53 protein-coding genes, 1 tRNA gene and 1 pseudogene are annotated in these 57,671 nt (G+C 45.2%); 12 read left to right on the top strand and 43 right to left on the bottom strand.

The features are described 5' to 3' along the window. Positions 1–49 precede the first annotated feature (49 nt). The gene (locus G3352_RS02220) at positions 50–982 is read left to right on the top strand and encodes an AraC family transcriptional regulator (RefSeq protein ID WP_163753457.1); all 933 of its coding nucleotides are present in this window, start codon (positions 50–52) and stop codon (positions 980–982) included. A 63-nt stretch (positions 983–1,045) separates the two neighbouring features. On the opposite strand, the gene G3352_RS02215 is transcribed toward G3352_RS02220, so the two are convergent. After that, positions 1,046–1,483, bottom strand: a complete 438-nt coding sequence (locus G3352_RS02215; RefSeq protein WP_163753455.1) for a MerR family transcriptional regulator — start codon at positions 1,481–1,483, stop codon at positions 1,046–1,048. A gap of 169 nt (positions 1,484–1,652) precedes the next feature. On the opposite strand from G3352_RS02215, the gene G3352_RS02210 reads away from it, so the two are divergent. The 3 genes from G3352_RS02210 (at position 1,653) to G3352_RS02200 (ending at position 5,033) form a co-directional block, all read left to right on the top strand. Then, entirely contained in the window at positions 1,653–2,537 is an 885-nt protein-coding gene (locus G3352_RS02210; RefSeq protein ID WP_163753452.1) for an SDR family NAD(P)-dependent oxidoreductase, read from the top strand. A gap of 119 nt (positions 2,538–2,656) precedes the next feature. After that, positions 2,657–3,817, top strand: coding sequence for an oxalate decarboxylase family bicupin (locus G3352_RS02205; RefSeq protein WP_163753451.1), 1,161 nt, complete (start codon positions 2,657–2,659; stop codon positions 3,815–3,817). 76 nt (positions 3,818–3,893) lie between these two features. Then, positions 3,894–5,033: a zinc-dependent alcohol dehydrogenase gene (locus tag G3352_RS02200; protein ID WP_163753449.1), complete on the top strand. Its 1,140-nt coding sequence runs from the start codon at positions 3,894–3,896 to the stop codon at positions 5,031–5,033. 129 nt (positions 5,034–5,162) lie between these two features. Here the strand turns inward: G3352_RS02200 and G3352_RS02195 are convergent, their stop codons facing one another. From G3352_RS02195 to G3352_RS02180, 4 genes are all read right to left on the bottom strand, one after another. Further along, positions 5,163–5,948 (bottom strand): class I SAM-dependent methyltransferase, encoded by a 786-nt coding sequence (locus G3352_RS02195; protein WP_163753447.1) that lies wholly within the window; start codon positions 5,946–5,948, stop codon positions 5,163–5,165. Between the two features lie 196 nt (positions 5,949–6,144). Beyond that, positions 6,145–8,139, bottom strand: coding sequence for a PTS fructose transporter subunit IIABC (locus G3352_RS02190; protein WP_163753445.1), 1,995 nt, complete (start codon positions 8,137–8,139; stop codon positions 6,145–6,147). 137 nt (positions 8,140–8,276) lie between these two features. Then, a complete protein-coding gene (pfkB, locus tag G3352_RS02185) occupies positions 8,277–9,188 on the bottom strand; it encodes a 1-phosphofructokinase (RefSeq protein ID WP_163753444.1) in 912 nt (303 codons plus the stop codon). A gap of 2 nt (positions 9,189–9,190) precedes the next feature. Beyond that, a complete protein-coding gene (locus G3352_RS02180; RefSeq protein ID WP_163753442.1) occupies positions 9,191–9,937 on the bottom strand; it encodes a DeoR/GlpR family DNA-binding transcription regulator in 747 nt (248 codons plus the stop codon). A 262-nt stretch (positions 9,938–10,199) separates the two neighbouring features. Between G3352_RS02180 and G3352_RS02175 the strand changes: the two genes are divergently transcribed. After that, on the top strand, positions 10,200–10,883 hold the full coding sequence (locus G3352_RS02175) for a G1 family glutamic endopeptidase (RefSeq protein WP_163753440.1): 684 nt from the start codon (positions 10,200–10,202) through the stop codon (positions 10,881–10,883). A 114-nt stretch (positions 10,884–10,997) separates the two neighbouring features. On the opposite strand, the gene G3352_RS02170 is transcribed toward G3352_RS02175, so the two are convergent. The 6 genes and pseudogenes from G3352_RS02170 to G3352_RS02145 form a co-directional block, all read right to left on the bottom strand. Then, positions 10,998–11,447, bottom strand: coding sequence for a hypothetical protein (locus tag G3352_RS02170; protein WP_163753438.1), 450 nt, complete (start codon positions 11,445–11,447; stop codon positions 10,998–11,000). A 167-nt stretch (positions 11,448–11,614) separates the two neighbouring features. Continuing rightward, positions 11,615–13,042: an FAD/NAD(P)-binding protein gene (locus G3352_RS02165; protein ID WP_163753437.1), complete on the bottom strand. Its 1,428-nt coding sequence runs from the start codon at positions 13,040–13,042 to the stop codon at positions 11,615–11,617. A gap of 412 nt (positions 13,043–13,454) precedes the next feature. Further along, positions 13,455–13,778: a hypothetical protein gene (locus tag G3352_RS02160; RefSeq protein WP_163753435.1), complete on the bottom strand. Its 324-nt coding sequence runs from the start codon at positions 13,776–13,778 to the stop codon at positions 13,455–13,457. 163 nt (positions 13,779–13,941) lie between these two features. Further along, positions 13,942–14,745: pseudogene (locus G3352_RS02155) on the bottom strand (hypothetical protein); the annotation flags it as partial. A 362-nt stretch (positions 14,746–15,107) separates the two neighbouring features. Continuing rightward, complete coding sequence (locus G3352_RS02150) at positions 15,108–16,061, bottom strand: NAD-dependent epimerase/dehydratase family protein (RefSeq protein ID WP_163753432.1); 954 nt, start codon at positions 16,059–16,061, stop codon at positions 15,108–15,110. Between the two features lie 116 nt (positions 16,062–16,177). Then, positions 16,178–16,699: a TetR/AcrR family transcriptional regulator gene (locus G3352_RS02145; RefSeq protein WP_163753431.1), complete on the bottom strand. Its 522-nt coding sequence runs from the start codon at positions 16,697–16,699 to the stop codon at positions 16,178–16,180. Between the two features lie 554 nt (positions 16,700–17,253). Here G3352_RS02145 and G3352_RS02140 point away from each other — a divergent pair. The 3 genes from G3352_RS02140 (at position 17,254) to G3352_RS02130 (ending at position 18,734) form a co-directional block, all read left to right on the top strand. After that, positions 17,254–17,673 carry a MarR family winged helix-turn-helix transcriptional regulator gene (locus G3352_RS02140; RefSeq protein ID WP_163753429.1) on the top strand — a complete coding sequence of 140 codons (420 nt, stop codon included), beginning with the start codon at positions 17,254–17,256 and terminating at the stop codon, positions 17,671–17,673. Positions 17,674–17,700: 27 nt separating this feature from the next. Beyond that, entirely contained in the window at positions 17,701–18,351 is a 651-nt protein-coding gene (locus G3352_RS02135; protein ID WP_163753427.1) for a nitroreductase family protein, read from the top strand. Between the two features lie 86 nt (positions 18,352–18,437). Next, positions 18,438–18,734 (top strand): putative quinol monooxygenase, encoded by a 297-nt coding sequence (locus G3352_RS02130; protein WP_163753425.1) that lies wholly within the window; start codon positions 18,438–18,440, stop codon positions 18,732–18,734. Between the two features lie 151 nt (positions 18,735–18,885). Here G3352_RS02130 and G3352_RS02125 read toward each other — a convergent pair whose 3' ends face one another. The 9 genes from G3352_RS02125 to nrdR all read right to left on the bottom strand — a co-directional run bounded on the left by G3352_RS02125 (position 18,886) and on the right by nrdR (position 30,008). Further along, complete coding sequence (locus G3352_RS02125) at positions 18,886–19,935, bottom strand: NAD(P)/FAD-dependent oxidoreductase (RefSeq protein WP_163753423.1); 1,050 nt, start codon at positions 19,933–19,935, stop codon at positions 18,886–18,888. Positions 19,936–20,175: 240 nt separating this feature from the next. Next, positions 20,176–20,991 (bottom strand): helix-turn-helix domain-containing protein, encoded by an 816-nt coding sequence (locus G3352_RS02120; RefSeq protein WP_163753421.1) that lies wholly within the window; start codon positions 20,989–20,991, stop codon positions 20,176–20,178. Between the two features lie 192 nt (positions 20,992–21,183). Next, entirely contained in the window at positions 21,184–22,191 is a 1,008-nt protein-coding gene (locus G3352_RS02115; protein WP_163753419.1) for a FecCD family ABC transporter permease, read from the bottom strand. After that, positions 22,188–23,195: a FecCD family ABC transporter permease gene (locus G3352_RS02110; protein WP_163753417.1), complete on the bottom strand. Its 1,008-nt coding sequence runs from the start codon at positions 23,193–23,195 to the stop codon at positions 22,188–22,190. Before G3352_RS02110 ends, G3352_RS02115 begins: the two co-directional genes overlap by 4 nt. Before the next feature lie 12 nt (positions 23,196–23,207). Continuing rightward, positions 23,208–24,182, bottom strand: a complete 975-nt coding sequence (locus G3352_RS02105) for an iron-hydroxamate ABC transporter substrate-binding protein (RefSeq protein ID WP_163753415.1) — start codon at positions 24,180–24,182, stop codon at positions 23,208–23,210. A 115-nt stretch (positions 24,183–24,297) separates the two neighbouring features. Further along, positions 24,298–25,947, bottom strand: coding sequence for a helix-turn-helix domain-containing protein (locus G3352_RS02100; protein ID WP_163753413.1), 1,650 nt, complete (start codon positions 25,945–25,947; stop codon positions 24,298–24,300). Positions 25,948–26,319: 372 nt separating this feature from the next. After that, complete coding sequence (locus tag G3352_RS02095) at positions 26,320–29,064, bottom strand: AAA domain-containing protein (protein WP_163753411.1); 2,745 nt, start codon at positions 29,062–29,064, stop codon at positions 26,320–26,322. Between the two features lie 217 nt (positions 29,065–29,281). After that, a tRNA-Ala gene (locus G3352_RS02090) sits at positions 29,282–29,354 on the bottom strand. A gap of 186 nt (positions 29,355–29,540) precedes the next feature. After that, complete coding sequence (gene nrdR / locus G3352_RS02085) at positions 29,541–30,008, bottom strand: transcriptional regulator NrdR (RefSeq protein WP_163753409.1); 468 nt, start codon at positions 30,006–30,008, stop codon at positions 29,541–29,543. Positions 30,009–30,123: 115 nt separating this feature from the next. On the opposite strand from nrdR, the gene G3352_RS02080 reads away from it, so the two are divergent. Continuing rightward, the gene (locus G3352_RS02080; RefSeq protein WP_053783555.1) at positions 30,124–30,345 is read left to right on the top strand and encodes an alpha/beta-type small acid-soluble spore protein; all 222 of its coding nucleotides are present in this window, start codon (positions 30,124–30,126) and stop codon (positions 30,343–30,345) included. A gap of 107 nt (positions 30,346–30,452) precedes the next feature. On the opposite strand, the gene G3352_RS02075 is transcribed toward G3352_RS02080, so the two are convergent. The 12 genes from G3352_RS02075 to G3352_RS02020 form a co-directional block, all read right to left on the bottom strand. Beyond that, positions 30,453–31,016 carry a lytic transglycosylase domain-containing protein gene (locus tag G3352_RS02075; RefSeq protein ID WP_063568107.1) on the bottom strand — a complete coding sequence of 188 codons (564 nt, stop codon included), beginning with the start codon at positions 31,014–31,016 and terminating at the stop codon, positions 30,453–30,455. Next, positions 31,013–31,609 carry a dephospho-CoA kinase gene (coaE, locus tag G3352_RS02070; protein ID WP_163753407.1) on the bottom strand — a complete coding sequence of 199 codons (597 nt, stop codon included), beginning with the start codon at positions 31,607–31,609 and terminating at the stop codon, positions 31,013–31,015. Before coaE ends, G3352_RS02075 begins: the two co-directional genes overlap by 4 nt. A 9-nt stretch (positions 31,610–31,618) precedes the next feature. Next, positions 31,619–32,395 (bottom strand): manganese efflux pump, encoded by a 777-nt coding sequence (locus G3352_RS02065; protein ID WP_310853578.1) that lies wholly within the window; start codon positions 32,393–32,395, stop codon positions 31,619–31,621. 154 nt (positions 32,396–32,549) lie between these two features. Continuing rightward, complete coding sequence (gene mutM / locus G3352_RS02060; RefSeq protein ID WP_163753403.1) at positions 32,550–33,380, bottom strand: DNA-formamidopyrimidine glycosylase; 831 nt, start codon at positions 33,378–33,380, stop codon at positions 32,550–32,552. A 116-nt stretch (positions 33,381–33,496) separates the two neighbouring features. Then, positions 33,497–36,151: a DNA polymerase I gene (gene polA, locus G3352_RS02055; protein WP_163753401.1), complete on the bottom strand. Its 2,655-nt coding sequence runs from the start codon at positions 36,149–36,151 to the stop codon at positions 33,497–33,499. 221 nt (positions 36,152–36,372) lie between these two features. Next, on the bottom strand, positions 36,373–37,032 hold the full coding sequence (gene phoU, locus G3352_RS02050) for a phosphate signaling complex protein PhoU (protein WP_076289778.1): 660 nt from the start codon (positions 37,030–37,032) through the stop codon (positions 36,373–36,375). A gap of 63 nt (positions 37,033–37,095) precedes the next feature. Beyond that, positions 37,096–37,851 (bottom strand): phosphate ABC transporter ATP-binding protein PstB, encoded by a 756-nt coding sequence (gene pstB / locus G3352_RS02045; RefSeq protein WP_063568101.1) that lies wholly within the window; start codon positions 37,849–37,851, stop codon positions 37,096–37,098. 218 nt (positions 37,852–38,069) lie between these two features. After that, a complete protein-coding gene (locus tag G3352_RS02040) occupies positions 38,070–39,263 on the bottom strand; it encodes a methyl-accepting chemotaxis protein (protein WP_163753399.1) in 1,194 nt (397 codons plus the stop codon). Positions 39,264–39,415: 152 nt separating this feature from the next. Continuing rightward, the gene (locus G3352_RS02035; protein ID WP_053783546.1) at positions 39,416–40,144 is read right to left on the bottom strand and encodes a response regulator transcription factor; all 729 of its coding nucleotides are present in this window, start codon (positions 40,142–40,144) and stop codon (positions 39,416–39,418) included. 115 nt (positions 40,145–40,259) lie between these two features. Further along, positions 40,260–42,089 (bottom strand): two-component system histidine kinase PnpS, encoded by a 1,830-nt coding sequence (gene pnpS / locus G3352_RS02030; RefSeq protein ID WP_163753397.1) that lies wholly within the window; start codon positions 42,087–42,089, stop codon positions 40,260–40,262. 30 nt (positions 42,090–42,119) lie between these two features. After that, on the bottom strand, positions 42,120–42,464 hold the full coding sequence (locus G3352_RS02025; RefSeq protein WP_163753395.1) for a cupin domain-containing protein: 345 nt from the start codon (positions 42,462–42,464) through the stop codon (positions 42,120–42,122). A gap of 275 nt (positions 42,465–42,739) precedes the next feature. Further along, positions 42,740–43,609, bottom strand: a complete 870-nt coding sequence (locus G3352_RS02020) for an SDR family oxidoreductase (protein ID WP_163753393.1) — start codon at positions 43,607–43,609, stop codon at positions 42,740–42,742. 436 nt (positions 43,610–44,045) lie between these two features. On the opposite strand from G3352_RS02020, the gene G3352_RS02015 reads away from it, so the two are divergent. Both G3352_RS02015 and G3352_RS02010 read left to right on the top strand, forming a co-directional pair. Next, positions 44,046–44,720 (top strand): histidine kinase N-terminal 7TM domain-containing protein, encoded by a 675-nt coding sequence (locus G3352_RS02015; protein ID WP_163753391.1) that lies wholly within the window; start codon positions 44,046–44,048, stop codon positions 44,718–44,720. 51 nt (positions 44,721–44,771) lie between these two features. Beyond that, entirely contained in the window at positions 44,772–45,605 is an 834-nt protein-coding gene (locus G3352_RS02010; protein ID WP_163753389.1) for a diguanylate cyclase, read from the top strand. 226 nt (positions 45,606–45,831) lie between these two features. Here the strand turns inward: G3352_RS02010 and G3352_RS02005 are convergent, their stop codons facing one another. From G3352_RS02005 to citZ, 4 genes are all read right to left on the bottom strand, one after another. Beyond that, a complete protein-coding gene (locus G3352_RS02005) occupies positions 45,832–46,257 on the bottom strand; it encodes a hypothetical protein (protein ID WP_099854726.1) in 426 nt (141 codons plus the stop codon). A gap of 138 nt (positions 46,258–46,395) precedes the next feature. After that, on the bottom strand, positions 46,396–47,337 hold the full coding sequence (gene mdh, locus G3352_RS01995; RefSeq protein WP_076289784.1) for a malate dehydrogenase: 942 nt from the start codon (positions 47,335–47,337) through the stop codon (positions 46,396–46,398). Between the two features lie 15 nt (positions 47,338–47,352). Then, entirely contained in the window at positions 47,353–48,645 is a 1,293-nt protein-coding gene (icd, locus tag G3352_RS01990) for an NADP-dependent isocitrate dehydrogenase (protein ID WP_062329572.1), read from the bottom strand. Between the two features lie 149 nt (positions 48,646–48,794). Next, positions 48,795–49,907, bottom strand: a complete 1,113-nt coding sequence (gene citZ, locus G3352_RS01985; RefSeq protein WP_163753386.1) for a citrate synthase — start codon at positions 49,905–49,907, stop codon at positions 48,795–48,797. Between the two features lie 478 nt (positions 49,908–50,385). On the opposite strand from citZ, the gene ytvI reads away from it, so the two are divergent. Beyond that, entirely contained in the window at positions 50,386–51,504 is a 1,119-nt protein-coding gene (ytvI, locus tag G3352_RS01980) for a sporulation integral membrane protein YtvI (RefSeq protein ID WP_163753384.1), read from the top strand. A gap of 111 nt (positions 51,505–51,615) precedes the next feature. On the opposite strand, the gene G3352_RS01975 is transcribed toward ytvI, so the two are convergent. From G3352_RS01975 to G3352_RS01945, 7 genes are all read right to left on the bottom strand, one after another. Beyond that, complete coding sequence (locus tag G3352_RS01975; RefSeq protein WP_163753382.1) at positions 51,616–52,017, bottom strand: FxsA family protein; 402 nt, start codon at positions 52,015–52,017, stop codon at positions 51,616–51,618. 6 nt (positions 52,018–52,023) lie between these two features. After that, entirely contained in the window at positions 52,024–52,530 is a 507-nt protein-coding gene (locus G3352_RS01970) for an acyl-CoA thioesterase (protein WP_163753380.1), read from the bottom strand. Between the two features lie 130 nt (positions 52,531–52,660). Then, positions 52,661–54,088, bottom strand: coding sequence for a pyruvate kinase (gene pyk / locus G3352_RS01965; RefSeq protein WP_063568089.1), 1,428 nt, complete (start codon positions 54,086–54,088; stop codon positions 52,661–52,663). Positions 54,089–54,193: 105 nt separating this feature from the next. Beyond that, positions 54,194–55,225, bottom strand: a complete 1,032-nt coding sequence (locus G3352_RS01960; protein ID WP_163753378.1) for an acetyl-CoA carboxylase carboxyltransferase subunit alpha — start codon at positions 55,223–55,225, stop codon at positions 54,194–54,196. Beyond that, positions 55,226–56,119, bottom strand: coding sequence for an acetyl-CoA carboxylase, carboxyltransferase subunit beta (gene accD, locus G3352_RS01955; RefSeq protein WP_163753552.1), 894 nt, complete (start codon positions 56,117–56,119; stop codon positions 55,226–55,228). It lies immediately after the preceding gene. 405 nt (positions 56,120–56,524) lie between these two features. Beyond that, positions 56,525–56,713, bottom strand: a complete 189-nt coding sequence (locus tag G3352_RS01950) for a hypothetical protein (protein WP_017689496.1) — start codon at positions 56,711–56,713, stop codon at positions 56,525–56,527. Between the two features lie 286 nt (positions 56,714–56,999). Further along, on the bottom strand, positions 57,000–57,491 hold the full coding sequence (locus G3352_RS01945; RefSeq protein ID WP_024629130.1) for a phosphatidylglycerophosphatase A family protein: 492 nt from the start codon (positions 57,489–57,491) through the stop codon (positions 57,000–57,002). Between the last annotated feature and the right edge of the window lie 180 nt (positions 57,492–57,671).

The following is a 57,671-nucleotide window of genomic DNA, read 5'->3' as shown; positions in this document are numbered from 1 at the left end:
ACATTCTAAAATAGTTAAACAAGTACGAGGAAAGGAGGGCCAGCAATCCATGCTTTCAAAAATGGAACAGGATACAGCTATTATTCAGCAGCAGCAGGAATTGGCTCGCTTAATCGGCCGTTTCACCCACGAAGACGGGGTTCATCTAACAGCAATTCCTTCGCTTGCTTTGATCCGTGCTTCCCAGGTTTCAGATCCTATTCATGCCGTGCACGAACCCGCCCTATGCATTGTGGCCCAAGGGTCCAAACTGGTTATTCTCGGACAGGAGAGCTACACCTATGACTCTTCACAGTATTTGGTTGCTTCCATAAACTTGCCTGTTTCAGGGCAAGTTGTACAGGCTACGACAGAACATCCCTATCTCTGCTTGCGGCTTGATTTTAATTCAGGGCAGATTTTTGATCTTATTCAGGATTCTCCCTCTACACAAACCAAACCCGACAAATCAACACGTCGTGGGTTGTTTGTAAGTTCAACCAAACCTCCGCTTCTGGAAGCCGTAATCCGATTGGTCAGATTGCTGGATACACCTGAAGACATTCCTGCACTTGCACCGCTTATGACTCGTGAGATTCTATATCGCCTGATTCAGGATGAACACGGACACTCCATCAGGCAGTTTGCGATTCAGAACAGTCATGCACAGCACATCGCTCAAGTCATTGAAGTGATCCAATCAGAATATGCCCATCCACTCCGAATCGAGCAATTGGCTTCCATGATTAACATGAGTACGTCCTCATTGCATTATCATTTCAAAGCCATTACCGCCATGAGCCCACTGCAATATCAAAAACAGATTCGATTGCAGGAGGCCAGGCGAATGCTGCTTGCAGGTTCAACCGATGCAGCCGATGCTGCATTCCAGGTAGGGTATGAGAGTCCTTCCCAATTCAGTCGGGAGTACACCCGCATGTATGGTCTTCCTCCCAAAAGTGATATCAAACGCCTTCGCCATACACTCCATATCGAATGCTAAAATATAAGCAAAAAAACCACGTCATAATGACGTGGTTTTTTGGGTTCTGCTGGCTAACAGCGTTCAGGAGAAGATGTTCTTCTTTTCAAATACAGACATCTGATTCTCCCCGATAATCGGGCACTCATCCGGAAACATGCTTCGCTTCTCCATCTTCTCATCAATAAAATCGACGATCTGTTGTAAGGATGCAATCTGCGCTTCAATCTTCTTCCGATGGTTTAGCAGCATTTCACGCTCATCTGGGAAATCTTCCAGGTCCGAATCCATCGACATCTGTAAATAAGGCTTCATCTCCTCCAGAGACATACCTGTTTTTTTCAAACAAGTAATAAGCTTCATCGTCTGTATATCCTCCGGACGGTATACCCGATGGCGATTGGCCTTGCGTTCAGCCTTGGGAAGAAGTCCAATCTTCTCATAATAACGAATGGTATCTTCCGATAATCCGGCCTGTTCTGACGTCTCTTTAATGGAGAACACTTCAGTATCACTCATCATCGTCGACCTCCTCTGCTTTCATTGAACTCTATCTTACAACTTGGAGTCAGCTCCAAGTCAAGGTTGTTTTGAGTTCATCGTACGCTTGACTTGGAGTCGACTCCAAATTATAGAATGAGCGCATTAGACAGATTGGCTCTGTCATCCCATTCACTCAGGAGGTATTTATATGAATTCAAATCATACACTTCGTACAGCCTTAATTACAGGATCAACTTCGGGAATCGGTCTTGAACTGACCCGTACCTTGTTAGCCGAAGGCTGGCAGGTTATCGGCCTTAATCGTTCCGCTTTTCCGAAGGAAGACAGTGATATTCAGGACGGATTGCGCTCCGGCCAGCTCCGTTGGGTTCAAGCTAATCTTACTCAGTACGATAGTCTGAGAAAAGCACTGAACCAGATTAAATCCGAAACGGATACCATCGACGTGTTGTTTAATAATGCCGGGGGCAGTGGTTACGATCTTCGTTTGTCGGATCAGGGGCATGAAATGCACTTTGAATTACAGACCGTTGTGCCGTACATCATTTACATGGAACTACAGGATCTCCTTCACAAAAGCACCTTGAAAACCGTTATTAATACATCCACCAGTGCGTTCAATATGGTCAAACAGTTTAACCTGGACATCCTGGAACATCCAGCCGAGTTCAAAAAGCTGTTCGGTCCTTATGCGACTTCGAAGCTCGCACTGTCTTTATGGACACGCGAAGCTGCTTCTACCCCTGCAGCTAAAGGGATTCGGTTACTCAGCGTGGACCCCGGGGGCAACAATACACTCAGAGGTAATAAAACATCCGGACTACCCTTTTATATCAAACCAATCATGAAGCTGTTCTTCCCACATCCAAGTCACGGAGCTTCTCTGCTTTATAAGGGTGCCATTGCGCAAACCAGTCTTACATCCGGTACGTTTCTGATGAAAAACAAACCCACTAATCTCCGGTTTACGGAGCAAGGCCCAGCCATTTTGAACAGAGTGCATGAAATTTATGAGCATGAATTTTTGCAGCTTGACTCCAAGACCGATCCAGTAAGCAAAAAAAGTGTCTGAGCTTTCTTCTGTACTTTGGATATAATTCACCGTCCCTCATAATTGCCAGGCTCTGGTTCATAACTTCTCTATACCGACATCTGTCATGGGATGAAGTAATGAACTGGAGGAATCTGCAAATGAAAAATGAAAACAACAATGGCAAGCCATTAATTATACCGCAACCGATACGAAAAGATGGTGCCGGAGGACCCGATCTGGGACCTCGGGATGTGATGAGAGATTTACAAAATCCGGATATGCTGGTGCCTCCAGTAACAGACAACGGCTTATTACCCAACTTGAGAATGTCTTTTTCCGATACACATATGCAGTTGAACCATGGTGGTTGGTCCCGCGAAATTACAGTACGGGACCTGCCCATCGCTACGACACTTGCCGGTGTAAATATGAGTCTTACACCTGGAGGTGTAAGGGAGCTTCATTGGCATCAGCAATCGGAATGGGCGTATATGATCTGGGGTACGGCACGAATTACGTCCGTGGATCAGCAAGGTCGTAATTTTATTGCAGATGTGGGACCGGGAGATCTGTGGTTTTTCCCAAAAGGTCTGCCCCATTCCATTCAGGGCTTAGCTGATGGATGTGAGTTTTTGCTTGTTTTTGATGATGGGTCCTTCTCCGATCTGAATACATTATCCATCTCTGATTGGTTTGCACATACGCCACCAGAGGTGTTATCCGTCAATTTTGGCGTACCCGAATCTGCATTCCAATCCATGCCAACGGAACAGGTTTACATTTTTCAGGATCAGGTCCCTGGTTCCCTCGCTAGCCAGGAAGTTCAGTCCCCCTATGGCACGGTTCCGCTCTCCTTCAAACATCGGCTGTTAGCCCAGAAACCGATCATTACACCAGGAGGCAGTGTGCGCATTGTAGACTCCACCAACTTTCCGATCTCCACAACCGTTGCCGCAGCACTCGTGGAAATTAAGCCTGGAGGTATGCGCGAGCTTCACTGGCATCCCAATGCGGATGAATGGCAATACTATTTGACTGGGCAAGGAAGGATGACCGTTTTTGGAGGGAATGGCATTGCACGCACATTCGACTATCGGGCTGGAGATGTCGGATACGTACCTGTAGCTATGGGACATTATATTCAGAATACGGGCACCGACACCTTGTGGTTTTTGGAGATGTTTAGAAGTGATCGGTTTGAGGATATCTCCCTAAATCAATGGATGGCATTTACCCCAGAAGAGCTTGTACGTGACAACCTGAACGCTTCCCCTGAACTACTTCATGCATTGCGTAAAGAAAAATGGCCCGTTGTTTAGTGGAGCTGCACCTCTATCAAATAGAGGCAAATCGGGTAAAAGTTAAATAATCCCAATACGAAGGAGGAATATAGAGATGAAAGCCGTTACTTTTCAAGGAACCAAGGATATTCAAGTAAAAGAGGTTGAAGACCCGAGATTGCAGCAAAAGGATGACATCATCGTCCGTATTACTTCTACAGCCATATGTGGATCAGATCTACATATATATCAGGGAGCACTGCCCGCCCAAAAGGATTATGTCATCGGCCATGAGCCGATGGGCATTGTGGAGGAAGTGGGACCCGAGGTAACGCGAGTAAAAAAAGGAGATCGTGTGGTGTTACCATTTAACATCTCCTGTGGCGAATGCTTTTATTGCAATCACGACATGGAGAGCCAGTGCGACAACTCGAATCGCAATCCGGAGGTTCATACTGGAGGTTATTTTGGCTTCACGGAACGGTACGGAAATTATCCTGGCGGTCAGGCTGAATTTTTGCGTGTTCCTTATGGAAATTTCATGCCTTTTGTCATTCCCGAATCATGTGAACTGGAGGATGAAGCTCTGTTATTCCTGTCCGATGTGCTTCCTACTGCGTACTGGAGTGTTGAGAATGCTGGGGTGAAGCCAGGAGACACTGTAACTGTACTGGGCAGCGGACCGATTGGCCTGATGGCACAAAAATTCGCTTGGATGAAAGGTGCCAAGCGAGTAATTGCAGTGGATCGCCTTCCATATCGACTGGAAAAAGCCAAACGAATGAATGATTCCGAAGTATTTAATTTCGAAGATTACGATGATATGGGTGAACATATTCGCGAAATAACCCGAGGCGGAGCGGATGTTGTCATCGACTGTGTAGGCATGGATGGCAAGAAATCCACTTTGGAGGAAATCGGACAGAAGCTGAAAATTCATGGCGGTACATTGAGTGCGATTGAAATCGGCATCAAGGCTGTACGCAAATTCGGGACGATGCAACTGACGGGAGTTTACGGCTCGTCCTATAACATGTTCCCCCTAGGCAATCTGTTTGAACGAAACATTAACCTAAGAATGGGACAAGCTCCTGTCATTCACTATATGCCGGAGCTTTTCCGCAAAATCACGGCTGGCGAATTCGACCCTACCGAGATCATCTCCCACCGCATTACGCTGGAAAATGCGAAGGAAGCTTACCGGATTTTCTACGAACACGAAGACGAATGTACCAAAGTTATACTGAAGCCTTGATTTGATTGTGTAACGATTAAAAAAGCAGAAGTCCCTTACACGGGACCTCTGCCTTTTTTGATTTTGCTTTTGCTCACTTTAACTAACTATTGCTCCTACAAGGGATCAATCTGATAGCGCGAATAAACCTTATTTCGCTTTTGCCGCCTGAATGTATACACTCTCTCCTTTGAAGCTAACGAGTCTGCCTGGTTGCGTCACTTCAAAATTGAAATACTTCTTAATCACGGATGGCGCGCTCAGCATGCTTGCTTCAAGCTCTCTACTTTCCGACTCTGGAAGTCCAGCCCTGTTGCACCAATCTTCAAATGTAAAGTGTTTCTCAAAGGAAACCATCGTTTCCATTCGAAATCCGGCAAGCTCCAACATCCGAATCCATTCCGTCTTACGCCATGCCCGAACATGACTTCCATCACGCCACTTCTCGATTTCATTGTAAAATTGGTCGTTCTCATCACGTTCAGGTGCCACATTATCAATTAATAACAGTCTGCCACCAGGTTTCATTACTCGAAGCGCCTCTGATACAAAGGAAGGCACGTCTGGAAAATGGTGTGCAGCAATGCGACAGGTCACCAGGTCAAAGAAATCATCCTCGAAAGGGATATGTTCAGCATCTCCTGCAACAAAATCCACATTCTGGTGCCCGTTTCCCCGGATAAAGCGTTCAGCCACTTGTAACATCTCATCCGTTAGATCCAATGCGATAATCTGCTCCACAAGCGGAGCTAATGCATTGGCAACATGTCCTCCGCCAGTAGCAATATCCAGCACCTTCATATCCGAGCTCGCTTGAGATGAAGCCACAAGCAATGCCAGATCATCCCCTTTGGCATGACCGGCACTAGTCACATATTTCTCTGCATTTTTAGCAAATTGTTTGCGCACCTGTCCTTTAATCTGATCATTAGACATGCTGTCTCCTCCTTAAAGTTTCATTAGATGAAACCTAGTTTCATTAATTTTATATTGTTTATCTTATCACAGAATGAGCTTAAGCGAAATAAAAAGCATCTCCCCAGTAAATTTCACTGAGAAGACGCCATCTTATTTTAAACAAAGCTATGAGATAGAGATTGTTTATAACTTTTAGGAATATTTACTCTTTGACTTATTTCACAATGGTCGGCGATTTTTTCCACAGTCCGAGAATCAGACCAGAGATTACTGCACCGATTGCTACAGCAAGCAGGAAGAGTAATGCGTGATTCGCCAGTGCCGCAACGAAAATTCCTCCATGCGGAGCAGGTACGTTAATGCTCCACAGTTGAGTCAGTCCACCTGCAACAGCAGAACCGAGAATACAAGATGTCAGGACACGCAGCGGGTCAGCCGCAGCAAATGGAATGGCACCTTCTGTGATGAAGGAAAATCCGAGCACGTAATTCGTCAAACCTGATTTGCGTTCTTGTTCCGTAAATTTCGATTTGAAGAACGTTGTAGCGAGTGCAATCGCCAGTGGCGGTACCATACCGCCTGCCATAACAGCTGCCATCCAAGCACCATCCGTATTGCCGCTGGATGTGAATACACCGATAGCAAACGTATAAGCCGCTTTGTTAAACGGTCCACCCATATCGATGGACATCATGCCGCCAAGCAGCAAGCCAAGCAATACAGCATTTCCGGTACCCAAATTGCCAAGCGCATCTACAAGCCATGTGTTAAGGGAACCGAAGATTGGATCAAAGACATAGAAACTGATTGCACCAACGATAAGCAATCCGAACACAGGATACAGCAGGATCGGTTTCAAACCATCAATTGCTTTAGGTAGTCCTTTAAACAGCTTGCGCAGACCAATTACAACGTAACCTGCCAGGAAACCGGCAGCCAGACCACCAAGGAAACCGGCGTTTGAATTCACGGCCATCAATCCACCAACCATACCAGGCATCAGGGCCGGACGATCACCAATACTCATCGCAATAAATCCGGCTAGAACAGGAATCAGGAAGTGGAACGCACCAGTCCCGCCACCGATGGTTTGCAGCAGTTGCACAATAGGATTTTCCGGACTTGCAATTTGTTCAAACAAGAAGGATATGGCGAGCAAAATCCCGCCACCCACGACAAATGGAAGCATATGCGAGATCCCGTTCATCAAATCTTTATAAATCTTGCTGCCCATGCTCACTTTGCCTTGGCTTTCTCCTTCACTTTTGCCACCGTTACCTCCCTGGCTTCGGTAGATTGGAGCGTCCCCGTTAACTGCTTTGCGAATCAGTTCTTCGGATTTGCGAATGCCATCGCTTACGGGTCTTTGCAATACCGGTTTACCATCAAAGCGCGCCATTTCCACATTTTTATCCGCCGCAACGATAACCCCTTTGGCACGAGCGATTTCATCCGCTGTCAGTACGTTCTGTGCTCCTTCGGAACCGTTGGTTTCCACGCGGATATTAACGCCCATTTCCTGTGCTTTCTTTTTGAGAGCGTCTTCGGCCATGAACGTGTGAGCAATACCTGTTGGGCATGCTGTTACTGCAACGACAAAATCTTCAGATGCCGCATCACCAACAATAAGGCCTGATGTATTCTGCTTCTGTCCATTCGCATTGCCTGAGCCAGATACAGCGTTTGTTCCATTTGCAGCACTTGCTGCTTTTTCCGCTTCAGCTTTTTCTTTGGCAGCTTTTTTCTCCGCTTCCTCCGCCTGTTTGGCATCGAATAATGCAGTCACTTCTTCAGGAGTGTCCGTGCTCATCAGCTGCGAGATGAAATCGCTATCAATCAACAGCCTGGAAAGAGCCGCAAGTGTACGAAGATGTGTATTGGCTGCCCCTTCTGGAGCTGCAATCATGAAGAAAATATGGGCCGGTTCATCATCAAGTGCTTCAAAATCAAGTCCTTTTCGACTCTTGGCGAATACAACTGTTGGTTCATTAACTGCTGTTGTCTTGGCATGAGGCATGGCAATACCGCCACCGATCCCTGTGCTGGATTCCGCTTCACGTTTATATATCATTTCCTTAAACAGAACCGGATCATTAATACGTCCGCTACGGTTTAAACTTGCAATGAGTTCGTCAATAGCCTCTTCTTTCGTTGTGGCTTGCAGGTCCATGATCATCGTTTCCTGGATCATCAGGTCTGTTATTCTCATTTTGGTACACTCCCTTAAATTCAGTCGGCCTGTGTGATGCAGACCGACTTATAATTATACTTCTTACGCTGTTATCTGCGATCTAATGAATCCCCTCTTCTAAAAAGGGGCATGTAATTCCATTCATTTTGTACGGACTATATTTTGGTTATCGTGACTTGAGTACGCAGCTTTTCGATGAGTTCCCGAGTTGCCAGGTCATCCGAGAAAGCCGTTGCACTACCCGAAGCAACCCCCGTTCTGAACGCATCAAGCAGGTCTTCGCTTAGTCCAAATGTACCTACGAATCCACCGATCATAGAATCTCCAGCACCAACCGAGTTCTTCACGACACCTTTTGGCACGCTCGCATGGTAGACATCTGTTTTGGTAATCAACAGGGCACCTTCTCCTGCCATAGAAATCAACACATGTTTGGCACCTGCTCCCAAAAGCTTGCGACCATAAGTCACCAGTTCCTCTTGAGTGTCAATCGTTACTCCGAAAAGTTCCGCCAGTTCGTGATGGTTCGGCTTCACCAGCAGCGGTTCATGTACCAAAGCATCCATTAAAGCGGGGCCTGTCGTATCGATTACAAAATCGGCACTCGTTTTTTTGCACACATTGATCAGACGATCGTAGAAATCAGTTCCCAGTGAAGGCGGTACACTTCCCGAAAGAATGACGATATCTCCTTTTCGCAGTGCGGATAACTTGTTAAGCAACTCCGCTGCTTCCTCTGGTCGAATGGCTGGTCCCAATCCGTTAATCTCTGTCTCGTCCCCATGCTTCAGCTTGATGTTAATCCGGGTATCATCTGCGATGTTAACGAAATCCGTCAGGATCTTGTCTGCCTGCAATTTGTCATTAATGAAACGGCCTGTGAACCCTCCCAGAAATCCGAGTGCGGTGTTTTCGGCTCCCAGTTGATTAAGCACTCGCGATACGTTAATGCCTTTGCCTCCAGGAAGTTTCAGGTCCCGATTCATACGATTCAAATCACCAAGCTTCAGATCATGCACTTCCACGATGTAATCAATGGAAGGATTAAGTGTTACGGTATATATCATGGCTATCCCTCAATTATTTTAGTTTTCTGGGCGATTACAGAGCGCCAGTGTTCCGGCATACGTTCTGTGATCAAGTCTGCCTCCTCAAGGTCAAACAGTTTGGCAAAAGTAATTTCCCCAATTTTGCTGGAATCAGCCAGCACGTAAGATTTACCGGACAATTGATGTGCACGCCTTTTAATCAAGGCTTCCTCCGGATCAGGAGTTGTATACCCCATTTCGGCGTCCACTCCGTTGGTTCCAATAAAACATTTATCAAAACGGAAGTTGTCCATGTTCTGTAATGCGATACTGCCAATCACGGCTTTGGTGTGAATTTTCATCATTCCGCCAAGCAGATAGCTGCGTATTCGTTTACTTACCAGCGCTTCTACATGTGAAAGTCCGTTCGTCACTACTGTAACGTCCTTGGCTTCAATATAAGGAATCATCGCTAATGTTGTCGTCCCTGCATCCAGATAGATGCATTCACCATCGCTGATCTCCTGCGCAGCTAAACGAGCAATCGCCGTTTTCTGTTGAATGTTTTTGAACGTTTTTTCTTCCATACCAGGTTCTGGCGTCTTTTCATTCACTAGAGCAGCACCACCATGTATGCGTTTCAGCATCTGACGGCTCTCCAGATCAATCAAATCGCGCCGTATCGTTGATTCAGAAGCACCAAGCACATCGACAAGCTCTTGCAGTTTCACAATGCCTCTTTCGTGTAAGCGCTCTATAATTGCAGCATATCGTTCTTCAGTTAGCATTTTCATTCCTCCAACTGCTTTTATAGTAACATAAAATCCGTAAAAAACAATCATTTTCATTCAATTTAATTTAAAAACATTCAAAAACCATCAACATTCGACATTTACTAGACATCAAGCATCGCATCCAACCATAAATATCGTTCAAAATCGTTCAAATCTTATTTCTTTTTCAGAATGTCCATATCCTCTTTCTTCTTCCATGCATTTGATAATATCGAACGAATAATTTCGTCTCTATTTCCACATGGGAGGTGGCCGTATGGCGAATAGTAGAAATAAACACCGAAGACCCTGTATTCCTCATACAGGCAAAACAGATTCTTCACTACGCTTCGGGTGGATTTCCTCCAACTGGAGCGGTTATGCCCGAACGGGTGACAAATCTCAATTCAGACGTATCTCGGCTGAATGGAATGTGCCCTTTGTTCTACCATTGTCCAAGTCCTCATACTCCTCAGCCTGGATCGGGATCGATGGATATGAGAATTCCAATCTCATTCAGACTGGAACAGGCCATGATTGGATTAACGGCCAAGCTAGTTATTATGCCTGGTGGGAAATTCTTCCGGACGTTGAAACGGTCATCCCTTTTCCTGTATCACCAGGAGATCGGATCAGAGCTGCCATATACAGAATCAATCGTACCCGCTGGTGTATCACGCTCCATAACCTGACTCAAAGTTGGACTTTCCGCACCGTTCAGCAATATACAGGCCAGCAATCATCTGCTGAGTGGATTGTAGAAGCCCCATCAGTGGGAAGTTCCATCTCCAAGATGGCAAAAATCACACCTGTCACCTTCAAATGTTGTCGTCTGAACGGTTGCTCCCCTGGCTTCGTTGCCAAAGAGAAAGGTATCATGATTCAGCAAAAACAGGTTGTTTCCATTCCAGGAGCACCGGGACCACGCGGAGACTCTTTCGTCGTGAAACGAAACGGCTAAGACTTCTTCGTTGACAGATTCGTTAATGAAAAAAACTGCAATGTGCCGTATTCGGCGTACCATTGCAGAATGGATATTCGGTCACTGTGGAACTGACACGAGTCTCTTTTTCATTTATAGAAATAGCTCAGCTCTGTCTGGCTTGGGTTTTACCCAATTTCCTTCTTCATTAATAAACGCACCCTTGAAACGCCCCATCTCCAATTTCTCTATTAGCTTTATCTCATCCAGCACCAGAATTTCGGACAACTGCTGCAAACTATAATAATCACTTGGATCGTAATCCAGCAGAATTGGAACAGCCATGTCGTACAGTTCTTTAATTAGATTCTCCAATGAATGACGCCCGAGGTTGTCCATGGTTTGGAAAAACTTCAGATCATGGGATACCAGATTGCGGAACGATTTATCCTTTAAGTTCATCCACAGCGTATTACACGCCTGAATACTCATATAGTTCTGCTCTACATCATAATATTGGATCTCATCAATCTTCATATACTTTTCCTGAAAAGCTACAATTTTGATCAAGGGTTCATTTCGTTTGCGTGAAGCTTTCTTCAAATGGGTTCTGAACCCCTCATAATCCATGATTCTCACAATAATCTATCGCCTGCCTTAACGCTGTATAATTCGATATTTTACAGCATTATATAAGCACCCGTAAATGTAACTTTAGGAAAAGGAAAACCGTACAGCATCTTACCCTGCTGTACGGTCAATTTGAATACTCAGATTCCAACTTCATTTTTCACCCAGCTCGCAGTAAATTCCTGTTCGTTATACTTCAAAAATTGCTCCAAGATCTGCTCATGGTCATCCAGGAAAAGCTGATCGGCTACAGCTGAAACCAACTTCGGCACAGCATTCTTTGTCCCCGATATTGCCGAGGCAGAGAGGCCGCAACTTGCAAGTGCAGAGTAGTTAAAGACAAACAACCCACGCAGCTTAACCTGCCCCTCCTCATCTCTGCTGGTCATTGCAAATCCGGGACTAAGGTAAGGATGTGCGTCAAGCAGTGCATTCCTTTGTTCCGTCGGAGCTTGAAAACGGTCTGCCCAGCGTGCAATGTGCGCCTCCACCATTCTGAGCTCGGGACGCAGTGACGGATCACTCACCATCCCCGTGCTTATGACCAGAAAATCAAAGGAGTGCTGGCCCTGTGGCGTAGTCACTACCGCTTTCCCATCCTTCATCTGTACATCCAGCCAAGGCGCATGAAGATGTAATTGGAAGCCTGGCCATGCAGCAGCCCGGTTGAAGGTATCGTTGGTTGGTGGCTGATTGTATTTAAAAAAGTGAGAAATGGTCGCATACTTATCCTCGTCTGACAATACGTGAAAGCGTTCGATCATACCGGATTGTTCCATCTGACGTATCGGGTTAACGCTCGGCAATTGTTCCCGCCGCACAAATACGTGAGCCTCAGCCACGCCTGTGGCTAGTGCAAAGTTGGCATTATCAAAGGCAGACGCCCCGCCACCAAGTATGGCAATCCGTTTTCCTTTTAACCGTTCAAAATCAATCAGCTCCGACGTGTGAGCGTACAGATGTCTAGGTACTTTCTCAGCGATCATCGGTGGTACATGCCACTCCCCACCACCCTGGATACCCGTAGCCAAGACAACCTTTCGTGCCAGCAACATATTACTTGGAGCCCCTGCACCTGTAATGTGCAACCGGTGTAAGCCTCCATCTGCAGGTTCAATCAGTCTCAGTTTCACTTCATTCACAACAGGCAGATTAAGCACTTGCCTGTACCAACGCAGATAGTTCATCCATTCTCTGCGCGGAATTTTATCAACCTCATCCCATCCTGTAGGACCCGCTTGCGCCTCCCACCATGCTCGAAACGTCAGCGAAGGAATACCGAGATCAATGGAAGTCAGATGTTTTGGTGTACGTAACGTGACCATACGCGCGTAAGTTTCCCAAGGTCCCTCCAACCCTGCGGCATTTTCATCAATGATCAGAATGTTGGATATCCGCTCACGCAGGAATCCAAAAGCAGCCCCCAAGCCGCTCTGCCCACCACCTACAATAACGACATCATAGATATGGCCTTCGTCATGTTCCCGCGGACGAATCCAATCCGCACCTCCATATGCGAGATAAGCCAGATCATCTTGTACTCTTTGGTTTAATGTTTCAAGGCTCATCATTCATCAACCCTTTCAACTTTCACTCGTATGCTGCTATGAACCGCTCATTTAATGTTATGTTTGTGTAATAATTTGTTTTATTGATGGATATTCTGTAAGTTCAAAGCAGCCTAAATCATTTACCATATGGATAAAGACGATGATTTCGTCTCAATCCCTTACATCATTTTCATGAGGATTAGCGTTATTATATGAGTTGGGGTCATTTTTTTGAATATGACGACAGATTTCTTGTCATCATACCTAAAAATATCTAACATGCTTGTTAACTATAACGAAACCAAATTTTAAAGACTTCGTCCTGTATGTAAAAAAGACAGATCAGGTTGGATATTAACGGTCGATCCAACCCGGATCTGTTTTCGTATTGTCTTATTTTCAAATAGGTGGGGTGCTGAAAATCAACACCTCATGTCAATTCGTGTACTGACCATACAATACCGTTCGTTGCTCCAATCCCCAAGTTCAGAGTAATCGTTAATCCATTCGCTGCGTAAAACAACCCAATCACATCGCCTGCGTTCAGCGTAACCTGCGCCGCTAGCGTTACGGCTCCACTACCAAGCACTGCCCGCAACGTAAGTAGCGTTACGCTGATATTCAGGATTGGCAATAGTCCATTGACCAATGTAGTCGTAGTGGGGGATGTTCTTTGCACTAGAAACGCCGGATTGACCCCAGCACCCAATGAGATGGCTATTGCGGCAGTTGTAGATAAATTGATTGTTGCCACAATCGAGTAGGTTCCAGTATTCGGTGCCGTGTAATTGCCTGTAGTTGCATTAAAATTTGCATTACCATAGTAAGGACTTGCTGTGCTCCAGTTGGTTAACTGTGCACTGGTTGTTGTTTGATAGGTTAGCCAAAAATGCAGAAAACCCTTGTGCAGCTAGATTGGGTCCTGATGCACCTGTAGCACCCGTGGCTCCTGTGGATCCAGTAACTCCAGTTGTTCCTGTTCCCGTTGCCTCTGTCACACCAGTTACCCCAGTAAGACCCGTGGCTCCAGTAGCCCCTGTAGCTCCCGTTCCTGTTGCACCTGTCACGCCAGTTACCCCAGTAAGTCCTGTTGCACCAGTAGCTCCAGTTGTTCCTGTTCCCGTTGCGCCTGTCACACCCGTAGCTCCTGCGCTTCCGACAGCTCCAGTTGCGCCAGTCACACCTGTGGTACCTGTAACGCCTGTTTCTCCAGGATCGCCTGTGGACCCAGTTATACCTGTCGTGCCAGTCACTCCTGTGCTACCTGTGTTACCAGTTACTCCCGTAGTCCCCATTCCAGTTACGCCGGTTACACCTGTTATACCCATTGCTCCCACGGCTCCGGTTGCTCCAGTCAGACCTGTATTACCTGTCACTCCGGTCACCCCAGGATCGCTCATCGCTCCTGTTACCCCTGTCGAGCCTGTTGCACCTGTGACTCCTGGATCACCAGTAATTCCTGTTGCACCTGTCACACCAGTTACACCTGAGATTCCGATTGACCCAGTTGGCCCTGTACTTCCTGTAACGCCCGGATCACCGGTTTTACCTGTTACTCCAGTCAGTCCTTGGACTCCGGTTACTCCCGTTATTCCTATCGAGCCAGTAGCTCCCGTATTCCACATCTTACCTGCTAATCCCATAGCTCCTGTGGTTCCTGTAGCTCCAGTTGCTCCTGTCTTTCCTTGAAACCCTCTATATCCCCTCGGTCCACGAAGCACACGACATCTGGATCGGACAGCTCTTTTCTTTTTTAGCGCAAGCTTCTTTTTGGATTTACATTTGACTTTTCCTTTTTTAGAAACGTGAGTGCCTGCTTTTTTTAATTTGCGTTTGGTTGTACTGATGGAGGAAATTTTGCGCTCCTTTTTGGATATATAGCTCACAAGAAAATCCCCCTCCTTGTACACCGTATCTATTCTCCGCTTTTGCAATACTACACTCTATGTCTAGGACATGTTTTGTGCACCGCCCATTAATGAAGTCATATCAGCATGCATCATTTTGGTTTAAGTCGTAAGCAATAACCTAGTCATAACGTATTTTAATTATTGATTAATCAATTACAAGTAAAAAAACACATTTATTTCTTTTGCAGCTCACCTATCGTCCGTGTAATCCCTTTTTCAAAAGAAGTCATCTTCACCGGCCCAATGTTGGCCTCGTATTTCTTTTTACTCAACACCAGCGGTTCTTCTGTCAAATATAACATTTCAACAATTTCTTTCATTACCGGTACGGCCAATCCAAGCAGCGAAAGTCCCATTTTGCCGAGGGCTATGACCGGTTTCGCTTTACCCGCCGCCAGTTGTGCAATACGTACGATTTCCTTGCCCGATATTATGCCAGCACCAGGGATATTCCAGTTCTGCCGATAGGCATCCTCTCTGCTCGCCAACTCCACAACCATGACCGCTGCATCTGGCAAATAGACATATTCTCGTGGCGTTTTCATGTTTCCGATAAAAAAAGCCATTTTCCCTTCCGCTATTGCTTCAAGCGTGGATCCCAGGTAAGAAGCCTGATTGGCAGTGGGACCATAATAATCAGGCAAACGAACAATCATTACTTGCGCTTTGCGCCATTGGCTGCTAAATAACATCTGCTCAAAGGCAAGCCGAGTTTTACCTTTGCGAGTATGCGGCTGCTTTGGATGTTCTTCAGTCACTTCTTTCATTTGACTTCTGCCATAAGGATAAATCCCGTCAATGACAACCACCTTCAGGCCCAATTGTTCTGCAGCTTCCATAATGGATTCACCCAGAGGGATCAGCTTGCTCTCCATTTCGTTATAAGGTACATTCGCACAGTGAAACATTACATCAGCTCCTAGTGAAGCAGCTATTATATCATCAGGTCGGAACGCATCTCCCACAGCGATTTGAAGGTAATCAGGGGACCCAAGCTTTACCGCAAGTTGATCCAGTTTTTGACGTGAGCGACCAAAAATGATTGTAGAAATGCCACGTTTAATCAATTCCTCTGTAATTGCTGCGCCCGTTCCACCTGTTGCCCCAACTACGATTGCTCTGTTCATTTCATCTCAACCTCTTTCTCTCAATTAGTTATTGATCAATTACTTACTTAAACACAATATAACGTATATTTAGTGATTGATCAATAACTAAAATGCAAAAAGGGATTCTTCCCTTTCTATCTATCCATAAGCTCTGGCATATCCAGTGAGGTCGATATATTACATAACATGCCAATTGCCAGAAATACTAACGTTCTTTGCTTTGGATTGGCACTGCCTGCGGCTGTGAAAGCTTCCAATACCATATCTCGCACCTCAGTGAACCCTTTATGCATTGCTTGACGGATGACTTCCTCCTGAATCGTCTGCGCCTGCATTTGCAACAAAATTTCGTTCTTGTGAGATTTAAGAATCTCTTCATAAGCTTCAGTTAACTCGTTCTCCAACTGATCTGGAGTAGCTGTCTGCACCACCATTCGGAATGAATCAATTACTCGTGTCCAGGATACCTCCAATGCCGTTAAGAGCAAGGCTTCTTTGCTTTTAAAAAAACGAAAGATATACGGCTGCGAAATATTTGCCCTTTCTGCTACCTGAGCTGTGGTCGCCCGGAAATAGCCGATTTCAGCGAATACCTCAATCGCTGCGGATATGATGTCACTACGTCGATTAACCGACACCGCTGCATCTTTAGCCATGATAATCACGCCTCCATTCATTAGTAATTAATTGATCAATAGCTTGAAGTATATAGGAAAGTCTAATGCATTGCAAAGAGACTCATCACTCTAATCCAGGATAAACTGAACCGACTCGCGCAGCCCTCCCATATGCTATCATCGTCCAGCAGGAATTTGCACTCATCCTCCAATCTAAGCACAGTTTTAAACATCTCTGTGACCACAATTTCGTCCATAAGTACATTACCTTTCATTATAGTTGATAATAATTCTCAATCATAATATAAATCGATATAAAGTTACTTGAATGGATAACCTAGACCTACGGAACTAAGAAGACTATCGCTTTGGAATAGATGGATTTATCTTCTCATGACTACTCTGTTGCAAAATCAAAACACTCATGATATATTAATTGAGCCATCAATGATTGATGCATCAAATATTGATACGTCAGATATTAACTTAGCAGATTTCACTGACTAAGCAATGGCACTGTATAATGGCAACTTTATGTATTTTGTTCACATAAGCCGTTGTTCATGGTCGAGATTCACCCGGGAGGTCTAGTCATGACACGTAATGTTTCCAAAGAAGAGCAGATTATCAATCTGCTGAATGTACTGGGGAATAAAATTAGTCCCAAATTCGAACGCTGTACGGGCATCAGCTCATCACGCTTTGAAATTTTGCATGAGTTGGATCAAGTGGACGAGATTAACCAGTCCATGCTCCAGAAAATCATCAACATCGATAGTGCTGCAATCACACGCCACTTGAAACAGCTTGAAGCTGACCTGATGGTCACGAGACGTAAAAATCCCGAAGACAACCGGGTAACGTTTGTTCGTCTGACGGATCATGGCCGGAAGCAAATTGAAGGCTACAAGGCAGAGAAAACCAATTATATTAACCAGATTTTACAGGGGTTCAACGAAGATGAAGTTTACGCTCTCGCTGATTTCCTGGAACGAATGCAAAACAATTTCTAAACCCATATATAGAGGAGAGAATCAGACATGAGTACATTCCAAAGCACTTTTCAAAAGACAAATGATTTTAACGAAATTACTTACGGCCGCCGGTCTGTAAAACTATACGATTCTGAAGTCAAAATCAGCCGTGAAGAAATGACAGAAATTCTGTCAGAAGCTTCTCGTGCTCCATCTTCCATCAATTTGCAGCCTTGGCGTTTTCTCGTTGTAGATACGGCTGATGGCAAAGAAAAGCTTGCTCCTCTCGCGAAATTCAACCAAAATCAGGTTTTGACTTCCGCAGCAGTAATTGGCGTATTTATTGATATGAACAATGTCGAGTACATGGACGAAATTTTTGGTAAAGCTGTAGAGCTCGGTTATATGCCACAGGAAGTCAAGGATATGCAGCTCAAAACTGTAATGCCTTATTACGAAAATATGCCCGCTTCCGCTCTTCGCGACGTCAATCTGATTGACGCAGGTCTGGCTTCCATGCAATTGATGCTCGCTGCACGTGCTCATGGGTATGATACCAACCCGATTGGTGGTTATGAGAAAGATCAAATTGCTGAAGCATTCGGAATGGATAAAGATCGTTTCCAACCCGTTATGCTGATCTCGATCGGTAAATCGGCCAAAGAAGGTCACCCTTCCTACCGTCTGCCTGTTGAGACAATTACGACTTGGGCATAATATCAGTCAATGTTTTACGTGCTCCAGCACCATTTACATTTCAAACAATAACAACATTCTAAATACACTAATGGAGGTTGAATATTATGATTATCATTCACGCTCACTTGCAAGTTAAACCAGACCAGGAACAAGCTTTTTTGGAAGCAACAAAAGTACTGATCCCTGCAACACGCAATGAAGAAGGCAACATCAGCTATGATCTCGCCAAAAGTACTGAACGCGAACATCATTACACGATGATTGAACTGTGGAAAGACGAAGCCGCTACAGCTTCCCATAATGCAAGCGCCCATTTCCAGACTTTCGTTCAACAAGCAGCAGCATTCATGGCCGCTCCAATGAACGTTGAAGTATTCGCTGGAGAAGCAGTTAAACGCTAAAATATGAGCCTTACATTTAATTAATTACTTTAGCAGACCGATGAAATCGTCGGCTTGTGAAAAAGAAACCGCTCCTCGTCATGCTGACGGGTGAGCGGCTTTTTTGATATCGAAAGATAAACTTTATGATGAACATTGTAGTTTGCGTATTTTATTTGGTGTATAGATGCTTCATCAGCTCACGGTTTTTCTGCGTGAACAAGTCATTGTGTGAGGAAACCATTCCATGTGTATTGGCTTCGGGTGCTACGTATAGTTTGGCTTTGTTCACAGCATTGGCTGCGTCCTGGAACGCTCCTGCGATCAAATGAAGCTTCCCTTCATGATGCAAAATATCTCCCGCAGCAAAAATGCCCGGTACGGATGTTTCGCTGACTGGTGTGCCTGCGATCCAATGATCCTTCATATCAATCTTAATATGACTGTTCACCAGCAATTCCTTGTCCCGCTCATAACCGTAGTTAATGATGACCTCATCCACGGTCAGCTCCAATGAAGCTCCGTCCTCATTACGTTTCAGCACAACCGTCTCAATCTGTTGATGATCGTCTGTAGCGACCAACTTCTCAATCGTAGTATTGAGCAAGCATTCGACTGGACTGTTCTCTAGACGTGATATTTCAGCTTCATGACCTTTCAGCGTATCTTTCCGATACGTTAAATAGACTTGTTTGGCAATAAGGGCGAGCTCGTTCGCCCAATCAATCGCCGCATTACCACCACCCGAGATCAGAACCGTTTTGTCCTTGAATCGGGAGAGCGATTTGACTGTATAATGTAAGTTCGTAACCTCGAAACGTTCTGCACCTTCTATCTCCAGCTTAATCGGCTTCAGAATTCCTCCACCGATGGCTAAAATCACGGTTTTGGAGTAATGTTTTTCCTCAGAGGCGGTGTGCAGTACGAAGTATCCTTGCTCATCCTTGGATATGGACGTGACCTTTTCTCCAAGAACAACCTCTGGCTGGAAAGTCATTCCCTGATTGACCATTTGCTCGATCAGTTGTGCGCCCGGAACGGGTTGTAATCCCCCTATATCCCAGATCATTTTCTCAGGATACACATGCACCTTGCCGCCCAGATAGGGCTGGAACTCAATGATTTTGGTTTTCATTTCACGCAAACCGCTATAAAAAGCTGAAAATAATCCGGCAGGCCCACCACCAATAATCGTTACATCAAACACTTCATGAACTTTCATCTTGAATACCCTCATTTCCGAATTGGTTTGTCCAACATTCTTCTTCCATTTATTCCTGCATGGTTGGAACAGGCCGAGGATGCATCGAGTGAATAAAGAGCTTTTATTGTATTCATCTCTATCTGCCTTCCAAACCTTTATAATAATGATTCTCATTATCATTTAATACTATAGCAAGGATCATTGAAAATGCGAATGCACAAATCACCAATTTGAGATGCATTATTGTCCAATAGAAGCTTAATCAAGATGCGTGTATTCCGAAGGAGAAACACCAAATTTACTTTTAAAAATTCGACTGAAATAGAGCGGATTGGTATAACCAACACTGATCGCAACATCGCGAATCAAATAGCTCCCTGATTTCAGCAGCTCCCCTGCCCTCTCCATGCGATAATGAATGACATAATCGATTGGCCGAAATCCCGTGTATTTGTGAAAAAAGTAAGAGAAACGTTTTGAAGTCATACCATGTAACTCTGCTAACTCGTCCAGTGTCAGCAGATTCATGTAATGTCCATGAATATAAGAGATGGCTTGCTCAATCACCTTTTCACTCGGTGAGGTTCCACTTTCCCGTTGACTGCAGCCTGTAAAAACCTGAACCATGATGCTCAAAAATAATTCTTTGACTCGCAGTTTGCCAATTCCCCCTTGCGCGTGCAATTGTTCCTGCAGCATGACCAGTAATTCAACAACCCTTGGATTGGCACCGGATTCCAATTTGAAATGAAAGTCGCATTCCTGAATGCTGTCGCCCTTTTCCAATTGGTCAAAACTATAAAACAGTAAATAATATTCATACTCCGAATGGCCTTTCACTTGTGAGTCCAGCTGCATGCCTGGTGCTGCATGAAAAACAGACCCGGGCTGTAACTCGTATAACGTTCCATCTACTGACATACTGGCTTCTCCCCGTACCACAAAAAGAAATCCATGATTTAATGTTCTGAATTCACGCAATATACTTTTGGGTTGCAAAACCAATCGATTGATTCCATCTATTTTAAAAGAATTATCTGCAAATATTGAAGCTAATTGTTCCACATCTGTCATGGTAATTCCACCTATCTTTTAGAATCGGTTAAAACTGTGCCTATTTTATCTTATCACACAAAAGAAGTCATACTGGGTAGCCTGAGTTTCACCCTCCACCGTCAAAACTACAAACATAGGCCATCCCTTGTCTTGACGACAGAAAGATAGCCTGATTAGCTAAGAATTCAATTAGTCTAAAACTTTTTTTGATTATTTCTTCAATAATAAATAGACAAAATACGGCACACCGATTAGGGAGACCATAATTCCAGCTGCAATTCCATCAGGATCAACCAGGTTGCGCCCAACGGTATCTGCAATTAATAGAAGCCAGCCTCCAAGCAGAACGGCAACAGGAATAAATAACGAGTTACGTGGACCGACCAGCGCTTTGGCGATGTGTGGAGCCATCAAACCGATAAATGCGATCCCTCCCGTAACCGATACAGCAGATGCGGCTGCTGCAACAGCAATAACCATGAGTACCAAGCGTTCCCGCTCAAGCTTCAAACCCACTCCGATCGCTGTTTCTTCGTTCAGCCCCATCAGATCAAGCCGTCTGGTTCTGAACAAAGTAAGCGGGATTAACACAATCAGCCAAGGCAGCAAAGCCCATATGAATGGCCAGTCTGCCCCCCATATGTTTCCGGATATCCATTTGGCAATAAAGTCGACCTTGGATCGCTCCGCGGAAGAGATGATGACGATCATGATGCCTGACAGCGCCATCGAGAATCCAACCCCGACCAGCACCATTTTTATGGGATCAAGTCCCTTGGTCCGGCTATAGGAGAACAGATAGATGAGCGCCGCAGTCAGTAATGCACCGATAAAAGCAGCTAACGGCAACATATAAACGAACGTGCCCGCTTCAATCGGGAAATACAGAAAGAAGATCGCAACGGCAACACCTGCACCTGAATTGATTCCGATGATACCTGGATCGGCCAAATCATTACGCGTAATACTTTGCAAAATAGAGCCTGACAGCGCAAGCGCCATACCAGCTAGTAATGTAATAAAAACTCGAGGTAATCGGACCGAAAACAGAACAAAGTCTTCTTTAAATGTGCCTTGACCAAATAACACCGGAATTACCCTTTTGAAAGACAACGAGGAATAACCCCAGCTCATACCTACCACAGCCGTGATGAGGATCAGCAGCAAACACACGAGCAGAATCAGTCGTTGCTTGCGAATTCGCGCAGACATTGTCATGAGAATGCTTTGCCCCCTCTACGCACAACGAACAGGAAGAAAGGTAAACCAAGCATGGAAGCAATGGCGACCACAGGAGTTTCGTAAGGTGCATTTATCGTTCGGCCCAGTGTTTCGGCAAGCAGCATAAATGATGCTCCGGCAAAAATGGATACGGGTATAATATACCGATAATCCGTGCCCACCAATTTACGGACAATATGGGGAATCATTAAGCCGACAAAGGCCATATTTCCGATCAATGCAACCGACGCTCCGGTAAGCACGATGACCAGCAGGAACAGAATGGTTTTGACGAGTACAAGCTTCTGCCCCAGTCCAGTCGCCACCTCGTCGCTCAGGCTAAGAATGTTGATCTGGTTGGAAAGGAACGGAACAATGACTAGACCAACGAGTATGACAGGTGCAATAGCTTGAATCTGGCTCCATGTCGTTCCGATGAGTCCTCCCGAAGTCCACATGGATACATCCTTGGAAATTTTGAAAAAGATACTGATGCCATCTGAGATGGCATACATAAAAGCGGATACCGCTGCCCCAGCCAGAACTACCCGGATAGGAGACAAGCTCCCCCTCCGCATCGAGCCAAGCACAATAACCAATGCGGCTCCAAGTGCAGCACCAACAAAACAAGCAACCATAATCCCAAAATATCCGAGTGATGGCATGAAAACAAAAGCCAGGGCGAGTGCCATATTAGCACCTGAAGTCAAACCGAGCAGTCCAGGATCAGCCAGCGGATTGCGAGTAATTCCCTGCATGATGCCTCCGGAGACGGCGAGAGCCGCTCCGATCAGCATGGCAGCGAGTTCCCGTGGAAGCCTGATCTCTCGCAGAATAAGAATATTATCGTTCTTCGTCGCAGAGGTCAGGGTCAGCCACAGATTGCGAAATGTTGTTTCTTCTGCGCCAAACATCATGGCGATGATGAAACACACGATAAGTACGAGTACACTACCCAGCAGCTTGGTTGCAAACCGAAAAGGAAGTCGTTTATTTTTCATCGCGTTCAAGGTTTACTTGCCAAGAAAATGTTCGATAAAGAATTCCAGCTGGTATTCCATGCTCAGTGGATCATTGAAGTAAAATGCCTTGGCATCCGCTTCGAATACTCGATTATTTTTCACCGCATCAATATTTTTGTATGTTTCGGTATTTTGGAACGAATTGTCCTCGTCAGCATTTTTACTGAATATTACATAGTCACCCATGTAGTCTTTCAGTACTTCGTTCGATACTGCAAAGAATCCGTCTTTCTTGGTCGCTTCCTTGACCTTATCTGGCATGCCTAAACCGAATTGATCATACAGTATTTCCGTTCCACGTCCGAATTTCTCGCCATACACATAAAGTTGTTTATTGAACGTTTCAATAACGGATACAGTCGCATTCGCGCCAATTTTAGCTTTGATTTCTTCCCCTACTTTTTTGCTTCGAGCGTCAAAATCTTCAACCCAAGCTTGTGCTTCTTTTTCTTTGTTCACAAGCTTTCCGATCTCCAGTTGTTGCTTAAGGAAGTCCACCTTACCATATGTATAGGTGACTGTTGGAGCGATTTGCTTCAGCTTATCTACGTTCTTGATATCAGACAGGCCGATAATCAGATCCGGGTTCAATTCAATAATTTTCTCCAGACTTTCGTCGGTAACCGCCTCTGTATTCGCTAGTTTTTCTTTGAAATTTGGGTTCTCCTTGGACATTTCATCCACGCCAACCAGCGGCACATCCAGTGCCATCACGTTTCCTGTCAGGAATCGGGTCAGCACAACCACGCGTTGCGGGTGGGAAGGAACTTCCACAGGACCCGTCTCCGATTGATAAGTGAACGTGCCCGAATCTGACTCGGATGAAGAACCTACTGATTCCGAGTTCGAAGAAGTAGATTCGTTGGATGCAGTTGCATTCTCCGTTGTATCTTTGGCTGAGTTGCTTCCGCAAGCGCTAAGCAATAAAACCAGAACGAATATAAATGGAACAAAAAGCTTTCTCATTAGATGACTCTCTCCCTTTTCTCTTTGAATATGAAAATCATTCTCATTACAATAGCTAATTATAGGCATGCAGGAAGAACCTAACCATGCCTTTTTGTTTGAGAAAACCTTTGGATTATTGGATGCCAGTCCATAAGGATACAGCCCGTCCGAGCTGCAAACGAATGGAAACCGGATTGTAGGGTATCCACTCTTCCTGCTCCAGATGATAGATCCGATTTTGCTTCACTACCTCAAGCCCTTTCCAGTATTCCGAGTTAAATATACCTTCTGAATGAGCCTTTGACCCTTTTTCATCTGGAAAAACAATGACAAGCATACGAGTGCCCTCGTAATCCTGAAGTTCCGATAGTTGGATAGATACCGAATGAAATTGATCGCCAAACCTCTGTATTTCCTGGGCAATCTTGGCCGGAGGACGTAATCCTAGCGATCGATACATCACATATCCAACATTTCTAATTCCATATATTTGTAATTTTTCTGATTTTATGACGAGAATGGTCAGCGTCTCATTCACAATCGGGCTTGTTTGAATAGCTTCCCGCGCCTGTTGTTCTTCCCTTTCAAAGTCTGCCAGCCATTGTTCTGCCTTCTCCACCCTTTGAATCGCCTGTGCGATAAACCGCAGATGTTCTTTCCACCCAAGCTCCATCCACGCAATTTCGATAATAGGAGCGATTGATCGCAGAGTTTCGGAGCTTAATTCGTTCATGTGTATGTGCAATTTTGCTGCAATGATGAGCTCAATATTAGCATCCAGCAATGCCGACTTTATTTGTTCAGGTGAACTGTCCGAGTGGATAAAACGTATCGTTTGAGGTGGGCTTACTCCCTCTGTGCTTACATATTCGCTGCTTTCCGAGATGACGACCGCTGGTTCTAATCCAAGTAACATCAGATGGCTCGCATAAGGCGCAAACCACACAGCCACTCGTTGAAAAGGTCTGCGACGTGTGTAACCTGAAGGACTCTCTCCTGTCTGCTGCTTGAAGCGACGACTAAGATAGAATTCATCCTTATATCCGACCTTTAGCGCGATCTCACGAAGTGAAGCGGACCCGCTAATTAATAACTCTTTCGCCCGGTGAACACGTAAGCGTGAAAGATATTCATTGGGTGCGAATCCAGTAAGTTGCTTAAATAGGATGGAGTAGTGAGACCGACTGACCCCCGCAATTTCGGAAAGCCCTTCGGTTGTTATTTTCTCACTAAAATGGTTCTCCATAAATGTGATGCTGCGTTCCATGGACGGTTGGTCATTCGCAATATATCTCGCTTCCATCTGCTCCAACAGACTCATCAGTACTTGATGAAACAGAATCTGGTTACGCATATGCCTGACTTCATTGCCAGGTAAACGATACATATAGAGCTCCTCAAGCTGAGTTGCAATCGTTGGTTCATAGAACTCAATAAGCGTTCCTGCCGCAAGCACACTGGACCGTCCCATGGCTTCCATGGGCAGTGATCTCTTCTGTTCTTGTGTGCTAATGGAGAGGGTGTATATATGAAGAGGGTGCATCAGATTCCCCTGTATAACAACATCACTCTTCGCCGGAATAAGGATTACCATGCCATCGGTGAGTTCGTAAATATGATCGTCGTCGAGATGAAGTGTACCCTTACCACTTGAAACGGCCAACAGAATGGTCAAGTCCTCATGGATTCTATGTATTGGCATGGTTGACGTACTATATAATGATTGAATGCTGTCTGCTGTATATATTGGAAAATAGGACTCTGCCCATTCCGAGTTGTTCATTATTCTTATTCCTCCGTGACTGTTATGACTGTTAGCGGAAAACTAAAATAATCGTTCCGTTCTGGGGTCACTCAGTCCACTTACTGATGATGGGATGATGCCTGATAAACGGCTCTGCATGACTATTTTAACATTGTGGCTTCCTCCAGAATACTAGCGTTCAATTATAAATAGTTTTTACGATTGTCGCCATAACTATGTGAGAGGTCATAAGGAGAATTAGCATAGGTTAATTCAATGCAAAAACAAGAAAATGTTGTTTTAGTTTGGTTTATTTGCCCTCTTCACCACTTTCTGCTCCAGTGTCATGCAGAATTGAAGTTCGTACTGAGCCCATGATGCGGCTCCTTTCTCCATTTATTTATCTCGTGATTAGGGAATTAGCATTTGGTTTAATTGCGTTCGTATTTTAGTTATCTCATCAGACCCGGTAGTTTTAAGTCTTACCAAAGGAAACGGATAGTTTTCACATATATCATTTTTCAACATATCTCGTCTGATTTGATCGCGATTATTGCGGTGATAGGCAAATCCGTCAACTTCAATCGCAAAAAAAGGTTGCTTGTTCAAAGCATCATAGATTACAAAATCAAATGATGCTCTGTTCCTTATGTACTTCTTTTGTTCATCCGTCATGTGTTCAGTATTTTTGAATACATCTTTGAGGTATACCTGTCTGCAAAAGGTAATTCCTTTGTATACCTCTTCACTAAGGATATCCGATAAAACACGCCACATGATATTTTCGGACTTATACTTAGATTTTATCACCAATCGATTTTGTAAATCATTCAAACGTTCTGAATACTCTGAATATAACAAATCAAACACGGAAATAAGTTCACTATGAGTGACGTGTTCGTGCATAGAGTTGTATTCAATATAGCGAATTAAGTTGCCTATATCTTTTCTGGAATTTCGAAACAACGCATAATCTGTAACTAATATAAACTGGTTTTGGGCTCTGGATACAGCAACATTGACCAAAGCTGAGTTTTCAACAAACTTCTTACCAATCTGCCCGTCACGTGTCTGATCAAGTACTGTAGACATAATTATGATCGGTTTCTCACGCCCTTGGTATTTATGTACAGTATCGATTTCAATGCCGTCCTGCAAAGCTAATTCAGCTTCTTCCACCTGTAAGCGGTAAGGCGAAGTAAAACCTATATCTTCACTGAATAAACCATCCAGGTGAAGCTCCTTGATGATCTCTTTTTTCACTACTTCAATTTCCCTTTGGTTAAAACTCCCCTCGCTACCTTTGATCGTAACTCTTCTGTAATGGTTTCCCTTGACTGTGTAATGAACTCTTATCGGAATATCGGAATCCGCTTCAGGCGTAAAAGGAATCAGTTCATTGTTATAATATTGAGAGTTGCAAAACCCGATGATCTTCGGATGACATCTGTAGTGTTCCTTCAAAAGAGATCGTGGTAAATTCTGACCATACATTTCAACTACGGATGTAAGTAAGCTGTGTTCAAAATAATTATAGTTTTTTTTCACTTGATGTGGCTGGAGTTTGCTCTCTATACTCTGATCAATGATTTGTGGTAATTGCTTGGTATCTCCAACGATAATCGCATGTTTACAACAAGATAAAGCAAGTACGCCTGTAAGGAGATCCACCTGAGATGATTCATCAATAATGACATAATCAAAGAGAAAACCCTCTGGAATACACGAAAGCAGCGAATGCGTTGTACTGAGCATCACAGGAAACTGATCCAAGAACTCATCAAAGTTATTTTTATACGTTTTTTCATCACCAACAAATTTCTGTTTATTTTTGTATCTTTGGTACAACTCATGTTTGAACAATATTGCAGAATTAGTCTCGTGAAGCTTTAACAGATCCTCGAAAGATTCCATATGTAGCACATGCTGAATATCATTTTTACGTTTCTCTAATTGTTGCAATTTAGTTTCATAATATTTTGTTTGCATTTGTGTAATCAATTCCAGACGATCCTCTTTTAACTTTTTAAAGTCAGTGAAACCATATTTAAAAATTAATTTTGCTCTCTGTGCTATTCCCCTAAGACCATTTCCTATGTAACTCTCATCTACTAAGAAGGAAACTATTGTTTCAGGCGTGTTACTACGATAAAATAATCGTTCTATCTCTCCATATTGGTGGTTCCGGTTATGATGCTTAAAATGTTTTTGCTCCAGCCGATATGCTGCGATCTGTTGCTCAAGTATTGCTTTTTGATTCGCCAAGTCCAACAAAGTATTCAACTTCTGCGTCACTTCCCCAATTACCTGAACTACTGCATCTGCTTCATCAATTTCCCAATCCATAACTTCTTGATATTCAGGTAGATTCCCAAAAAAGCTTTTTCTGTTTTGGGAATTCCCCATTGATGCTACTACAAAACCATAACCGTGTTTTTGTAATTTTTCCTTAACATTTTGTACCGCTGCATTGTTGCCAGAAACTACGGCTACAGTTTTATTCTGTATGATTAAGTTCGCCAAAATATTTAAAATCGTTTGCGTTTTCCCAGTTCCCGGGGGTCCTTCTATAATGCAAATATTATTTTCAAGAGCTTGCTCCAACGCCTGTTTCTGACTTAAATTAAACCGAAATGGATAGATTACCCGGCCTGATTCATTTTTCATTTGATCGATGGAAGAACCACTCATATATGTTGCAAGCACGCTTTCCTTGTTTATAAAATTCAACTTAGAAAATTGCTTGTTCAAAAATGCTTCCCGACCAGGATCTGCTTTGGTGTGTTGTGCAATCTCTTTCCAATAATTGAGTAGGCTCGTCCATTGTTGATAACTTTCTTTGTTTTCCGCAAAACTTATGGCGGCAGTGTCAACAAGCATTGATTGTTCATTCTCCATAAAAACCTTAGTGAGTTCTTCAAATACCACTACTTCTTGAACATTATGTATCGGCAATCCATCCTTCAATACAATTTGATTTTGGACTATCCTGTGTATAGGACGTTCTTTCACTATAATTTTATTCAACGAGTAGCTGTATGTTTTACTACCTTTATTGAATCTAATTTTCACACTATTTTCCTCAGTTGAGAACTCTGCAATATTTCTTGTTTGATCATTCTGATCCAGAATAATCAAAATTTCTCGTTCATTCATTTTGTTTTTCTCCTGTATTGTAATTTAAAAAGTGTATTTTTCCCTAGTGATAATGAAAAGCCACTCCCCATCGCTTCACCATCTTCATACAAGTTAAGTAGAGTTTACTCGAATGGCACGTATTCTACCACAAGTCAACCAAACATCAAACAAATCCTGTACAGCAAAAACCCGCCAAACACTCGGAAATCCTTGTGTTTAGCGGGTTCTTTAGGTATGGAGCCTAGGGGGATCGAACCCCTGACCTCATCGCTGCCAGCGATGCGCTCTCCCAGCTGAGCTAAGGCCCCAAATTATGAATATAACAAGTTGTCCAAATCTGCAATGCTCCGCAGGCGACTTCTATATCATATAAAATACAGCTTTTGCTGTCAACAACTTTTTCCTTGAAGCTAAAGTGATTGGAGAAGAACAACCTTTTTACTGGAACACACAGATGGTAACCCCAGAATGCTCTTCCCCTTTTACCCGTTTCACTAATCCTCGTTGCCTTCTTTGGACAATAGGGATTTCAGTTCTTTCATGAACATATTGATGTCTTTGAATTGACGGTACACGGAAGCGAAGCGCACATAGGCTACTTCATCCACTGGAAACAGCTGTTCCATCAGCAGTTCGCCAATTTGACGGCTCTCTACTTCTGCATCGGCTGTATTTCGCAGAGACTTCTCTACTTCAGATACCATCATTTCCAGTGTCTCCACAGAGACCGGACGTTTCTCACAAGCTCTAATCAGGCCACGAAGAATCTTGTCCCGGCTAAATTCCTCACGACTGCCGTCTTTCTTGATGACGATCAGCGGCGTTTCTTCCACCATTTCAAAAGTTGTAAATCGACGGCTACATTGCTCACACTCACGACGACGACGAATCGATTTCGATTCATTGGCCGGCCTTGAATCAAGCACCTTTGTGCCCAGATAGGCGCAATAAGGACATTTCAAATCAGATCACTTCCCATGTTTTACTTTTTACCAGAAATTGCCTACATGCATTTAGTTATGAAAATCGTATTGCCGACACATAATACTTTTACCAACCGCGAGGAGGTGAACAGCAATGGCACAAAGCAATGGTAACTCCAACAACCTGGTGGTAACTAAAGCTTCCGCAGCTCTCGAACAACTGAAATATGAAGTTGCTCAAGAACTCGGAATCAGCATCCCACAAGACGGATACCAAGGTAACATGACTTCTTACGAGAACGGTTCGATCGGTGGATACATCACGAAGCGTCTGGTAACAATTGCAGAACAGCAATTGGCAGGTCAATACCAATAATATCTGCATCGTAATACGGTACACAGAGGAGCATGGAGCGGCCGGTGAACAACCGGCCTGCTCGGTGCTTCTACTTATTTTAGACCATGAATCCAGATTGTATTAACTTAGAACGTATTATAGATCTTTACATACTGATTATAATAATAAATGACGCGTTGTACATAGTGCCGGGTTTCTCCAAACGGAATATCTTTGACCGTCTCGAATGAACCATCCCATACGCCATCCCTTAGCCATGAGTTCACTTTACCTGGACCTGCATTGTAAGCAGCAATCATAGCCGCTTCATTGCCGTCAAATTGATCTGACAGATTGCGTAGATACCAGGTACCCAGCTGGATATTCCTTTCAGGCTCGTGCTTCAATTCTTCCAATGAGGTGCCCGGTATTTTAGCCTGCTCCATAATCCAGTTAGCAGTGTCGGGCATCAGTTGCATTAAACCGATGGCACCTCTCTTGGATTCCTTGCTTGTCTTAAAATTGGTCTCCACCTTGATGATGGAAGCGATGAGAAACGGATCAACCTCATAACTCTGAGACTGGGCCCGAATCTCTTCCTTATAATGAATCGGATAGAACCATGACATCCAATTGGTATTCAGGAACAGCACCAATACAAAAGACACAAACATTAACAACAATACCCGTTTCTTACGCAGCAATCTCATATTAGGCCCTTACGATGCAAAAATGAAATGAGTTGCTGCTCCGTCTCTGACCACAAGCCGCTGTTATCGATAACCACGTCAGCACGCTGCTTCTTATCTTCAATATCCATCTGCACGTCTATACGGGCATCTGCCTGTTCCGCCGTCATTCCATCCCGGCTCATCAGTCGTTCCCGCTGCACTGACCTCGGAACGTAAACAACCATCACTTCTTCGAAGCCTTCCTCCAGCCCTGACTCGTACAATAACGGAATATCCGATACGACCAGCTTGTCCGGATGTTCGATCTCATACAGAGCAGCGCGCTCGCGCATCTCCTTGCGGATCGCAGGATGTGTAATCGCCTCAAGTGCCTTACGTTCCTCTGGATTCTGAAACACAATACTGCCAAGCTTTTTCCGATCCAGTGTTCCGTCCTCATTCAATATGGCTTGTCCGAACCGCTGAACAGCCGCAGCCAAAACGGGATGCCCGGGCAGCATTACTTCCCGGGCAATAACATCTGCATCAATGAGCAACGCTCCCTTACTGGCGAGAAAGGCGGACACGCTGCTTTTGCCTGTCGCGATCCCGCCGGTTAAGCCAATATTCATTATTTCACCTCACAACAACTTCATTATTCCCATAAACATTAATAAAAGCGCAGGTAATACAGATAATCTTCGCATCCACCGCAAAGCAGCAAAGCGTAATCCAACTTTCATTCCCAGTGACAGAAATGCCCCGCTAAACAACGCAATAACTAATGCTGTCCACAAAGTCGGGAATCCCAATAATGCTGCCCCTAATCCTGCACCGAAAGCATCCAGAGAAAGGGCTATACCAAGCCACATCGCTTCTTGGACGGATATACTGCCCGAGTTATCCATATCCGCCTTTGAGGGACTACGCAGAATTTGTATAACTACACCCAGCTTCCGCAGCTCAAGTGTAAAGACCATTCGTTCCAGAGATCCTCCAGAAGCAGATGGCTCAAGTTCAAGCGCGAGCACCTGATTTCTGCCCTTCGACTGAGCTTCTGGTGAGGAGGCTTGCGTACTACTGCGGATTGTTCCTGCTGCTGTCCCCTCACCCACTCCATTGTCCGTTTCCAGCTGTTCTTTGTCACGTTTTCGAATGAGTTGCAGCAACGACCATGCGCCAATACCGATCAGAATAACCGCTCCAACAATTGAAGCCACGTCCGGAGATACGACATGAGACAGAAGCACACCTACTTGCATGGATAATGCAATAACCAGACCTGAACAGATGGAAATGACGACAATGGATAACAGCGGAATTTTAGTCCTCCGCAGCCCATATGTAATCCCGACCCCAAAACCATCTAAACTAAGCGCCAAAGCAAGCGCCAGTAATGAAATAAAATGATGCAGCACCCCGGATTCCTCCCCTGTGCGGAACTCGTTCCAACTGGCGGCTGCCAGTATGGGTATACGCCCGCTTATTTCTGCCATATCAGTATATGGAGGGAGGAATCCAAGGGTGCTACAATTTGACGATTTCGTTCATGCTGGCAAACCCATCAACGATTTAGAGCAGCGGTTGACACTTCGGACAGTAATGCGTACCTCTGCCGCCCACTACACTCTTCTCGATTAATGTACCACACGTTGCACAGGGTTCAGACTTGCGTCCATATATTTTCAACTGATGCTGGAACATTCCCATCTCGCCCTGTCCATTGACATAGGACTTTATGGAGGAACCACCTGCATCCACCGCATCCTGCAGCGTAATCACGATCGCTTCATGAAGTACGGTTAACTGGGCTTCGGTCAATGTCTTGGCAATGGTCTCTGGATGAATGCCTGCGCGGAACAATGCCTCGTCCACATAAATATTCCCGATGCCTACAACATATGCCTGATTTAACAAGATGGCTTTGATTTTGGTCGTGCGTTTACCAACAGCATCACGGAATGCGGCTACAGTAAACGCAGGATCAAGCGGCTCCAGCCCCAGTTTTAACAAAGGTTTGGATACCAGTTCCTCACCTGCATTAAAGAGATGCATTGTACCGAATTGACGGACATCCTTGTAACGTAATTCTGTACCATCGGTAAAGTGAAAGATAACATGGGTATGCTTCTCCACTTCCTCATGCTGTTGGTACACCCCGTACCTGCCTTCCATCCGCAGATGGGAGACAAGCACAAGCCCGTCCAGCAAAATACGCAAAAACTTGCCCCTGCGCTCCACACCGATCACGGTATGTCCCTTAAGTTCCATTGCAAATGCATCTATGTCGTCCGGCCGCTGAATAATCCGCGGCAAGCTAACGGTAACTGAGTCAATGGTCTTGCCAACAATAAGTTGATTCAATGTTCTTCTGACTGTTTCGACTTCCGGTAATTCCGGCATGATGTTCTCACCTCCCCTATATTATAACGGAAGATGGCGCTCAGCGGGACCCCTTCTTGTGTCGAAAACAGTTGAACATCATTTTGTAAAATAACGGAAAACCCGCTTGGGATCTATTATTTAGCCTCGTACCAGTTCTCTCCGTAGCTGACTTCTGCTTTTAGCGGTACTGACAGCTCCAATGCTTTTTCCATCACCGAAGGAACCAGCCCTTTCATCAGTTCCAGCTCATCCGCAGGCACTTCGAATACAAGTTCATCGTGCACCTGTAGCAGCATGCGGCTCTTCAGCTTGCGTTCACGTAGCGCTTCATCCATCTGTACCATGGCAAGCTTGATGATATCTGCCGCAGTTCCCTGAATCGGTGTATTCATCGCTGTCCGTTCCGCGAAGGAACGCAGGTTAAAGTTGCTTGCATTGATTTCTGGCAGATAACGACGGCGTTCCAGCAACGTTTTGACATAACCATCCTGACGGGCTTCCTTCACAATATCATCCATATATCGGCGAACACCCTGGAATACTTCAAAGTATTGATCGATAAACTGTGCTGCCTCTTTCCGCGTGATGTGCAGGTTCTGCGAAAGGCCGTAATCACTGATGCCATAAACAATTCCAAAGTTAACCGCCTTGGCAGAACGACGCATGTCTCCATCCACCTCTTCTGGCTTCACACCGAACACATCTGAGGCCGTCTTCGTATGGATATCCATGTCCTGAACAAAAGCTTCCTTCAGCCGCTCATCATCTGAAATATGTGCAAGGACGCGCAGTTCAATCTGCGAATAGTCTGCTGCCAAAATGGACCATCCTGGTTCGGAAGGAACAAATACCTTCCTGATTTTACGACCTTCCTCCATCCGAATCGGAATGTTCTGCAAGTTCGGAAACTGGCTGCTCAGACGTCCAGTAGCCGCGATCGTCTGACGGTAAAACGTATGCACCTTGCCATCCTTATCTGAAATCTCTTTGAGCAGTCCTTCTACATATGTGGACTGCAACTTGGCAAGTTGACGATATTGCAGAATATGTTTGACCACATCATTATATGGAGCCAGTTTCTCTAATACTTCGGCATCCGTAGAGTATCCTGTTTTTGTTTTCTTCACCACAGGCAGACCGAGTTTATCGAATAAAATCTCACCCAGCTGTTTCGGTGAATTCAGATTGAATTCCGTACCGGAAAGCTTGTAGATTTCCGCCATCAACCTGGTGATATTTTCTTCGAACTCACTACCCAAAGCCTGTAAATCTGCCGTATTAGCCTTAATGCCCTGTTTCTCCATATCTGCAAGAATACGTGACAACGGCATCTCCAGTTCATGGAAAAGTGCGTTCATCTCATTACTCTCCAGTGCCTGCTCCTGGAGTGGAATAATGGCTGCTACTGCCGCCGCTTTGCGACACAGAAAATCGCCCAGTATATCCGCCTCAGGCACCCTGTATTTTGCACCTTTGCCCATAACCGTATCATCCTCCACAAGGGAAGGCAGACCATACTTTGTGGTCAGGCCACTAATTGTCTGATTCGATTCGGTTGGATCAAGCAAATAGGCAGCCAGCTGCACATCAAAGGACGCTCCAGCAAACTCAATGCCATGCGCATGCAGTGCGAGATCGACACGGTGCAGATCATAACCACGCTTGGGTTGATCAGCATTGCCAAGCCATTCTCTTACTGGTGCCGCTGCATCAGACTGGAGCAATTCGGGAGACAGGAATGTATAGGTTCCGGCTGAACCAACAGCAAGTCCAATTAGTTTCGCCTGATGCGGGTTATCGCCATGTGTCTCCACATGCAGCACATCAATGGATTCGAGTGAACCGAATAGTTCACTAATCGTTTCTTCTGTTGCAATGGAGGATTCCACTGCGGCAGCCGGAACGGCTTCCCGTTCAGAAACTACACTTGCACGGAATGACAGGCGCTCAAGCAAAGACTTAAATTCGAGCTTGGCCAAAGCCGGACCTGCCAGTTCCTCTTTTAAGCCAGCGAACTGCATATCTTCCCATGTTTGTTCCAATGGAACTTCACGGTGGATCGTGGCAAGGTGCTTGCTCATACGTGCATCTTCGGCGTGAGCCTCAATCTTTTCTTTCATTTTGCCCTTTAGCTCACCTGTACCGTTAAGAACTTCTTCAACCGAACCGAACTGGTGCAGCAGTTTCAGAGCCGTTTTCTCTCCGACGCCAGGAATGCCCGGAATATTGTCGGACGTATCGCCCATCAGACCCTTGAGGTCAATGATCTGCAACGGGGTCAGGCCATAACGTTCCTTGATCTGAGCAGGATCGTACAGCTCAATCTCGGTTACTCCTTTACGCGTAAGCCCGATATGCACATGTTCAGAGGCAAGCTGCAACATATCTTTGTCACCAGACACAACGAGAACCTGTCTTCCGGCTTCATCCGCACGTTTCGTTAATGTTCCGATAATGTCATCCGCTTCAAACCCTGCAAGCTCAAACTGGGCAATCCCGAAGCCCTGAAGCAGTTCTTTCAGCAGCGGAAATTGCTCGGACAACTCCGGTGGTGTTTTCTCCCGACCACCTTTATATTCCTGGTAACCTTCGTGCCGGAACGTAACTTTGCCTGCATCAAATGCCACCATCACATGTGTCGGTTTATGTTCTTCCAGCAAGCGCAGCAGCATCGTAGTGAAACCGTACACCGCATTGGTGTGCAAGCCTTTCGAGTTAGTTAGCGGTGGCATTGCAAAAAACGCCCTGTAAATAATGCTATTTCCATCTATAAGAATAAACTTGTCCATTCCAGCACCTCACGTATCGTATGGTCAATCCTTCAATTACATCTACTCTCATGATACCATACACACCAGTTACAACAAAAAAATTAGTCATCTTTATAGGTCATGATTTGGCCTGCAAAAAAAAGGAACTCCCTCAGCGGATGACCTGTTCACAGGCCGCCCGAGAGAAAGTCCCTTCATTTCGCTACGAATAATACCCCAATTCCACTAAAAGCGGTTACCTATTGATTCAAATCAGGGCGTTTTCCTGTTACCAGATACACCGTGCTCTCACCAATGTTTGTTGCGTGGTCACCAATCCGTTCGATATAACGTCCTACCAACATCAAAAGCATCGCTTGGGAAGCCTTATTTGGATGATCTGTCATAAACGAGTAGAGGTCACTGATCATATGACTGTACAATTGGTCAACCTGATCATCGGTCTGAGCCATTTTGTAGGCCAGATCCGTATTTTCTTTCAGGAAGGATTCAATGGATTCCTCAATCATGGACTTCACGATTTCCGCCATTCTTGGAATATCCACAAGCGGTTTAATGAGCTCCTGCCCATCCATACGAAGGGTCACTTTGGCCACATCCAGCGCAAGGTCACCCATACGCTCCAAGTCACTTGAGATTTTGAAGGCAACGATAATGCGTCGCAAATCCTTCGCTACCGGCTGTTGTGTAATGATGAGCTTGGAACCCAGTTCCATAATCTTGTCTTCCAGGGCATTCAGATTCGCATCATTCTTGATGATGACCTGAGCTTTCTCGGCATCCATCGTCTGTAAACTTTCAATAGCACCATCCAACGCTGTGCCTACATGCTCACCCATTTGCCGAAGCAGTGTGCGCAGTTCCTCAAGCTCCTGATCAAATTCTTTTCTGCGAATCATAGATTCCATGTCCTCCTTATCCATCATCTCCGGACACGCCGGGATCGTTCGAACTCAGCTTGCTTATCCGAACCGTCCGGATATATAATCCTCGGTTCTGGAATCCTGCGGTGTGGAGAACAACGTTTCTGTATCTGCTGCCTCCACCACTTCTCCGTTCAAAAAAAATACCGTACGACCCGATACACGTGCAGCTTGGTGCATGTTGTGCGTTACCATTACAATCGTGTATTTGTGGTGCAATTCCTTGACCAGTTCCTCAATTTTAAGCGTTGAAATTGGATCAAGTGCAGACGTTGCTTCATCCATCAACAGTACGTCAGGCTGCACGGCCAGAGCACGTGCAATACAGAGGCGCTGCTGTTGTCCACCGGAGAGACTGAGTGCTGATTTTTTGAGTACATCCTTTACTTCATCCCACAGTGCAGCATGAACAAGACTCTGCTCAACCAAACGATCCAGTTCGGCTTTTTGCGTCACCCCGTGAAGTCGTGGTCCATAGGCCACGTTATCGTAAATGGATTTTGGAAAAGGGTTAGGCTGCTGAAACACCATTCCGACCCGCTTGCGCAGCGTCTCTACTTCAATCTCATTGCTATAAATGTCAGAACCGTCCAACATAACTTGTCCTTCCACACGTACGCCTGGAATCATGTCATTCATCCGATTCAATGTACGAAGCAAGGTCGATTTACCACAGCCCGACGGACCAATAAATGCGGTAACCGTCTTCTCCGGCAGGTCCATCGATATATTTTTAAGCGCGTGATGCGTATCATAGTATAAATTAAGTCCTTCAATGTGAATGAGGTCCTTCATGGATGTTCACTTCTCCTTCGCGGCAGGGACAACCAGATTCCCTTACGTAGACCGATGCCAGTGATTGAACTTGGCTCTCGGTCATCTATAATATCCTACCCTCTCATTGTAAAAACAGTATCACTTTCATGTTAACGGAATGTAAAAAGAGACATCTTTCACACCGATGACCCTTCTACCTGATCATTGCGTATGAATGATGCCTATCCTGCCGTCATTTAGTCATCCGCCTGGACCATATCTTGCAGTCTCTCCCGAATGTGCTCTGCCAATTCTCCCGCAGTTTTACCTTCCATCGCGATATCCTCTGCAATATGGGACATGCCCGCTACAGCCGTGTTCAACTGTTTGAACGAAGCCCCTCCTTCATTTACATGAATAGAGCTGTTGTCAATCTCTGCCGAGCTTGCTCTCACCAGTTCTACAGTCTGTCTAGTCAAACCTCCGATATCATCCAGCAAAGAGGACATATTTCCGGCAACCTCACGGGTCTGCTTGGCAAGTGCGCGAATCTCACCAGCGACGACCTGGAAACCCCGTCCATATTCCCCCGCATGTGCCGCTTCAATGGAAGCATTCATAGCCAGCAGCCCACTTTGGTCAGCCAATGAACGAATGGAACGCGCCATCCCGGAACCCATATCGATGGAGCGAAGCATGTCATCCGCGTGCTTCTGCTGGCCCTCCATATGCTGATATACACGGTTATAGGAAGCATCAACCTGATTGAGACTGCTTGCTCCCCGTTCGGATAACTGCATGATCTGAGACGCTTCTCCCCCCGCCTTTCGAGCGGCTTGAACCAGTTTGGTGACAGAGTCGTTAATTCTCGTTATTTCCTGCCTACTCTGTGTAATAATATGTACACGTTCTTCCGAAGCCACATGCTGCAGCTTACGTGAAAGGGACATAACCTCCCTCATCGTCAGCACACCCAGCAAACGGTCTTCTTCCGTAACGATCAAACAATCGTAGAAATATTGCTCACTGCGCGCCAGGGCAATGTCAATAATCGCGGTCGCTTCTGCATGCACATCGACAATAACAGGAGAAGAGTCCGCTACATGTACAACCGGCTTCCGATAGAAGAGATCTGCCGCGAAGCGTCCATTCAACATCCGGTATAACGTCTCTCGCATCAACAAACCTAATGGATGCATGTGATCATCACATAATACAATACAAGGGTACTCCTGATCCTGATTGAGCAGGCTTGCCGCTTCCCCACAGGTCGTGTGAACGTCAATTACAGGTATTTGACGGCAATAATCCCGTAATGAAATTACATTCTCTTTGGTGATCCCAACTTTATCATCATCTTTTTGCTCTCCCATGGGAGCTATAACTTGATCCTGTTGCGTATCTATTATTTCTTCGGGCTGGTCGGGCTTCACTTCGAGCAACATGGGCATAAATGCGCAATCTCCTTTACGTATGAGCTCCGTCCTGAGGTGGGATATGTAGGTACAAAGTATCACTCAGACAGCTTCATCCTACTCCCTATACGTAAAGGAAAATAATTGTTTTTGTTAACGGAATGTAAAATAAAACTCCCCGATCATTGTTAACTTGAATGATGGGGAGTTTTTCTTTTTACAACCAATTTATAACCTACACCACGAATCGAATCAATGTGAACCGATTCCGGATCAAGCTCCAACTTTTTCCGCAATGAACTGACATGAACGTCCACCGTGCGCTGTCCTCCGATATAATCGAAGCCCCAGACCGCATTCATCAGATCATCCCGGGTAAGCACAACACCCGGCTTCTTGGCCAGATAGAGCAGTACCTCGAATTCCTTGGGACGAAGACTGATGGATTGTCCACCCAGAGTCACTTCATACTTCAAAGGATAAATCTCAAGCTCTCCCAGAATAATACGTGAACCGTCCTTATCCTCTGGCTGCGGCAAATCTTCACCGTTTGAATAACGTCTTAACACCGCATCTACGCGTGCAAGCAATTCGGATACTCCAAATGGCTTCGTAATATAATCATCGGCACCTGATTTTAAGCCTTGTACAACTTCGGCTTCACCGTTTTTGGCTGTGAGAATAATGACCGGTGTACTGACACCCTGAATTCGTAACTTGTTCAGAATATCCAGACCATTCATTCCAGGAAGCATCAGATCCAGCAGAATCAGATCAAACTCCTGGGACAACGCCCGATCATAACCTGAAGATCCGTGATCCTCAGCAATGACATCATAGCCCTCTTGTGTCAGGTTGTACGTAAGCAATCTTGATAATGTTGGTTCATCTTCAATAACGAGCAAACGCTGCGCCATGATACCCCTTCTCTCCTATAGGTTGTCTGTTGCCACAACACTTTGTTTATCATAGCACCTAATTGTTAACTCTGTGTAAAACAGCACATTCCTTTTACATTTCACTTCCATCGTACTAGATTTCTTCATCCTGAATTAATGGAAGGATAACGCGAAACGTAGTCCCCATGCCAAGTTCACTCTCTACAGACAGTTTGCCATGGTGCAATTCTACCAGATGTTTCACAATGGAAAGTCCAAGTCCAGTTCCTCCCGAATTACGGGATCTGCCCTTGTCTACCCGATAGAAGCGTTCAAAAATCCGCGGCAAATCTTTCTTCGGAATACCAATTCCTGTGTCGGATACCGCAAATACAACTTCTTCTTCGTCCTCATTATGTTCAACCGACACTTGTAATTTTACCCGTCCACCCTCAGGGGTGTAATTAATGCCGTTGGATAACAGATTAATAAAGATCTGCTTCATTTTATCCTCATCAGCTTCAATATACAATTCTTCGGGAACATTCATCTCCAGCCTAATCTCTTTCTTCTCCGCCACCTTGGACAGGGTGCCCAGAACCATCTCGAAGAACGAATGCACATGCACAGGTGAACACTGCAGTGGAGCCCGTTTGGACTCAATTTTGGACAATTCCAGAATATCTCCGATCAATCGGTTCAGTCTGTCACCTTCATCATATATGATTTGCAAGAATGAACGCTCTGTCTCTTTATCCTGTACGCCACCGCTAAGAAGTGTTTCGGCAAAACCTTTGACTGCAGCTACCGGCGTCTTAAGTTCATGAGATACATTTGCTACGAACTCACTGCGCATCGATTCCAGCCTGCGGATTGCTGTTACATCCTGAAGGAGGAAGAGCATTCCCCGATAAGCGCCGTCATCTTCGGACATCGGTACTCCATCAATCCGAATTAATTTTTCCACCGGATTGAACACACTTACTTCTTCATGCATCGGTTCTCGCAATGCAACACTCTCTTCAATCGTGCGTGTCAACTCATAATGTCGTTTTAATTCAATATAAGGTTTCCCGGTAACCCGCTCCGCCTGAATGCCAAGCATACGCTCCGCTTCCCGGTTAACCAGTGCAATGGATTGACCTGCATCAATCATGATAATGCCGCCTGTCATGTTGGCAAGCACGCTTTGCAGCAGAGCTTCATTATCTCTAATCGTTTTTAGCTGCATCTGAAGGCTGTCTGCCATTCCGTTAATAGCAAGTCCCAGTTGGCCGATCTCATCATTACGAGTTACATCCACTCTCGCATCATAATCCAGCTTGGTGATCCGGTGAGCCACCTTCGTAATATGCTCAATGGGTGATGTCAGTCCCCGCGCAACCCGATAACTTACCAGAGCCACAATCAGAAACAGAAGGCCCAGGGTGAAGAACATCAAAATCCAGCCCTGCTGAAGACCCTGATCTACAGCTTCAAGGCTCATGGATAGTCGAATGTAACCGTCAAATTTACCATTGGGTAACTCGATCATGTCGCTTTGATCCGAATTCACAGGAAGCGCCACATACAGCATGTCTTGCCCTAATGTTGCACTATAACGAATCGACTGACCATAGTTTTGCCCTTCCGCTTCTTTAATCTCCTGACGGTTCAAGTGATTGTCCATTGAATTGGGATCGCTCTCCGAGTCGCCAATGACCGTTCCGTCTTTATTGATAAAGGTTACCCGTGAATCCGTCAGTCGATCCAGCTCGACAGCACGTTCAGAGTAATATTTCTGTGTATCTGCATTTTTGGGATCAGTTGCATCATGGAACGGGAACGTTGCTTTGAGCAAGTTGATCTCACGCACCATCGTTTGCTCCAGTGCGGTAATGTGAGTAGTCTTAAAAACCCTGCCCATCGTATAACCCGCTACAATGACGGAAATACCGATCAGCACCATCATGATGATGGCAAGGCGAATTCGGAACGGTCTCATCTATCTCTTCCTTTGTTATAAAATTAATAATTACATATCCATTTCTATTCGATCACCACGAGTGGTGGGCTGTGAAATAACAAGAAACTCCACATCTGCTTCTCCGCGATTCTGCATCTGATGTGGCATCTCCGGCGCAATTTCTATCCCTTCATGGGGTCCGAGCATGAACTCTTCCCCGTTAAGTTCCATACAGGCCTCACCATTGAGGATGAAAAAAAACTGACGACTTATGGAATGATAATGCCGGGTTTCAGATGTTCCTGCAGGCATACGTTCATGAATAACGCTCAGTGCTTCATTTTGGACGAGATGCCAGCCATCACATTGTCCACCCCATATATAGTGTGCTGCATTTTGTTTGCTAATCTTCATATGACCGCCTCCGAAGCTTACTTGTTCGGTCTATATCATATCACAGATAGCATGGTGACCCTGCCATTTTTGATAAGTAGCAGAGCGGCAGCTGTTCTAGAACTATCCACAGGCAAGCCTAATGATAAAATATCATGATTGTATCAACGCCGATCCCGACTTTTGTAAACAGGATCAAAATTAAATCCATTCCGCAATATACTCATAAAAAAAGGCGTATCGACCAGTCGTGCTGGTAAACGATACGCCTTCATTCGAAATACGTCGTCAATGGATTATCCGTTGACCACTTCGCCGCCATTAACGTGCATCACCTGACCGCTCACGTAGGAAGAATCGTCCGAAGCGAGATACACGTAAGCTGGAGCCAGTTCATCCGGTTGCCCTGGACGTTTCATCGGCTGAGTAGCACCAAATTCGCTCACTTTTTTCTCATCAAATGTGGATGGAATGAGCGGGGTCCAAATCGGCCCTGGAGCGACAGCATTCACACGAATTCCCTTCTCCACAACGTTCATGGACAAAGAGCGTGTAAATGAAGTGATAGCTCCTTTCGTAGATGAATAATCAATTAACGTCGGATTTCCGCGATATGCGGTAATGGAGGTTGTATTAATGATTGTACTGCCTTTCTTAAGATGTGGCAGAGCAGCCTGTGTAATATAAAACATGCCAAAAATATTTGTGCGGAACGTACGCTCCAACTGTTCTGGAGTAATATCCTCCAGCTGCTGCTGGGGATGCTGCTCCGCTGCATTATTTACGACAATATCCAGCTTACCTAGCTGATCCACTGTCTGTTGCACGGATTTTTTGGCAAACGCATCGTCACCTATGTCACCGGCAATCAAAATACATTTGCGTCCTTCCTGTTCGACCTGACGCTTGGTCTCTTCTGCATCCTCATGCTCACTCAGGTATACAATCGCTACATCTGCGCCTTCCTTCGCATATGTAACGGCAACAGCACGTCCAATTCCACTGTCTCCACCCGTGATCAGAGCAACCTTATCCAACAACTTACCGGCTGCTTTATATTCGGGTTTCTCAAACTCTGGTTTGGGGTGCATCTCCGATTCAATACCCGGGCGTTGATCCTGATGTTGGGCTGGCATGGTCTTTTTGTTTTGTGTGTCGGTTGACATCTGGCATTTCTCCTCTCAAAATGGAATGTCTGATTCAGATTCATTCTGTAGGATGGCATGAACAACACAGATTATTCCCTTTTCCAACAGTCATGCTCCAAAGTTCCTGATCTGTTGTCTCGATACTTACTTACCACGCCCTTTTGGCAGTCAAACAGAAAAATCCCCAATACTAATATGGTTGTTTCTTTATCTTCACTCGTAGACATGCTGTAACTGAGGCAAAGCCGCATTGAATTCGACCTATTTTGCCAAACATTCGAAATTTTTTCGAAATTGAACTGATTCACCACCCAAATTGTATTCCTATGCAGTATGGGCTGATGTACAATGTACAGTATACAGATAAGCTTTAAAATACATTGATCCAGTTTGAATGAAGCTATCATACTACCCAATTAAGCAAGTATTCTGATCTAATATGGAGACCTAACCCATGGAATCGCACATTAATTCTTATATAACACTTGTAACAACATCAGCTGTGCTGAATGTTTTTCTGTGTTTATATACTTATGTTAGAAGAGCAGAAATCCCCAGTTCGAAGATATTCATTCTCTATACAGCATCTCTGTCCGTTTACACCTTCGGATACGCGATTGAACTCGCCAGCAATACACTGGAGCAGATGAAATTCTGGACGGTCGTCGAATACATCGGCATGCCTTTCTCCGCCTCTCTTGGACTGATGCTCATGATGCAATACACGGGTAAAAAGTTATCCAAAAAAGCTTCTGCGGCGCTGTTTGTAATCCCTTCCATTACCTTGTTCATGGTCGCAACAAATGATTTTCATCATCTTTTCTATAAAAGAGTATGGCTAAGAGAAGACAGTCCCGTCCCTCTAATGGATATTGCCATAGGGCAATGGTACGTTGTTCATGGTGCATTCACCTTTTCCTGTCTGCTATGTGCCTGTCTTATTCTCGTCGGACAATGGAAACATACCAAAAAGATGTATCGTCGTCAGTTACTTACACTGATCACTTCACAGCTTATTCCCATGGTAGCGGCCTTTCTGTATTTGCTTGGTCTGACCCCAGGTGGTATGGACCCTGTTCCGGTTCTCATGTGCATAACATCCGCAATGTACATCTGGGCCATTCTATGATCCCGACTGCTAACCATCGTACCTATTGCCAAAGATAGTATCTTTGAGAGCATGCGTGAAGGCGTTATTGTGCTGGATAGTTCCAATCGTCTCGTCGATTACAACAAATCCCTGCGTGATATGCTTCCAGAGCTTGATTTCAGCATGGTGGGTCAACATCTGAACGATATATGGCTGTCGCTTGCCGGTGAGACTTTTCCAGTTGAATATGGCCGAGAAGGTCTGCAAACCGATCTGTACTGGCAATTGAACGGAGAGACCGTCTGCTATCAAGTAAGAACCTCTTATGTTTATAACAAAGACGGACAGGCCGTTGGCACTCTGATTATGCTGATTGATATTACAGAGCAACGTTTCCTTCAGGAACAATTAAAACAGCTGGCTTACTTCGATGGTCTCACCAAAATTTATAACCGTACGCAGTTCCTACTTAGAGGTCGAGAGATACTGAGTGAAGCCCAGCTTAATCTGCGGCCTGCAGCCTTTATATTATTTGACATTGATCATTTCAAACGAATTAATGATACCTACGGACATGACGTTGGTGATCAGGCGATCATTCATGTAGTCTCTGTATGTAATCGTTATCTGAACCCAGAGATGTTGTTTGCACGTTATGGAGGAGAGGAGTTTGTTATCGCGGTTCCCAATGCATCTCTCCATGATGGTGAACAGCTCGCAGAGAAGTTACGCATGGCTTTGTTGAATGCCCCGCTGGAGGTACAGGGCACTCGTATTCCACTAACTTCAAGCTTCGGAGTGGCGCAATATAATGGAGGGTCCGATTCTCTGGAATCCTTGCTGCGTGATGCTGATACAGCACTATATGAGTCCAAGCGTAACGGTCGTAACACCGTATTTGCTCACGCTGTGAGCCTAAGTTAACAAAATGTAGAGTAAACAAAGTGAACCTATACATGCCGCTAGTTCAACACCACCACCTTGCTTCTTGTCAGACATTTTGCCAAACCAAGCGAACAAAAATAGACAGCCTCTGGGCTGTCTATTTCACTACGATTCAAGATTTCACTTTCTTATTCAGCTTGTCCCAACGTTAGAAGTGCAAACGTTTTATGTTAAGCTCGCCAATAAAACTTGTTCGCAGCAGTTATTAGATTACCTGGTTGTTCACCATCAGATATACCATAATGAGCAGGAATACGGCCAGTAATGTGCTGAACGTACGAATCTTGCTCTGCTCTGCACTGACGTCACGATTGCTTTTCACAGCCTCTGCTGCCAACCGTAGCGGTTTCCCCATAATGCCACCAATTGCTGCGATAGCCAGCAACAATACCACTACTACACCCATCCACACATAGGAATAGTCACCCTTGGTCATCAAGTAACCACCCGTAAGAAGCTGAATCACAAGTCCGTACTGTGCGATACGGTTCAATGAACGGAGCGATGCAAATGCTCCCTCTTGAGCGGCGACACTCAAGGTCCGGATTTTGCCAACTACGAATGGCAAGATCAGATAGAAGCCCATCGCCAGTGCTCCAATAATATGGAGCAAATACATAATCATTGTCAAAATGTCCATCCTCCTCAAAAATTTCATTCAGTGTGCTATACATCACATCTCATTATACTGGGGAACTTATCCAAAGAAAAGAAAACCTCCGGATGATCCGGAGGTTTTCTGTCTGTTCCTGTCAAAAAAATTTCAAACTTACAGGTTTACTACTGAAATGACGTTACGAACCGAATCCGCAGATTTGTCTAGTCCCGCTTTTTCTTCAGCAGTCAGTTCCAGTTCAAATATTTTTTCGATTCCGTTACCACCCAGAACGGTTGGCACACCAAGGAACAAGTCGTTGTAGCCATATTCCCCTTCAAGGTAAGCAATAACCGGAATGATTCGTTTTTTGTCTTTCAAAATGGCTTCAGTCATTTGCACCAATGAAGCTGCTGGTGCATAATATGCGCTGCCATTTCCAAGCAGGTTCACGATCTCACCGCCGCCAACACGTGTGCGTTGTACGATGGCTTCAATGCGATCTGCCGGGATGAGGGTATCGATTGGAATCCCGCCAACGCTGGAATAACGAACGAGTGGTACCATATCGTCTCCGTGTCCGCCAAGAACGAATCCACGGACGTCTTCAACCGATACATTCAGCTCTTGTGCAATGAATGTGCAATAACGCGCAGTATCCAGTACACCGGATTGACCGATTACGCGGTTTTTAGGAAAACCAAGCGTCTGATAAGCTGCATATGTCATTGCATCTACCGGGTTGCTTAGAATAATGACGATGGAATCAGGGCAATATTTTTTCACATTTTCACAAACAGACTTCACGATTCCTGCATTCGTGTTGACCAAATCATCACGGCTCATACCCGGTTTACGGGCAATACCTGCCGTAATAATAACAATCTCCGAACCTGCAGTATCCTCGTAGTTGGAAGTACCGACGATATTGCTGTCGAAGCCCTGAACAGGACTAGCTTCCCACATGTCGAGCGCTTTACCTTTAGTCGGGTTTTCCAATTGTGGAATATCAACCAGAATTACATCCCCGAGTTCTTTTTGGGCAAGCATCAAAGCCGTTGTAGCTCCGGTAAATCCGGCGCCGACTACTGTGATTTTTTTGCGCTGAATAGTCACGATTCACATCTCCCCTTACAGGTTTTTAATGATTTGATCAGCAAATTCAGAACATTTCACTTCAGTAGCGCCGTCCATCAGACGTGCAAAGTCATAAGTTACTGTTTTGTTGTTGATGGAAGTTTCCATACCTTTGTAGATCAGGTTAGCTGCTTCTTGCCATCCCAGGTGCTCAAGCAACATAACGCCGGACAGAATAACGGAACCAGGGTTCACGACATCTTTGTCTGCATATTTAGGTGCAGTACCATGAGTAGCTTCGAAGATAGCATGTCCTGTTACATAGTTGATGTTCGCTCCTGGAGCGATACCAATTCCGCCAACTTGTGCAGCAAGTGCATCGGACAGATAGTCACCGTTCAGGTTCAACGTTGCGATTACATCGAACTCACCTGGACGAGTCAATACTTGTTGCAGAGCGATATCGGCAATAGCATCTTTCACGATGATTTTGCCAGCATCTTCAGCTGCTTTTTGAGCTGCATTAGCTGCATCCGTACCGTCTTTTTCTTTAATGATATCGTATTGTGCCCAAGTGAACACTTTATCAGCGAACTCTTCTTCAGCAACTTCATAACCCCAGTTTTTGAAGGCACCTTCTGTAAATTTCATGATATTACCTTTGTGTACCAATGTAACGCTCTTACGGTTGTGATCGATGGCATATTGTACTGCTGCACGTACCAAACGTTTGGAACCTTCAGAGGATACTGGCTTGATACCAATACCGGAAGTTTCAGGGAAGCGGATTTTGTTTGCTCCCATCTCCTGTTGCAGGAATTGGATTACTTTTTTCACTTCTTCGGAACCTTCTGCGTATTCAATACCCGCATAGATATCTTCCGTATTCTCACGGAAAATGACCATGTCTACCAATTCAGGACGTTTAACCGGAGAAGGTACACCATCGAAATAACGAACAGGACGCAAGCAAGTGTACAGATCCAGTTCTTGACGAAGCGCTACGTTCAGGGAACGAATTCCGCCGCCGATTGGTGTAGTCAGTGGTCCTTTGATCGCTACGATATACTCGCGAATGGCTTCAAGCGTATCGTTTGGCAGCCACTCCCCGTATGTATTGAATGCTTTCTCGCCAGCAAACACTTCATACCATGCGATTTTTTTGTTGCCGTCATATGCTTTTTCAACAGCTGCATCCAATACACGTTTGGAAGCTTTCCAGATGTCACGGCCTGTACCGTCACCTTCGATAAATGGAATGATCGGGTTATTAGGTACTTGCAGTGTACCGTTATCAATTTGAATTTTTTCGCCTTCAGTTGGGTGAGCAAATTTTTCTAATTTCATTAGTATAATTCCTCCTTGGGTTTCGTAGATGCAGTATGATGACATACCGCTTGTCTTGTTGGAGGAAGGGTTATGAACAGGCTGACCGTATTAGCCAACAGGTTACACCCTTCACTCCGTCCTTTTTTATTATACTGGTTTTGATGCCATTAGCGAAGTTCGATTGAAACGTACTTCTGATCTGTTGGGCCTGTGTACTCTGCGCGCGGACGAATAATACGGTTATCCGCAAGTTGTTCCAGAATATGAGCAGTCCAACCTGATACACGGCTAATCGCAAAGATTGGTGTAAACAGTACCTCTTCAATACCCAATTGGGTGTATACGGAAGCGGAATAGAAATCTACATTTGGTTTCAGACCTTTTTGTCCTGTTACCAGTTCTTCAATCTTCACCGACATTTCGTACAGGCGTGTATCGTTGTTCATGTCGCCCAGTTCCTTGGACATCTTTTGCAGATGTTTTGCACGTGGGTCTCCATTTTTGTATACACGGTGTCCAAAGCCCATGATCTTCTCACGGTTGTTCAATTTTTCTTGAATAGCCGCCTCCAGACGATCAGGTGTACCAATCTCATTCAGCATTTTCATAACGGCTTCATTTGCACCGCCATGCAATGGTCCCTTCAGTGCGCCAATCGCAGAAGTTACTCCCGAATAGATGTCGGACAGCGTAGCTACTGTTACACGTGCTGCAAATGTAGAAGCGTTCAACTCGTGATCCGCATGCAGGACAAGCGCTTGATCAAGGGCTTTAACAGCAGTCTCGGCTGGTTGTTCTCCAGTCATCATATATAAAAAGTTTTCTGCGATGGAAGCGCCTTCTTTTGGGGCCACAGGTTCTTTGCCCTGACGGATACGGGCTATGGCTGCCACAATGGTTGGCAACTGCGCTTGCAGCTTAACCGCTTTGTTCTCATTCGCTTCCGTTGTCATCTCATCAGCCTGCTCATCGTACAGAGCCAGTGCGGATACCGCGGAACGCAGTGCTGCCATGGTACTCATGTTTTTCGGATACAATTGGATTTGTGCAATCAACTCGCTCGGAATCGGCGCGTAATCGCTCAGGCTTTTGCGAAGGGATTTCAGTTCATCCGTAGTTGGCAATTTACCAAACCACAGTAAATAGGCAACTTCTTCAAAGCTTGCATGTTCTGCCAGATCGTCAATATCGTAACCACGGTATGTAAGCACACCGTCTACAATGGAGCTGATCGAAGAGGTTGTTGCAACGATGCCTTCCAGACCTTTGGTAGCTGTCATATTACATCTCTCCTTTAATAAACGAAATCAAGAACCCATCCAGAGTGTCATCTACGTGCTCAAACGCACTCGTCCTTCTTTTGTAACCATTTACATTTTAAAATTAATAAATACCTCAATATCCGGTTTTCATATCTGTCAATCGGTATTTCCTTATCTCATCATACTGGATTTTGTCGTTTATGTGAACATGATGCGAGGTCATCCGCACATCAAACTTCTTTATCAGACCGATAAAGCATTTTTGAAAACCTTTACAAAAACAAGGTTGACATTTTATTCTTTTTATATAAATCCGTGCTATAAATCAAGTTTTTATTGCTATATTTTGTGAACATGAGGCATACTCTAGGCAAAAGAAAAGATATAATTCGACGACATCCTGGCGTTTCAAATCAGTGTATTTGCTCTATATTAACTAGATAGCTTCCTGTGCTTCCTTCATGGTAGCTTGAAATGGAATAAGGAGAGTTGATGCTTGGATAGAATCATAATGAAACGCCTGTTGCGCGGCTTATGGGTGATTATCGCGACCATACTCATTGCCGTTGCCATATACCTGTTGTTCCCGCTGTTATATCCTTTTGCCATCTCCTGGATTATCGCTTATGCGATGAACCCTCTGGTGAAGTTGCTTCAATACAAGGCCCGATTTCCTCGCTGGCTAGCTGTAACCTTATCACTAATCATTTATTTTGGGGCCATTGTCGTCGTATTGTCTGCTGCGGTAACCCGTATGGTCAAGGAAGTCATTTCACTAACAACAAGCTTCGACCTTCATGTCGATGAGATTAAGGCTACGTTCGTCCGCTGGACTCAGAATGACACAATTCAGAGTTTAATTGGACAGATTAATGAATTTTACAAAGAAAATCCCAACTATCAGGAGACCATTAACAGCAATATTAGCAAAACAACCGAAACGGTAGGTACAGCAGTAACGGATCTGGTCACCGGATTTTTCAACATGATCCTGAACCTGCTCACTTCTCTACCCAATATGGGAGCCGTATTAATCGTGGTCCTGCTGTCAACTTTCTTTATTAGCAAAAGTTGGACCAGACATAGCATTACCGTATCGGGTTGGGTACCCTCTTCCATTCGCAAACCGATTACCGACATATGGAATGATCTCAAAAAAGCACTGTTCGGTTATGCACGAGCCCAGTTGATCATGATCTCCATCACTGCATTATTTGTCATGATCGGATTGCTTGTGCTCCAGGTTAAGTCTGCCTTCACGATTGCTTTGTTCATCGGTCTGGTGGATCTGCTTCCTTATCTCGGGGTTGGCCTCGTGATGGTTCCCTGGGCGGCATACCTGCTTATGAATGGAGATCTGTACCTGGGGATCGGCATCAGTATTGTATATCTCATTGTGCTGATTGCGCGCCAAATCATTGAACCCAAAGTGCTTGCCAGCAGTGTCGGATTGGACCCTCTCGCCACATTGGTTGGCATGTTCGTCGGATTGAAACTGTTCGGTGTACTCGGTTTGATCATCGGTCCTGTCAGCCTCGTTATCCTTGATGCATTCAATCGAGCGAACGTATTTCGTGATCTCCGAACATACATTATTAACGGACGTGTCCGATGAAATCATCATTTCTGTTTTCTGTCATCCGCGTATCATCAAGATTAAAAAAGGCACCGCTCATCAGACTGAATCTGGTGGTGGGTGCCTTTCTTTAATTGATGCTGGTATATCCTATTGTTTCGGACCACGATAAAACTTAATACTTCCGTTTCTCATTTTTTTCTCCAGCCAGCCAAGGAAGAATAGACGGTACACTGAACGTGTTACTGGAAACAACAGTGTAAAACCGATCAGATCTGTGATAAATCCCGGAATCAACAGCAGGAAACCACCGACAAAAATAAATAGTCCATCTACCATTTTCCTTCCGGGCACCTTACCGCGCTCCATCTCGGATTTGGCATCAATAAGTACTTTTCGTCCTTCAAACTGCAACATTGCTATACCGATCAAGGACGTGAGAATCATGAGAAGCAATGTCTTTCCGGCTCCAATCCAGTCACTCATAAGAATGAAACCAAACAGTTCAATCACCGGAATGATTAATAGCAGGGCCCACATCCATTTTCGCATTACGTATTACCCCTTTCCTGAAAGCCACACTTTCTCAAGCGCGCTGTAGAGCTCAGAAGCTGCCTTATCCAGCCTGACTGGCTTCCAGTCCCCATTGACCCATACATGCTGGGTAGAGCCTGTAACCAACCGTTCACCAGGAAGGGACTCCTCAGATGACCATACTCGTTGCCCAATGCCTATCTGCTCATTAAGGTCTGGAGTCATGCGCCTTATGTCATACTCATAGTTCAGTCGCAGACCACTAAATGCAGCAATACGGGTGAAAATGACAATGTCATCATCATACCGGGCAGGTTTATGATATTTCACATCCAGTCCGGTTACCGGAAGCAGTAACCCCTGTTCTTCCATTTTACGATATGTATACCCCATTTGGCGAATCATCTCGGTTCGACCGATTTCAAACCAATTCAAATAGTTAGCGTGATAGACCACACCCATCTGATCACTTTCTTGATAACGCACGCGAAGGCGTGCCGTGTACCAACTGCCATTGCTTTGTTGTTGCATGTTACCGGCCTCCTTCGATATACCAATTCTTACGTATCTAGCGGCGTTAAAGTGTCATAAAGATGGAAAAAAAGCAACGGGACGCAAACGCCCCATTGCTTCATTCCTGTTGCTTCTCGTCCAAACACAATTATGCGTTGTTTGGAATTTGGCTTACTTTGATCAGGTTAGTGGAACCGGAACGACCCAAAGGTACACCCGCTGTAATAACAACAAGGTCTCCTTCTTTTACAAGTCCGGATTTCACGCCGCCTTCAATTGCATTTTCAAACAAAGCGTCAGTAGAATCAACAAGTCTTCCTTTGACTGGTGTTACACCCCAAGCCAATGCAAGACGACGAGAAGTTCTGTCTTCCGTTGTCACCGCGATGATTGGAGATTCTGGACGATATTTAGAAATCATGCGTGCTGTATGACCGGATTCAGTCGAAGTAATGATCGCTTTAGCGTTCAGATCTTGAGCTGACAGGGCAACAGATTGGCTGATTGCTTCAGTAACTGTTGTTTGTTGAGCTACACGTTGTTTCAGATACAGCTCTTGGTAAGGCAGAGCGGACTCTGCTTTTTCGGCAATACGGGACATTGTCAGAACGGATTCAACTGGGTATTTACCCGCAGCTGTTTCACCAGACAACATGATTGCATCTGTACCGTCAAAGATCGCATTAGCCACGTCACTTGCTTCTGCACGTGTTGGACGCGGGTTGCGTTGCATGGAATCCAGCATTTGTGTAGCTGTGATAACCGGTTTGCCTGCAACGTTACATTTTTCGATCATGCGTTTTTGTACCAATGGTACTTCTTCCGCAGGAATCTCTACACCCAGGTCTCCACGAGCAACCATCAGGCCATCGGACACTTCAAGGATTTCATCCAAGTTGTCCACACCTTGTTGGTTCTCAATTTTGGAGATGATTTGGATATGTCCGGCATTGTGTTTTTCAAGCAATTCACGAATCTCAAGGACGTCGCTTGCTTTACGAACAAAAGAAGCCGCGATAAAATCGACACCTTGTTCGATACCGAATACGATATCGTTGGCATCTTTTTCAGTGATACCCGGCAGAGAAATAGCAACTCCCGGAACGTTAACACCTTTTTTGCTTTTGATCGTACCACCGTTAACGATACGGCATTTGATCTCGGTGCCTTGCACTTCCACCACAGTCAGTCCGATCAGACCGTCGTCGATCAGAATTGTAGATCCCGGTTCAACATCACTCGGAAGATCTGCATACGTAATGGAAAGACGTTCTTTGGTGCCCAGAATTTCTTCTGTTGTCAAAGTGATGTACTCGTCTTGAACCAATTCGATCGGCTCCACTTCGAGTTTACCTGTCCGAATTTCCGGTCCTTTGGTGTCCAGCAAGATCGCTACTGTCTTGTTCAGCTCTTCGCATGCTTGGCGAATTGCTGTGATCCGTCCGCCGTGCTCATCGAAATCACCGTGGGAGAAGTTCAAACGGGCCACGTTCATACCGGCCATAATCAATTTTTTGGTATTTTCCAATGATTCACTGGATGGACCAATCGTACATACAATCTTTGTTTTGCGCATTTTGGGTTTCCTCCGATTTTAAAGGTCTATCTTTTTATCTCTTTTTCTTTTTCCAACTATTAAATTTACTATACTTTTGCTCATTTGTATAGGAAATTCGTCACATCATTCAGCATTTCCCGACAAATTACCTGCTGTATCGACTTCGACAGGCACTTGGGGAACTTCAATCTGCACTTCAGGTTCAAACGTGACTGATCCAATTTTACGGAATTTCTCATACCGATCCTGTTTCAATTGGTCACCACTCCATCCTTTCATCTCGTCCAGATGACGAACCAAAGCATCGCTTATTGCAGCCGCAGATTCTTCATAATCCCGATGAGCACCGCCGCGTGGCTCAGGAATTATTTCTTCAATGACCTCCATCTCCAGAAGGTTTTTGGCCGTTATTTTCATCGCTTCAGCCGCCTGATCTGCCTTGGATGCATCTTTCCAAAGAATGGACGCAGCACCGTTCGGAGAGATCGCAGAGTAAATCGCATGCTCCAGCATCAACACACGGTTACCCACAGCCATAGCTAGAGCCCCGCCGCTTCCGCCTTCGCCGATGACCACTATGATAACGGGCACCGAAAGCTTCGCCATTTCCAGCAGGTTACGGGCAATAGCTTCCGATTGACCTCTCTCTTCAGCAGTATTACCCGGATACGCCCCTTTAGTATCAACGAATGTAATAATTGGACGACCAAATTTGTTCGCTTGCTTCATCAGACGCAGCCCTTTTCGGAATCCTTCCGGATGTGCGCTCCCAAAAAAACGGGCGATATTATCCTTTGTATCTTTCCCCCGCTGTTGGCCGATGACCGTTACTGTTTTTCCGTTCAGCTTCGCCAGTCCGCCAACAACCGCCAGATCATCTCCGAACATGCGATCGCCGTGCAACTCAATGAAATCGGTAAATATCAATTGGATCAGATCCAGTGCCGTCGGACGCTGCTGATGCCGCGCCAGATGCATTTTCTGGGCAGCCGTTATGCCGGAATAAATCTCTTCTTCGAGTCTATGATAACGTTCTTCCAGGCGGGCAATTTCGTCGGTGAAGTCGATGCCTTTTTCCTGTCCAAACTGTACGAGCTCTTCGATCTTTTTGCGCATCTCAACCAGAGGCGCTTCATATGGCAACTCACCCGCCATTTAGACCCCTCCTTTTTCACTATGCATGTCTAGAAGCTTGCCAAGGGTGGATCGAAGTTCTTTGCGATGGACCACCATGTCCAGCTGGCCGTGCTGCAAATTAAATTCTGCCGTCTGGAAATCATCAGGCAGTTTCTGACGGATCGTCTGCTCAATGACGATTCTACCGGCGAAGCCAAATACAGCTCCCGGCTCAGCAATGATGATATCACCAAGGCTCGCAAAACTGGCCGAAACTCCACCTGTCGTCGGATCGGTGATGACCGAAATATATAACCCGCCCTGTTCATCCAAACGGGACAAAGCCGCGCTTGTTTTTGCCATTTGCATAAGGCTAAGAATACTCTCTTGCATCCGGGCACCCCCAGATGTTGAGAAAATGATCAAAGGCAAGCGTTTCTCTGTTGCATGCTCAATCGCACGAGTAATTTTCTCCCCTACTACCGAACCCATACTACCTGTGAAGAAGTCGAAGCTCATGACAGCAACAACCACAGGCAAACCTTCTATGGTTCCCTCCCCCGTAATGACAGCTTCCTTCAGTCCCGACTTCAGACGCTGTTGTTCCAGTTTGTTGCTATATCCAGGGAAGTCGAGCGGATCAACCGAGATCATATCATCGTCATGCTCCACAAACCCTTGCTCATCTAAAACCATAGCAATACGTTCCATTGCGTTCAAACGCATATGGTAACCGCAAGCCGGACATACTTTTAAGTTTTTTTCCAATTCCTTGCTATATTGAATCGTGCCGCATTTGCTGCACTTGTTCATAAGCCCTTCAGGTATTTCACGTTTTGGACGTTCTCCAGCTTCCTGACCTTCGCCACGAAGCGCACGCTCGGAAGGTATGGTGGCGTACTTCCGTTTTTTCTGGAATATATCTTTGAACACAACTACACCTCTCCAGCCGTTGATTTGATGGCCGCAACCTGCAGTCCGTTGCATGTAGCAACTTCATCCGCGCGCTGCGGTAAACCGCTTACGACCCATACGCTGCCATGGGCCTTGTCCAGCATTCACAACAAAAAAATCCGCCGGTATAAGGCAAGGATCAGCGGCTTCTGTCAGCACGATTGATGTTACCTGCAATAACCGAAAGATTGTTGCGCCGATGTTTGAATCTGTCTTGGTAGGGTCTCTGGGAGCAATCTGGTCGGTCCTTGTCCTAACAAAAAAAGAAGGAAGGACAGCAGCATACAATACATGCAAGTCGATTCCTCACTCCGCTTACGCGGTCAGTCCCTTATGTACCATTGGTACTTCTTCACTGCCAAGGCACGTCTGATATCGAATGAATCAGGAATGCAGAATCGAATTCAGCACTTCCTGAACCTCTTCCAATTCCCCTGAAGGGACGCGAATCTCAAATTGCTGCTTGGATAAACTGATGGGACGGGTCTGTACCAGAAAACCTTCTTCCGAAAGCTTGGTCTTAATCTTGTCCGCAACCTTTGCTGTCGGTGCAATGTAAATCACCGTCCACATGCCATGTCCGCCCCCTAAGCTAATGTTCAGAGCCCGTATATTGGACTAATGATAACATACCTCACTTTTTTTCTGCAAGGAAGGGTTCGGGACCTTTGGGGAGAAAACGAGAACTAGAGGGACATTTGTCCCGCGAGGATAACCGATATGGTTGATGCAATGTTCCTAGGGCTTTCCTTCTCAAAAAGGGATTTCAGGCCGCTCAGGGCAGCAACAAGCCACCCTGGATGACCTTCCACTGAACAAACAAAAGATACCAAATGAATGAAAACACAAATGAAGAAAATCAGATATCCGATGGATATTTCTTGGCTTTAATATTTTTGTGAGCAATTCGGGCAGAAGCAGCAGCGGCGAGCCCGGCAACCAGGTCGTCCAGAAAAACATGTATAGCTGGTCCTGCTTCGTTCAGATCATGAATGACACCAATCTTTTCTTTATCCAGATAACCAAAACTGGTTAAACCGATCATACCATACACATGGGTAATGCCAAGAGCAAGAGTCTCGTCCACTCCATACAGGGATTCATCCGCCTCCATAATTGCCTGCAAAGGTTGCGGCAAAAGGCGTTTCTCAGCAAGCTCGTCGAGGGCTATACCTGTGTATAGCGTATATTGCACCTCACGTTTCTGCAGTACCGATTTTACACTCGTGACACAGTCATCCATAGTCAGTTCCGGGTGGTACCCTTTTTGCAGACGATATACAATTTCCGCGATTGCATCAATCTGTACACCCCGCCGGGCCAGCATGGCTTCTACGATTTCATATGACATATCTCGACCTCCCGCATCGCTCCCCCAAGGACCCCCAGGTCCTTCGGTGTTCTCAAGTGTATGCGGCAAACTCGCAAAATGTTCATAAAAAATGCGAAACGCACATTCGCTTTGGCAGTCTGCTTATCCAATAAATTATGTAAAAAGATTCACATATTACATGCTTGTGTTCAATATCTC

Source organism: Paenibacillus sp. ALJ109b, assembly GCF_010747435.1.
GTDB classification, from domain to species: domain Bacteria; phylum Bacillota; class Bacilli; order Paenibacillales; family Paenibacillaceae; genus Paenibacillus; species Paenibacillus taichungensis.
This window is presented reverse-complemented; position numbering and strand designations above follow the sequence as displayed.

Excerpts from the sequence above, each read along its gene's own strand:
- G3352_RS02220 (WP_163753457.1), top strand. The coding sequence starts at position 50 with ATGCTTTCAAAAATGGAACAGGATACAGCTATTATTCAGCAGCAGCAG.
- G3352_RS02215 (WP_163753455.1), bottom strand. The coding sequence starts at position 1,483 with ATGATGAGTGATACTGAAGTGTTCTCCATTAAAGAGACGTCAGAACAG.
- G3352_RS02210 (WP_163753452.1), top strand. The coding sequence starts at position 1,653 with ATGAATTCAAATCATACACTTCGTACAGCCTTAATTACAGGATCAACT.
- G3352_RS02205 (WP_163753451.1), top strand. The coding sequence starts at position 2,657 with ATGAAAAATGAAAACAACAATGGCAAGCCATTAATTATACCGCAACCG.
- G3352_RS02200 (WP_163753449.1), top strand. The coding sequence starts at position 3,894 with ATGAAAGCCGTTACTTTTCAAGGAACCAAGGATATTCAAGTAAAAGAG.
- G3352_RS02195 (WP_163753447.1), bottom strand. The coding sequence starts at position 5,948 with ATGTCTAATGATCAGATTAAAGGACAGGTGCGCAAACAATTTGCTAAA.
- G3352_RS02190 (WP_163753445.1), bottom strand. The coding sequence starts at position 8,139 with ATGAGAATAACAGACCTGATGATCCAGGAAACGATGATCATGGACCTG.
- pfkB (WP_163753444.1), bottom strand. The coding sequence starts at position 9,188 with ATGATATATACCGTAACACTTAATCCTTCCATTGATTACATCGTGGAA.
- G3352_RS02180 (WP_163753442.1), bottom strand. The coding sequence starts at position 9,937 with ATGCTAACTGAAGAACGATATGCTGCAATTATAGAGCGCTTACACGAA.
- G3352_RS02175 (WP_163753440.1), top strand. The coding sequence starts at position 10,200 with ATGGCGAATAGTAGAAATAAACACCGAAGACCCTGTATTCCTCATACA.
- G3352_RS02165 (WP_163753437.1), bottom strand. The coding sequence starts at position 13,042 with ATGAGCCTTGAAACATTAAACCAAAGAGTACAAGATGATCTGGCTTAT.
- G3352_RS02150 (WP_163753432.1), bottom strand. The coding sequence starts at position 16,061 with ATGAACAGAGCAATCGTAGTTGGGGCAACAGGTGGAACGGGCGCAGCA.
- G3352_RS02145 (WP_163753431.1), bottom strand. The coding sequence starts at position 16,699 with ATGGCTAAAGATGCAGCGGTGTCGGTTAATCGACGTAGTGACATCATA.
- G3352_RS02140 (WP_163753429.1), top strand. The coding sequence starts at position 17,254 with ATGACACGTAATGTTTCCAAAGAAGAGCAGATTATCAATCTGCTGAAT.
- G3352_RS02135 (WP_163753427.1), top strand. The coding sequence starts at position 17,701 with ATGAGTACATTCCAAAGCACTTTTCAAAAGACAAATGATTTTAACGAA.
- G3352_RS02130 (WP_163753425.1), top strand. The coding sequence starts at position 18,438 with ATGATTATCATTCACGCTCACTTGCAAGTTAAACCAGACCAGGAACAA.
- G3352_RS02125 (WP_163753423.1), bottom strand. The coding sequence starts at position 19,935 with ATGAAAGTTCATGAAGTGTTTGATGTAACGATTATTGGTGGTGGGCCT.
- G3352_RS02120 (WP_163753421.1), bottom strand. The coding sequence starts at position 20,991 with ATGACAGATGTGGAACAATTAGCTTCAATATTTGCAGATAATTCTTTT.
- G3352_RS02115 (WP_163753419.1), bottom strand. The coding sequence starts at position 22,191 with ATGACAATGTCTGCGCGAATTCGCAAGCAACGACTGATTCTGCTCGTG.
- G3352_RS02110 (WP_163753417.1), bottom strand. The coding sequence starts at position 23,195 with ATGAAAAATAAACGACTTCCTTTTCGGTTTGCAACCAAGCTGCTGGGT.
- G3352_RS02105 (WP_163753415.1), bottom strand. The coding sequence starts at position 24,182 with ATGAGAAAGCTTTTTGTTCCATTTATATTCGTTCTGGTTTTATTGCTT.
- G3352_RS02100 (WP_163753413.1), bottom strand. The coding sequence starts at position 25,947 with ATGAACAACTCGGAATGGGCAGAGTCCTATTTTCCAATATATACAGCA.
- G3352_RS02095 (WP_163753411.1), bottom strand. The coding sequence starts at position 29,064 with ATGAATGAACGAGAAATTTTGATTATTCTGGATCAGAATGATCAAACA.
- G3352_RS02080 (WP_053783555.1), top strand. The coding sequence starts at position 30,124 with ATGGCACAAAGCAATGGTAACTCCAACAACCTGGTGGTAACTAAAGCT.
- G3352_RS02075 (WP_063568107.1), bottom strand. The coding sequence starts at position 31,016 with ATGAGATTGCTGCGTAAGAAACGGGTATTGTTGTTAATGTTTGTGTCT.
- coaE (WP_163753407.1), bottom strand. The coding sequence starts at position 31,609 with ATGAATATTGGCTTAACCGGCGGGATCGCGACAGGCAAAAGCAGCGTG.
- mutM (WP_163753403.1), bottom strand. The coding sequence starts at position 33,380 with ATGCCGGAATTACCGGAAGTCGAAACAGTCAGAAGAACATTGAATCAA.
- polA (WP_163753401.1), bottom strand. The coding sequence starts at position 36,151 with ATGGACAAGTTTATTCTTATAGATGGAAATAGCATTATTTACAGGGCG.
- phoU (WP_076289778.1), bottom strand. The coding sequence starts at position 37,032 with ATGATTCGCAGAAAAGAATTTGATCAGGAGCTTGAGGAACTGCGCACA.
- pstB (WP_063568101.1), bottom strand. The coding sequence starts at position 37,851 with ATGAAGGACCTCATTCACATTGAAGGACTTAATTTATACTATGATACG.
- G3352_RS02040 (WP_163753399.1), bottom strand. The coding sequence starts at position 39,263 with ATGCCCATGTTGCTCGAAGTGAAGCCCGACCAGCCCGAAGAAATAATA.
- G3352_RS02035 (WP_053783546.1), bottom strand. The coding sequence starts at position 40,144 with ATGGCGCAGCGTTTGCTCGTTATTGAAGATGAACCAACATTATCAAGA.
- pnpS (WP_163753397.1), bottom strand. The coding sequence starts at position 42,089 with ATGAGACCGTTCCGAATTCGCCTTGCCATCATCATGATGGTGCTGATC.
- G3352_RS02025 (WP_163753395.1), bottom strand. The coding sequence starts at position 42,464 with ATGAAGATTAGCAAACAAAATGCAGCACACTATATATGGGGTGGACAA.
- G3352_RS02020 (WP_163753393.1), bottom strand. The coding sequence starts at position 43,609 with ATGTCAACCGACACACAAAACAAAAAGACCATGCCAGCCCAACATCAG.
- G3352_RS02015 (WP_163753391.1), top strand. The coding sequence starts at position 44,046 with ATGGAATCGCACATTAATTCTTATATAACACTTGTAACAACATCAGCT.
- G3352_RS02010 (WP_163753389.1), top strand. The coding sequence starts at position 44,772 with ATGCGTGAAGGCGTTATTGTGCTGGATAGTTCCAATCGTCTCGTCGAT.
- icd (WP_062329572.1), bottom strand. The coding sequence starts at position 48,645 with ATGAAATTAGAAAAATTTGCTCACCCAACTGAAGGCGAAAAAATTCAA.
- citZ (WP_163753386.1), bottom strand. The coding sequence starts at position 49,907 with ATGACAGCTACCAAAGGTCTGGAAGGCATCGTTGCAACAACCTCTTCG.
- G3352_RS01975 (WP_163753382.1), bottom strand. The coding sequence starts at position 52,017 with ATGCGAAAATGGATGTGGGCCCTGCTATTAATCATTCCGGTGATTGAA.
- G3352_RS01970 (WP_163753380.1), bottom strand. The coding sequence starts at position 52,530 with ATGCAACAACAAAGCAATGGCAGTTGGTACACGGCACGCCTTCGCGTG.
- pyk (WP_063568089.1), bottom strand. The coding sequence starts at position 54,088 with ATGCGCAAAACAAAGATTGTATGTACGATTGGTCCATCCAGTGAATCA.
- G3352_RS01960 (WP_163753378.1), bottom strand. The coding sequence starts at position 55,225 with ATGGCGGGTGAGTTGCCATATGAAGCGCCTCTGGTTGAGATGCGCAAA.
- G3352_RS01950 (WP_017689496.1), bottom strand. The coding sequence starts at position 56,713 with ATGTGGACGGTGATTTACATTGCACCGACAGCAAAGGTTGCGGACAAG.
- G3352_RS01945 (WP_024629130.1), bottom strand. The coding sequence starts at position 57,491 with ATGTCATATGAAATCGTAGAAGCCATGCTGGCCCGGCGGGGTGTACAG.